This window comes from Halomonas sp. HMF6819 (assembly GCF_044335525.1).
GTDB lineage: Bacteria > Pseudomonadota > Gammaproteobacteria > Pseudomonadales > Halomonadaceae > Vreelandella.
The window spans coordinates 1-55,880 of record NZ_JBIQVY010000009.1 but is presented as its reverse complement, the minus strand read 5'-3'; the positions used below and the strand labels follow the sequence as shown (position 1 = coordinate 55,880).

Annotated in this window: 51 protein-coding genes (1 of these 51 running past the window's edge); 34 read left to right on the top strand and 17 right to left on the bottom strand. The window is 62.1% G+C overall.

Annotation, left to right across the window (positions count from 1 at the left end; all coding sequences use genetic code 11):
- From putP to ACGLWX_RS17640, 4 genes are all read right to left on the bottom strand, one after another.
- Positions 1 to 802: the 5' portion of a sodium/proline symporter PutP gene (gene putP / locus ACGLWX_RS17655; RefSeq protein ID WP_252109734.1), read on the bottom strand. It extends 689 nt beyond the left edge of the window; only the first 802 of its 1,491 coding nucleotides appear in the window; its start codon is at positions 800 to 802; the stop codon falls past the left edge of the window.
- 165 nt (positions 803 to 967) lie between these two features.
- Complete coding sequence (putA, locus tag ACGLWX_RS17650) at positions 968 to 4,159, bottom strand: bifunctional proline dehydrogenase/L-glutamate gamma-semialdehyde dehydrogenase PutA (protein WP_396241707.1); 3,192 nt, start codon at positions 4,157 to 4,159, stop codon at positions 968 to 970.
- Positions 4,160 to 4,333: 174 nt separating this feature from the next.
- Positions 4,334 to 5,179: a helix-turn-helix domain-containing protein gene (locus ACGLWX_RS17645; RefSeq protein ID WP_396241705.1), complete on the bottom strand. Its 846-nt coding sequence runs from the start codon at positions 5,177 to 5,179 to the stop codon at positions 4,334 to 4,336.
- A 25-nt stretch (positions 5,180 to 5,204) separates the two neighbouring features.
- Entirely contained in the window at positions 5,205 to 5,564 is a 360-nt protein-coding gene (locus ACGLWX_RS17640; RefSeq protein WP_396241703.1) for a hypothetical protein, read from the bottom strand.
- Between the two features lie 332 nt (positions 5,565 to 5,896).
- Here ACGLWX_RS17640 and ACGLWX_RS17635 point away from each other — a divergent pair, with 332 nt between their 5' ends.
- The 8 genes from ACGLWX_RS17635 (at position 5,897) to ACGLWX_RS17600 (ending at position 12,343) form a co-directional block, all read left to right on the top strand.
- Positions 5,897 to 6,484 carry a YqaE/Pmp3 family membrane protein gene (locus ACGLWX_RS17635; RefSeq protein ID WP_396241701.1) on the top strand — a complete coding sequence of 196 codons (588 nt, stop codon included), beginning with the start codon at positions 5,897 to 5,899 and terminating at the stop codon, positions 6,482 to 6,484.
- 100 nt (positions 6,485 to 6,584) lie between these two features.
- The gene (locus tag ACGLWX_RS17630; protein WP_396241699.1) at positions 6,585 to 7,466 is read left to right on the top strand and encodes a carboxylate/amino acid/amine transporter; all 882 of its coding nucleotides are present in this window, start codon (positions 6,585 to 6,587) and stop codon (positions 7,464 to 7,466) included.
- Between the two features lie 120 nt (positions 7,467 to 7,586).
- Positions 7,587 to 8,516 carry an NAD(+) kinase gene (locus ACGLWX_RS17625; RefSeq protein ID WP_252109728.1) on the top strand — a complete coding sequence of 310 codons (930 nt, stop codon included), beginning with the start codon at positions 7,587 to 7,589 and terminating at the stop codon, positions 8,514 to 8,516.
- Positions 8,516 to 9,481, top strand: a complete 966-nt coding sequence (locus tag ACGLWX_RS17620; RefSeq protein ID WP_396241697.1) for a metallophosphoesterase — start codon at positions 8,516 to 8,518, stop codon at positions 9,479 to 9,481. The genes ACGLWX_RS17625 and ACGLWX_RS17620 overlap by 1 nt, the downstream gene beginning before the upstream one ends.
- A gap of 220 nt (positions 9,482 to 9,701) precedes the next feature.
- On the top strand, positions 9,702 to 10,553 hold the full coding sequence (locus tag ACGLWX_RS17615; RefSeq protein ID WP_396241695.1) for a rhomboid family intramembrane serine protease: 852 nt from the start codon (positions 9,702 to 9,704) through the stop codon (positions 10,551 to 10,553).
- Positions 10,554 to 10,577: 24 nt separating this feature from the next.
- A complete protein-coding gene (locus ACGLWX_RS17610; RefSeq protein ID WP_252109725.1) occupies positions 10,578 to 10,862 on the top strand; it encodes a YeaC family protein in 285 nt (94 codons plus the stop codon).
- 55 nt (positions 10,863 to 10,917) lie between these two features.
- The gene (locus ACGLWX_RS17605) at positions 10,918 to 11,724 is read left to right on the top strand and encodes a DUF2797 domain-containing protein (protein ID WP_396241760.1); all 807 of its coding nucleotides are present in this window, start codon (positions 10,918 to 10,920) and stop codon (positions 11,722 to 11,724) included.
- Positions 11,725 to 11,917: 193 nt separating this feature from the next.
- Positions 11,918 to 12,343, top strand: a complete 426-nt coding sequence (locus ACGLWX_RS17600; RefSeq protein ID WP_396241693.1) for a CopD family protein — start codon at positions 11,918 to 11,920, stop codon at positions 12,341 to 12,343.
- Between the two features lie 63 nt (positions 12,344 to 12,406).
- On the opposite strand, the gene ACGLWX_RS17595 is transcribed toward ACGLWX_RS17600, so the two are convergent.
- The gene (locus ACGLWX_RS17595; protein WP_396241691.1) at positions 12,407 to 12,868 is read right to left on the bottom strand and encodes a DUF2231 domain-containing protein; all 462 of its coding nucleotides are present in this window, start codon (positions 12,866 to 12,868) and stop codon (positions 12,407 to 12,409) included.
- Positions 12,869 to 12,903: 35 nt separating this feature from the next.
- On the opposite strand from ACGLWX_RS17595, the gene coxB reads away from it, so the two are divergent.
- From coxB to ACGLWX_RS17570, 5 genes are read left to right on the top strand one after another with little or no spacing between them, the layout of a single operon-like run.
- Positions 12,904 to 13,974 (top strand): cytochrome c oxidase subunit II, encoded by a 1,071-nt coding sequence (gene coxB / locus ACGLWX_RS17590; protein WP_396241689.1) that lies wholly within the window; start codon positions 12,904 to 12,906, stop codon positions 13,972 to 13,974.
- Positions 13,971 to 16,514 (top strand): cytochrome c oxidase subunit I, encoded by a 2,544-nt coding sequence (gene ctaD / locus ACGLWX_RS17585; RefSeq protein WP_396241687.1) that lies wholly within the window; start codon positions 13,971 to 13,973, stop codon positions 16,512 to 16,514. The genes coxB and ctaD overlap by 4 nt, the downstream gene beginning before the upstream one ends.
- Positions 16,515 to 16,517: 3 nt before the next feature.
- On the top strand, positions 16,518 to 16,874 hold the full coding sequence (locus ACGLWX_RS17580) for a hypothetical protein (RefSeq protein ID WP_396241685.1): 357 nt from the start codon (positions 16,518 to 16,520) through the stop codon (positions 16,872 to 16,874).
- Positions 16,875 to 16,896: 22 nt separating this feature from the next.
- Positions 16,897 to 19,128, top strand: coding sequence for a heavy metal translocating P-type ATPase (locus tag ACGLWX_RS17575; protein ID WP_396241683.1), 2,232 nt, complete (start codon positions 16,897 to 16,899; stop codon positions 19,126 to 19,128).
- The gene (locus ACGLWX_RS17570; RefSeq protein ID WP_396241681.1) at positions 19,125 to 20,075 is read left to right on the top strand and encodes a bile acid:sodium symporter family protein; all 951 of its coding nucleotides are present in this window, start codon (positions 19,125 to 19,127) and stop codon (positions 20,073 to 20,075) included. Before ACGLWX_RS17575 ends, ACGLWX_RS17570 begins: the two co-directional genes overlap by 4 nt.
- On the opposite strand, the gene ACGLWX_RS17565 is transcribed toward ACGLWX_RS17570, so the two are convergent.
- Positions 20,072 to 20,395, bottom strand: a complete 324-nt coding sequence (locus ACGLWX_RS17565) for a helix-turn-helix domain-containing protein (RefSeq protein WP_396241679.1) — start codon at positions 20,393 to 20,395, stop codon at positions 20,072 to 20,074. The genes ACGLWX_RS17570 and ACGLWX_RS17565 overlap by 4 nt on opposite strands.
- Positions 20,396 to 20,539: 144 nt before the next feature.
- On the opposite strand from ACGLWX_RS17565, the gene ACGLWX_RS17560 reads away from it, so the two are divergent.
- On the top strand, positions 20,540 to 21,712 hold the full coding sequence (locus ACGLWX_RS17560; protein WP_396241677.1) for a Na/Pi symporter: 1,173 nt from the start codon (positions 20,540 to 20,542) through the stop codon (positions 21,710 to 21,712).
- 10 nt (positions 21,713 to 21,722) lie between these two features.
- On the top strand, positions 21,723 to 21,974 hold the full coding sequence (locus ACGLWX_RS17555; protein WP_396241675.1) for a hypothetical protein: 252 nt from the start codon (positions 21,723 to 21,725) through the stop codon (positions 21,972 to 21,974).
- A 6-nt stretch (positions 21,975 to 21,980) separates the two neighbouring features.
- Here ACGLWX_RS17555 and ACGLWX_RS17550 read toward each other — a convergent pair whose 3' ends face one another.
- Entirely contained in the window at positions 21,981 to 23,066 is a 1,086-nt protein-coding gene (locus ACGLWX_RS17550; RefSeq protein WP_396241673.1) for a PA0069 family radical SAM protein, read from the bottom strand.
- A 180-nt stretch (positions 23,067 to 23,246) separates the two neighbouring features.
- On the opposite strand from ACGLWX_RS17550, the gene ACGLWX_RS17545 reads away from it, so the two are divergent.
- The 5 genes from ACGLWX_RS17545 to ACGLWX_RS17525 all read left to right on the top strand — a co-directional run bounded on the left by ACGLWX_RS17545 (position 23,247) and on the right by ACGLWX_RS17525 (position 26,866).
- Positions 23,247 to 24,689, top strand: coding sequence for an alkaline phosphatase (locus tag ACGLWX_RS17545; protein ID WP_396241671.1), 1,443 nt, complete (start codon positions 23,247 to 23,249; stop codon positions 24,687 to 24,689).
- A gap of 112 nt (positions 24,690 to 24,801) precedes the next feature.
- A complete protein-coding gene (locus ACGLWX_RS17540) occupies positions 24,802 to 25,245 on the top strand; it encodes a hypothetical protein (protein ID WP_396241670.1) in 444 nt (147 codons plus the stop codon).
- Positions 25,246 to 25,414: 169 nt separating this feature from the next.
- Positions 25,415 to 25,798 (top strand): nuclear transport factor 2 family protein, encoded by a 384-nt coding sequence (locus ACGLWX_RS17535; protein WP_252109711.1) that lies wholly within the window; start codon positions 25,415 to 25,417, stop codon positions 25,796 to 25,798.
- A 67-nt stretch (positions 25,799 to 25,865) separates the two neighbouring features.
- Positions 25,866 to 26,426, top strand: coding sequence for a cysteine hydrolase family protein (locus ACGLWX_RS17530; RefSeq protein WP_396241668.1), 561 nt, complete (start codon positions 25,866 to 25,868; stop codon positions 26,424 to 26,426).
- Positions 26,423 to 26,866 (top strand): hypothetical protein, encoded by a 444-nt coding sequence (locus ACGLWX_RS17525; protein ID WP_396241666.1) that lies wholly within the window; start codon positions 26,423 to 26,425, stop codon positions 26,864 to 26,866. Before ACGLWX_RS17530 ends, ACGLWX_RS17525 begins: the two co-directional genes overlap by 4 nt.
- 14 nt (positions 26,867 to 26,880) lie before the next feature.
- Here ACGLWX_RS17525 and ACGLWX_RS17520 read toward each other — a convergent pair whose 3' ends face one another.
- Together ACGLWX_RS17520 and ACGLWX_RS17515 are read right to left on the bottom strand one after the other, a co-directional pair.
- The gene (locus ACGLWX_RS17520) at positions 26,881 to 27,189 is read right to left on the bottom strand and encodes an AzlD domain-containing protein (RefSeq protein WP_396241664.1); all 309 of its coding nucleotides are present in this window, start codon (positions 27,187 to 27,189) and stop codon (positions 26,881 to 26,883) included.
- Positions 27,186 to 27,908, bottom strand: a complete 723-nt coding sequence (locus ACGLWX_RS17515; protein WP_396241662.1) for an AzlC family ABC transporter permease — start codon at positions 27,906 to 27,908, stop codon at positions 27,186 to 27,188. Before ACGLWX_RS17515 ends, ACGLWX_RS17520 begins: the two co-directional genes overlap by 4 nt.
- A 182-nt stretch (positions 27,909 to 28,090) precedes the next feature.
- Between ACGLWX_RS17515 and ACGLWX_RS17510 the strand changes: the two genes are divergently transcribed.
- The 6 genes from ACGLWX_RS17510 to ACGLWX_RS17485 all read left to right on the top strand — a co-directional run bounded on the left by ACGLWX_RS17510 (position 28,091) and on the right by ACGLWX_RS17485 (position 35,074).
- Positions 28,091 to 29,227, top strand: coding sequence for a C4-dicarboxylate TRAP transporter substrate-binding protein (locus tag ACGLWX_RS17510; RefSeq protein WP_396241660.1), 1,137 nt, complete (start codon positions 28,091 to 28,093; stop codon positions 29,225 to 29,227).
- A gap of 61 nt (positions 29,228 to 29,288) precedes the next feature.
- Positions 29,289 to 29,918 (top strand): TetR/AcrR family transcriptional regulator, encoded by a 630-nt coding sequence (locus tag ACGLWX_RS17505; protein ID WP_252109705.1) that lies wholly within the window; start codon positions 29,289 to 29,291, stop codon positions 29,916 to 29,918.
- Entirely contained in the window at positions 29,915 to 30,415 is a 501-nt protein-coding gene (locus ACGLWX_RS17500) for a TRAP transporter small permease subunit (protein WP_252109704.1), read from the top strand. The genes ACGLWX_RS17505 and ACGLWX_RS17500 overlap by 4 nt, the downstream gene beginning before the upstream one ends.
- 10 nt (positions 30,416 to 30,425) lie before the next feature.
- Positions 30,426 to 31,733: a TRAP transporter large permease gene (locus ACGLWX_RS17495; protein ID WP_396241658.1), complete on the top strand. Its 1,308-nt coding sequence runs from the start codon at positions 30,426 to 30,428 to the stop codon at positions 31,731 to 31,733.
- A gap of 23 nt (positions 31,734 to 31,756) precedes the next feature.
- Complete coding sequence (locus ACGLWX_RS17490; protein ID WP_396241656.1) at positions 31,757 to 32,983, top strand: amidohydrolase family protein; 1,227 nt, start codon at positions 31,757 to 31,759, stop codon at positions 32,981 to 32,983.
- Between the two features lie 249 nt (positions 32,984 to 33,232).
- Positions 33,233 to 35,074, top strand: a complete 1,842-nt coding sequence (locus ACGLWX_RS17485; RefSeq protein WP_396241654.1) for an autotransporter domain-containing protein — start codon at positions 33,233 to 33,235, stop codon at positions 35,072 to 35,074.
- A 111-nt stretch (positions 35,075 to 35,185) separates the two neighbouring features.
- Here the strand turns inward: ACGLWX_RS17485 and ACGLWX_RS17480 are convergent, their stop codons facing one another.
- On the bottom strand, positions 35,186 to 36,124 hold the full coding sequence (locus tag ACGLWX_RS17480; protein ID WP_396241652.1) for a hypothetical protein: 939 nt from the start codon (positions 36,122 to 36,124) through the stop codon (positions 35,186 to 35,188).
- An 83-nt stretch (positions 36,125 to 36,207) separates the two neighbouring features.
- Between ACGLWX_RS17480 and ACGLWX_RS17475 the strand changes: the two genes are divergently transcribed.
- The 3 genes from ACGLWX_RS17475 to ACGLWX_RS17465 all read left to right on the top strand — a co-directional run bounded on the left by ACGLWX_RS17475 (position 36,208) and on the right by ACGLWX_RS17465 (position 39,279).
- A complete protein-coding gene (locus tag ACGLWX_RS17475) occupies positions 36,208 to 36,825 on the top strand; it encodes a GNAT family N-acetyltransferase (RefSeq protein ID WP_396241758.1) in 618 nt (205 codons plus the stop codon).
- Between the two features lie 252 nt (positions 36,826 to 37,077).
- Positions 37,078 to 37,941 (top strand): hypothetical protein, encoded by an 864-nt coding sequence (locus tag ACGLWX_RS17470; protein ID WP_396241650.1) that lies wholly within the window; start codon positions 37,078 to 37,080, stop codon positions 37,939 to 37,941.
- A gap of 57 nt (positions 37,942 to 37,998) precedes the next feature.
- Positions 37,999 to 39,279, top strand: coding sequence for a hypothetical protein (locus ACGLWX_RS17465; RefSeq protein ID WP_396241648.1), 1,281 nt, complete (start codon positions 37,999 to 38,001; stop codon positions 39,277 to 39,279).
- Between the two features lie 280 nt (positions 39,280 to 39,559).
- Here ACGLWX_RS17465 and pgi read toward each other — a convergent pair whose 3' ends face one another.
- From pgi to ptsP, 4 genes are all read right to left on the bottom strand, one after another.
- A complete protein-coding gene (gene pgi, locus ACGLWX_RS17460) occupies positions 39,560 to 41,218 on the bottom strand; it encodes a glucose-6-phosphate isomerase (RefSeq protein WP_396241646.1) in 1,659 nt (552 codons plus the stop codon).
- Between the two features lie 175 nt (positions 41,219 to 41,393).
- Positions 41,394 to 43,127, bottom strand: a complete 1,734-nt coding sequence (locus ACGLWX_RS17455; protein ID WP_396241644.1) for a PTS fructose-like transporter subunit IIB — start codon at positions 43,125 to 43,127, stop codon at positions 41,394 to 41,396.
- Positions 43,124 to 44,092 (bottom strand): 1-phosphofructokinase, encoded by a 969-nt coding sequence (gene pfkB, locus ACGLWX_RS17450; RefSeq protein ID WP_396241642.1) that lies wholly within the window; start codon positions 44,090 to 44,092, stop codon positions 43,124 to 43,126. Before pfkB ends, ACGLWX_RS17455 begins: the two co-directional genes overlap by 4 nt.
- Complete coding sequence (gene ptsP, locus ACGLWX_RS17445; RefSeq protein WP_396241640.1) at positions 44,092 to 46,980, bottom strand: phosphoenolpyruvate--protein phosphotransferase; 2,889 nt, start codon at positions 46,978 to 46,980, stop codon at positions 44,092 to 44,094. The genes pfkB and ptsP overlap by 1 nt, the downstream gene beginning before the upstream one ends.
- A 178-nt stretch (positions 46,981 to 47,158) precedes the next feature.
- Between ptsP and cra the strand changes: the two genes are divergently transcribed.
- Entirely contained in the window at positions 47,159 to 48,136 is a 978-nt protein-coding gene (gene cra / locus ACGLWX_RS17440) for a catabolite repressor/activator (RefSeq protein ID WP_396241638.1), read from the top strand.
- Positions 48,137 to 48,162: 26 nt separating this feature from the next.
- Here cra and ACGLWX_RS17435 read toward each other — a convergent pair whose 3' ends face one another.
- Complete coding sequence (locus ACGLWX_RS17435) at positions 48,163 to 48,651, bottom strand: methylglyoxal synthase (RefSeq protein ID WP_252109688.1); 489 nt, start codon at positions 48,649 to 48,651, stop codon at positions 48,163 to 48,165.
- Positions 48,652 to 48,740: 89 nt separating this feature from the next.
- The gene (pyk, locus tag ACGLWX_RS17430) at positions 48,741 to 50,204 is read right to left on the bottom strand and encodes a pyruvate kinase (protein WP_396241636.1); all 1,464 of its coding nucleotides are present in this window, start codon (positions 50,202 to 50,204) and stop codon (positions 48,741 to 48,743) included.
- Between the two features lie 279 nt (positions 50,205 to 50,483).
- Here pyk and gap point away from each other — a divergent pair, with 279 nt between their 5' ends.
- Entirely contained in the window at positions 50,484 to 51,488 is a 1,005-nt protein-coding gene (gap, locus tag ACGLWX_RS17425; RefSeq protein ID WP_396241634.1) for a type I glyceraldehyde-3-phosphate dehydrogenase, read from the top strand.
- Positions 51,489 to 51,626: 138 nt separating this feature from the next.
- Here gap and ACGLWX_RS17420 read toward each other — a convergent pair whose 3' ends face one another.
- Positions 51,627 to 53,618 carry a bifunctional 2',3'-cyclic-nucleotide 2'-phosphodiesterase/3'-nucleotidase gene (locus ACGLWX_RS17420; protein WP_396241632.1) on the bottom strand — a complete coding sequence of 664 codons (1,992 nt, stop codon included), beginning with the start codon at positions 53,616 to 53,618 and terminating at the stop codon, positions 51,627 to 51,629.
- A 254-nt stretch (positions 53,619 to 53,872) separates the two neighbouring features.
- On the opposite strand from ACGLWX_RS17420, the gene ACGLWX_RS17415 reads away from it, so the two are divergent.
- The 3 genes from ACGLWX_RS17415 (at position 53,873) to ACGLWX_RS17405 (ending at position 55,822) form a co-directional block, all read left to right on the top strand.
- Positions 53,873 to 54,394 carry a DUF3455 domain-containing protein gene (locus tag ACGLWX_RS17415; RefSeq protein WP_396241630.1) on the top strand — a complete coding sequence of 174 codons (522 nt, stop codon included), beginning with the start codon at positions 53,873 to 53,875 and terminating at the stop codon, positions 54,392 to 54,394.
- A gap of 136 nt (positions 54,395 to 54,530) precedes the next feature.
- Positions 54,531 to 55,088 (top strand): sigma-70 family RNA polymerase sigma factor, encoded by a 558-nt coding sequence (locus ACGLWX_RS17410; RefSeq protein WP_396241628.1) that lies wholly within the window; start codon positions 54,531 to 54,533, stop codon positions 55,086 to 55,088.
- Complete coding sequence (locus ACGLWX_RS17405) at positions 55,085 to 55,822, top strand: anti-sigma factor domain-containing protein (RefSeq protein WP_396241626.1); 738 nt, start codon at positions 55,085 to 55,087, stop codon at positions 55,820 to 55,822. The genes ACGLWX_RS17410 and ACGLWX_RS17405 overlap by 4 nt, the downstream gene beginning before the upstream one ends.
- The last annotated feature ends 58 nt before the right edge of the window (positions 55,823 to 55,880 follow it).

Below are 55,880 nucleotides of genomic sequence, written 5' to 3'. Positions count from 1 at the left end.
TGAAGCGCACGATGATGTGCGGCTGGCCGAAGTAGCCAAGCCCCCAGGTGACCGCAGAGAGCCAGCCGATGAAGGTTAGCCCGTCCGTCCAGGAGAGCAGCGTCGGATCGACCTCGTTGAGGGTTTGCGACGCCTGAGTGAAACCGCCGCCGCCTTCGCCGAACAGCACCACCGCCGGCATGATGATCAGCGCCAGCATCATGATGCAGCCCTGCACGAAGTCGGTCAGGCTGACCGCGAGAAAGCCGCCGACCACGGTATACACCAGTACCACGCCGAGGGTGATGATGATCCCGGTGCCGTAATCGCTGAACCCGCCCAGGTTGATTACCCCGGCGAACGCGCTCTCGAAAAGCCGCCCGCCGGCGACCAGGCCCGACGCGGTATAGACCGCGAAAAACACCACGATGACGATCGCCGACACTGTGCGCAGCGACAGCGCCCGGGTTGGGAAGCGATTAGCCAAAAACGCCGGAATGGTGATGGCGTTGCCGTAGTGCACGGTCTGCTCGCGCAGGCGTGGTGCGACCAGCAGCCAGTTGAAAAACGCCCCTACGAACAGCCCGATGCCGATCCAGGCCGAGCCCAGCCCGGAGACGAACATCGCGCCGGGAAGGCCCAGCAGCAACCAGCCGCTCATGTCCGAGGCGCCGGCGGAGAGCGCGGCCACTTTCGGACTCAAGGTTCGCCCGCCGAGCACGTAATCCTCGGAGGTGGAGGTCGAGGTGCGCATGGCGTAGAGCCCGATGCCCACCATTAGCGCAAAATAAGCGAAAAGACTGATCCAAACGCCAATAGCCATGGAAGTTCCCCTTTTTGGTACCAACAAAAGATCGGCGCGGCTTATTGTTATCGACTCTAAAGCGATTCGCCGGCCGAGCGGTCAATTTTACTTCACCCCCTGAGGGGGTGAAGGTCAAGGTTTTTATTCGTCACGCGTTATTCATCACGCGCTATTCATCACACGTTACTCGTCACCCAATGCCAGCAGCGACGCGTTGCCTCCCAGCGCCGCCGTGTTGTTGGTGACGGTTTTCTCAGTCACGAAGCGCTGCAGGTAGTGCGGGCCGCCCGCCTTCGGGCCGGTGCCGGAAAGCCCCTGGCCGCCGAAGGGCTGCACGCCCACCACCGCGCCGATGATGTTGCGGTTGATATAGACGTTGCCGACGCGAATACGCTTGGCGACGTGGGCGGCGAACGACTCGTTACGGCTGTGCACGCCGAAGGTGAGCCCGTAGCCGCGGGCGTTGATGGTATCGATCACCTTTTCGATGTCGCGGGCTTTATAGCGCACGATGTGCAGCACCGGGCCGAATTGCTCGCGCTCGAGCGCCTCGATGCTGTCGATGGTCAAGGCCACCGGCGCCACGAAAGTGCCGTTTTGGGTGTACTGAGCCGCCATCGGCGTTTCGGCGACCAGGCGGTTCTCGCCCTTGAGTTTCTCGATGTGCGCCATCAGCCCTTCGCGGGCGTCTTCGTCGATCACCGGGCCAACGTCGGTACCAAGTTCGCGCGGGTCGCCGATGCGCAGCTCGTTCATCGCGCCTTTGAGAATCTCGATGACCCGGTCGGCGATATCGTCCTGCAGGTAGAGAACGCGCAGCGCCGAACAGCGCTGGCCGGCGCTCTGAAAAGCGGACTGGATCACGTCGACCACGACCTGCTCCGGCAGCGCGCTGGAGTCCACGATCATCGCGTTCATGCCGCCGGTTTCGGCGATCAGCGTCGGCAGCGGCGCGTTTTCGCGGGCGGCGAGCGAGCGGTTGATCAGTTGCGCGGTGTCGGTGCCGCCGGTGAATACCACGCCGGTAATGCGCGGATCGCCGCTCAGCACGCTGCCCACGGTCGGGCCGTCGCCAGGCAGAAGCTGCACTACGTCGCGCGGGATGCCGGCCTCGTGCATGAGCTCGACGACGCGGTGGGCGATGATCGAGGTCTGCTCGGCGGGTTTGGCGAGCACCGTGTTGCCGGCGACCGCAGCGGCGACGATCTGGCCGCAGAAGATCGCCACCGGGAAGTTCCACGGGCTAATCGCGGCGAACACGCCCTTGCCGCCCATGCTCAGGCGGTTGGACTCGCCGGTCGGGCCAGGCAGCTCGATCACTTCGCCAAAGGACTCCTCGGCGCGCATCGCGTAGTAGCGGCAGAAATCCACCGCTTCCTTGATCTCGTCGACGCCGTCGGTCAGAAGCTTGCCGCCTTCACGCGAGCATAGCGTCATCAGTTCCGGCATGTGCTCTTCCATGAGATCCGCCAGCCGGCGCAACATCGCGGCGCGCTCGGCAACCGGCGTATCGTCCCAGCGTGGGAACGCGGCCCAAGCGGCATCCAGCGCTTTGGCCGCCTGCTCCTTGTTCGTCCACTGCACGCTACCCACGCTCAGGGAGCGATCGAAGGGCACCTTGACTTCGTGGGTCGCCGCCGCGTCATCTTCGATGTCGAAGGCCAGCAGCGGTTTGACCGTGTACTGCTTATCCATGAACGCGGCCATCTTCTCCTTGAGCGGATCATGATGACTTCGGATATTGAGGTTCACGCCGCGCGAGTTCTTGCGCTTCGGGCCATAGATGTCGCGCGGGGCGGGAATGCGGGTATTGGTATAGGTATCGTACTGCTTGAGCGTCTCGACCGGGTGCTGGCAAAGCCACTCCACCGGCACGTCCGGGTCGACGAGCTGGTGCACGAACGAGGAGTTGGCGCCGTTTTCCAGAAGCCTGCGCACCAGGTAAGGCAGCAGGTCCTTGTGGGCACCGACCGGGGCGTAGATGCGACAATACGTGCCTTGTGGGGCGCGGGTGAGGGCGGCGTCGTAAAGCGCCTCGCCCATGCCGTGCAGGCGCTGGAACTCGAAAGCGCGGCTGCCGACGTTGGCGAGCTCGACGATCGCGGTCACGGTGTGGGCGTTATGGGTGGCGAACTGCGGAAAGATGCGCCCTTGGGTGTCGTCACTGAGCAGAAACTGCGCGCAGGCCAGGTACGCCACGTCGGTGCACGCCTTGCGGGTGTAGACCGGGTAACCGTCGACGCCGAGCTGCTGTGACTCCTTGATCTCGCTGTCCCAGTAGGCGCCTTTCACCAGGCGAAGCGGAATCTCGTCGCCCTGCTCGTCGGCCAGCCGGTTTAGGTAGTGCAGCACCGGCAGCGCGCGCTTGGAGTAGGCCTGAACCACGAGGCCGAAATGGCCCCAGCCGCGAGCAGCGTCGCTTTCGTAAATGGCGCGGAACACCTCGAGCGAAAGCTCCAGGCGATCGACTTCTTCGGCGTCGATGGTCAGCGCCACGTCGAGCTCGCGGGCGCGGCGGACCAGCTTGACCACGGTATCGACGAGCTCGGCGAGCACCTGCTCGCGGCGGCCGAATTCGTAGCGCGGGTGCAGCGCGGAGAGCTTGATCGACACCGACGGCTTCGGCGTTTTGGCATCCAGACGCTGGGAGGTCTTGCCGACGGCTTCAATGGCCTTGGCGTAGTCGTCATAGTAGCGCTTGGCATCGTCGCGGGTACGCGCGGCCTCGCCCAGCATGTCGTAGGAGTAGGTGTAGCCCTTGTTGAACAGCGGCTTCGAACGCTTGAGCGCTTCATCGATGTCGCGCCCGAGCACGAACTGCTTGCCCATGATCTTCATCGCCTCGACCATAGCGCGGCGAATCACCGGCTCGCCCATGCGGTTGACCAGGCGGTTGATGAAGTTCGCCGGCTGGCCTTCGCGCGGGTGGTCGAGCTTGAGCACGCGACCGGTCATCAGTAGCCCCCAGGTCGAGGCGTTGACCATCCAGGACTCGCTCTTGCCGACGTGGGACTGCCAGTCCGCCGGTCCCAGCTTGTCTTCGATCAGCGCGTCCGCCGTGGCCTTGTCCGGAATGCGCAGCATTGCCTCGGCCAGACACATCAGCATCAGGCCCTCGTGGGTATCCAGGCTGTACTGCTGTAGCAGCTCGTCGATGGTATCGACGGCGGTGTCCATTTTACGCACGTCGCGAACAAGCTCCGCGGTATTGGCGCCGATCCGTTCGAAATCCTCGCGCCCGGCGTCCAGCACCTTGATCAACTCGGCAACGTAGTGGTCTTCATCGACGATGTAGTGATCGCTTACGGTCTTCAAAAGCGAATCGAGATCGGTTTGCCACACGGCAGGGTCGCGCATTTTTTTGGCGTTGAGCATTTTGGCCCCCGGGAGTTGGTAGGTGGAAAACGGCCGAGCGGTACGCCCGATGACGCTCGAATGTAGAGCGCTGGGCGAGTGGGTGTATGTCAGTTTCGCGCCAAAACGTGTCGATTTCACGGAAAGCGCGGCGTCGTGTCGCTGACATGACGCTCTGGGCTCAGTGTCGTTGGCTTATCGCCATCCGTCGAGCGTGGCGTGAGGTGAGGCACCGACAGACGCCGCGCTGGGCGCCGCCGCGCCGGGCGCAGGCGTACTCAGCTGATTGCGCAGCGCCCGCGGCGAGCAGCCGTAACGCCGGCGAAAGGCGTGTGAAAGCGCGCTTTGGTTGGCAAAGCCGGTTTGCACGGCGATATCGGCGAGTGCCAGCCGGCTCTGGGCGACCAGCTCGCGCGCCGCGCTCAGGCGCTTTTGACGAACGTACTGCCAAGGCGAAAGCCCGGTTTGGGTGCGAAAGCGCGCCGAGAAGTGGGCCTCGCTCAGACACGCAAGCCGGGCGAGGTCCGCCACCTTCAAGGGTTCGGCGAGCCTTGCGGTGATGAAGCGGTCGATCGGTGCCAAATCCAGCTGGCGGCGCGAAGCCGGCAGGGGAGTGGCCAGGCGCGCCTTCAGTGCGCCGAGTAGGGTCGCGACGACCCGGTCGGGCTGCTGCTCCAGCGCCTGGCCATAAAAGCCGTGATCGAGTTCGCTTTCAACGAAGGCCAGGTAATGGCGAAGCGCGCCGTCGAGGGCGAAAAAACGCGGCGCGTCGAACAGCGCGATCAGTTCGCGGTGCTCGCCGGTCAGCGCCGGGGCGTCATCGGGAATATCGAAGATGAGCTGACGGTTGTAGCCCTGGCCCGAGTAGTAGTGCTCATGATTGGCGGGCACAAGACAGCCCGAAAACGCGTTGACCCGCCCGCCGAGGCCCTCGATTTCAAAGGTCGAGGAGCCGCAGAGCGTAATCACGATCTGGTGGAAGTCGTGAGCGTGGCTCTTGACCGCGCTCGAAAGCGGCAGTTGGCGAATGGTGCTAAGCATTGACGACTCCTCGCGAAGCGGGACGTTAGCGTTGGCGAAGGGCAGTGTGCGCGGCCAGATGATCGCGCAGTGCTTGAAGCTCCTGCTGGCCCGCCGTGTTGAGCAGCGGCTTGCCCTGGGCGATCTGCCAGCGCCGGCCGTACTCTTCCATGAGCTGTGATGCCCGGCGGCGCACACCGTCGAGATACTCGTCGTGACGAATGGGGTAGCCGATCATGGCGTTCCACTCGGTTTCGCTGACCCGGCTTTCGAGCGCCTTGTCGAATAGCGCGAGCAAATCCTTGGGCTCGGTGCGATAGCGCGGGGTACTGGTCGTCATCAAAATGATCAGTACCGAACCGATCACCAGCAAACAAACGCCAAGCACCAATAAATAAAGCGCCATTACTCGTGCTCCTTACCGGTTCGAACGCGGCCGTCGCCCGTTTGCAGGTAGAAAATTTTGCCCCGTTGAGAACTTTTTACCAAATCGCTGTCAGATAGTGTACAGGCAACGCGTTATAGCCTTCGCTACGACCGCATCCTTGCGACAGTAGCCGCTAGAAGTGTTGTACTGGCTTCTTTTTCGATCCCTTGCTTCCGCTGCCTTCTGGCAGCGGTTTTTTTTTGGCTTGCCTATACTACTGCTATTTTGACTGGTCTGCATTGATCAGGCGCTCGCGCTAAAAGCGGTAAGGCGCCGGTATCGACCCAATTGACACAAGAGTGGAGCCGACTATGGATGCCCGCGAATACATGAACCGTAAAGGCGTTGGCGTCGAGCGCGACCCGGACCGGCCCAATACGCTGGAAGAGAAAGCCTGGGCGCGGGCCAGGGGCGCCGGCGACGGGCGGCCCAAATCCGGCACGCCCCACGATTGGGAAGACTGGGAGCGCTACCACGAGGACTTGGCGGACGACGCCGATACCCTCGAGCAGAAAATAGATAAGGAGGCGCACCGCAAGGCCGTCGAGCGCGAGCGCCGCGAGAAGAAAGCGCAACATGCACCGCTCGAGCGCGAAGCGGCGAGCGCGCCCGCCAGGCCATCCGCCGTCGAGCACTTCACCCCCGAACCCGCTGAGCCCGAAAAAGCGGCGGCGCCGACGCCTGACGTCAAATCGCCAGCAAGCGACCCCGCTAAAGCCCCCATCGAGGAGCCCGCCGGGCTCAAGGGCGCCTACGCGGCGCTGGCGGTGCTGCTGCCGCCGCTGGGTATCGGGCTTGCCGGCGGCGGTGCCAAGCGCGTAGTGATCGCGCTGGCGCTAACGCTTTTGGGCTGGCTGCCCGGCGTCATCTACGCGCTGGCATGGGTGCTTCGCCGCTGACGAGCGCTTGTGCCGGGCGCCGCGCGTCGAATACCAGGCTTTACCTTTATCCAGAGCGCCGTATAATCCCGTCAACTTTTAATAATTCATGAGGTTGACCATGGGGTGTCTCGTTGGCGTTACGGCGCTTTGGGCGTTTTCGTTTTCGCTGATCGGCGTCTACCTGGCCGGGCAGGTGGACAGCTACTTCGCCGTGCTAGTGCGGGTGTCACTGGCGCTGCTCGTGTTTTTGCCGTTTTTGCGCCCTAAACTCTTGAACTGGCGCGACCGCTTCACGCTGATGGCGCTGGGGGCGCTTCAGCTCGGCGTCATGTACACCTTTCTTTATCACTCCTTTTTGCTGCTCTCGGTGCCCGAGGTGGTGCTGTTCACCGTGCTCACGCCAATCTATATCGCGCTGCTCGATGACCTGCTCTTTCGACGCTTTACGCCGATCTATCTGGTTACCGCTACGCTTGCGGTGATCGGCGCGGCGGTGATTCGCTACCAGGGCGTGGACAGCGGCTTCTGGCTCGGTTTTTTGGTGGTGCAGGGCGCGAATTTGAGCTTTGCGATCGGCCAGGTGGGGTATCGCCGGCTAGCCGCCAGGCAGTCGCAGTCGCTTGCCTGGCACCACGTGTTTGGCTGGTTCTTCATCGGCGCGCTGATCGTCGCGCTTCCCGTCTTTTTGCTTTTCGGCGACGCGGCGGCCCTTCCCACCACGACGCTTCAATGGGGCGTACTCGCCTGGCTCGGGCTTGCGGCCTCGGGCGTTGGCTACTTCGCCTGGAACCAGGGCGCGACCCGGGTCGATGCGGGCACGCTTGCGATCATGAACAACGCGCTGGTCCCGGCGGGACTGATCGTCAACCTGGTGATCTGGAACCGCGACGCGGAGCTTGGGCGGCTGGCACTTGGCGGGCTGATCATCGTCGCCTCGCTCTGGCTCAATCAGTGGTGGCTCAAGCGTCGCCGGCCTACCGGCACGCCCGAGCGCGCCTGAGCCGACTAGCGTTCGCTATTCGAGCCTGACGGCCGGTAAGTATCGGATAAACAAGGCGCCGGATTTGCCCGCGTGCGGGCGGGTCTTCATAATGGGCGATAACGACAGTGAGAGCCCCCCATGCCCACCACGCCAACCAGCACTTCCTGCACGACTAATGCGACGGTCGAAAGACCGTTCAATACGATCGGCCTGATCGGCCGGCTCGGCAGCGACAAGGTAGTCGATTCGCTTTCGCGGCTGGTGACGTATCTGGTCGAACACGACTATCGCGTGCTGGTCGAGGACCGCACCGCCACGATGATTCCCGATCACGGCCAGCCGGAAACCAGCCGTCGCGTGCTCGGCGAGCGCTGCGACCTGGTGATCGTGGTTGGCGGCGACGGAAGCCTTCTGGGCGCGGCGCGCTCGCTGTGCCAAAGCGGCACCCTGATTCTGGGCGTCAACCGCGGGCGGCTGGGCTTTCTCACCGATATCTCCCCGGACGAGCTCGAAGCCCGGGTCGGCGAGGTGCTGGCGGGTCAGTTCGAGGTCGAAGAGCGCTTTTTGCTCGACGCCGTGCTCTACCGCAACGGCGTGGCGGTGGGTAAGGGCGACGCGCTCAACGAAGTGGTGGTGCATCCGGGCAAGGCGGTGCGCATGATCGAATTCGAGCTCTTCGTCGACGGCCGCTTCGTCTACAGCCAGCGAAGCGACGGGCTGATCGTCGCCACACCTACCGGCTCGACGGCCTACGCGCTCTCCGGCGGCGGGCCGATCATGCATCCCAAACTCGATGTCGTGACGCTGGTACCGATGTTTCCCCACACGCTTTCGAGCCGGCCGATCGTGATAGACGCGGCGAGCGAAATCCGTATTCATATCGGCGAAACCAACCACACCTACCCGCATATCAGCTGCGACGGCCAGACCCGGGCGGTGGCCAAGCCCGACGATGTGCTGGTGATCACCCGCAAGCCAGCCCGCGTTCAGCTGGTTCACCCGCTGGGGCACAATTTTTACGACATCCTGCGCAGCAAGCTGGGCTGGAGTCATCGGCTGGGGGATTGATGAGCCAAGGGTACGATCTCATTGGCGACGTCCATGGCTGCGGGGCGACGCTTTCGGCGCTGCTCGAAAAGCTGGGCTACGAACAGCGCGCCGGGGTGTACCGTCACCCGACGCGCAAGGCCGTCTTTCTGGGCGATTTGATCGACCGCGGCCCGCGTATTCGCCTGGCGGTACAGATCGCCCGGCGCATGGTCGACGAAGGTGAGGCCTATATCGTGATGGGCAATCACGAGCACCACGCCTTGGCCTATACTCATCCCGCTCCGAAGGGAAGCGACCGACGCTGGCTGCGCGAGCACTCGCCGCGCCACAACCGCATCATTGCCGACACGCTCTATCAGTACCGCGACCACACCAACGAGTGGGAGGACACGCTCGCCTGGTTCAAGACGCTGCCGCTGTTTTTGGAGTTCGACGACTTTCGCGTGGTGCACGCCTGTTGGGATGCGGCGCTGATCGAGGCGCTCAAGAAGCGTTCGCCCAACGCGTGTCTAACCGACGAGCTGCTCGAGGAGTCGGCCGATTCGTCCACCGAGGCGTTTGCCATCGTCGACCGGCTCACCCGCGGGCCGAGCATTGCGCTGCCCGAGGGCGTCGCGATTCACTCCGGCGACGGCTTTACGCGCAAAAGCTTTCGCGCCCACTTCTGGGCCGCCAACCCCAAGCGCTGGGGCGACGTGGTGTTTCAGCCGGACAACCTGCCTGATCATCTGGAAACCCGGCCGCTGAGCGAGGCCGAGCGCGAAGGGCTTGGCTATTATGATACCGAGCAGCGGGCGCTGTTCATCGGCCACTACTGGTGCGAGGGGATTCCGGCGCTGCCCGCGCGCAACATCGCGTGTCTGGATTACAGCGCGGTGAAGTATGGCCGGCTGGTGGCGTACCGTTTCGACGGCGAGCGCGAATTGAACGCCGACCGTTTCGTTTGGGTCGACGTTCATCGCGAAGAAGAGAGCCGCATTTGAGCGGGTTACGCGGCGCTTTCTATGTCAGGTTATGAGCGGATACATTAGGTAACATCTTTTTTTGAAAATGGCTGAACTAACCCCGCCGCAGGCTATCAGAGTAAGTGTTCCCTTGAATGATCCCTTGCTTTAAGCCGGCGGCCCCCTCCGCCGGTTTTTTTATGCTTGAAGGAAAGTAGCCGCGCCGAGCAGCCGATCGTTTATCCCCAAGGGAGGTGTCATGCACCCCGTCATGCTATTACCCACTGATGCCGACACGCGCGAGCTGCGCCAGGCGCTTTGGCACTACCGGATTGGTCACCGCATCACCGAAGAGCCGGAAGGCCTGACGCTGTGGCTCGCCGACCCCCGCCAGAAAACCGAGCTGACCGCGCTGGTGCGCCGCTGGCAGCAGGGCGAAACGCTGATTACCGGCCCGCGCCCCCAAAGCGCCCAGCGAACTCAGGGCGCCACGCTGTTACGCCGCCTGCCGGTAACCTCCTTGATCATCGGTTTGAGCGTTTTAGTCTTCGCGCTCATGAACACTTTGGGCGACGGCGTGCTCACGGCTCTGACCATCGTGCCGGTCGGTGTGGCCAACGGCCAGCTCGTTGCCCAAAGCCTGATGGAGACGCTGACCGGCGGGCAGCTGTGGCGGCTTCTGACGCCGGCGTTTTTGCACTTCAGCCTGATGCACCTGATCTTCAATCTGATGTGGGTATGGTACTTCGGCCGTCAAATCGAGGCGCTACAGGGCAGCCGCGTGATGGTCGCGCTGCTGCTGGTGGCGGGTATCGGCTCGAATCTGGCCCAGTATGCCACCGGCACGGTGCTGTTTGGCGGCATGTCGGGGGTGGTGTATGCGCTCTTGGGCCACGTTTGGCTCGTCTCACGAAAGCGCCCCGAAAGTGGCTTTTTCGTGCCCCAGATGTTGGTGGTGTTCATGCTGGGGTGGATGGTGTTCACCATGACCTCGCTTGCCGAGTGGGTGGGCTTTGGCAACGTGGCCAACGAGGCGCACTTGGGCGGGCTACTCGTGGGCCTCGCCTCGGGCTGGTACTATTGCGCCAAACGTCCACGGCCCACGCCGTGACTCTCGATACGACTGGAGCCCTGTATGAACGATATGAGCTTTGAGCGCATGATCAGCCAGATGACCCCGAGCATTTACGAAAGCCTCAAGCAGGCGGTTGCGCTGCGCAAATGGCCAGACGGCCGCTTTTTGACCGCCGAGCAGACCGAGTTGTGTCTCGAGGCGGTGATTCGTTTTGAAATCGAAAACAACGTGCCCGACGAGAACCGGGTGGGCTATCTCGAGCGGCGCACCTGCGGCGCCGGCGCTACCGGCGCCGGGGTGTCGCCGGAGATGGCGGGCCTGGGCCGGGACGTCTCGGGTGACTGATCTGTTCGCTAGCGAGACCAGCGCCGCGCCAAACGTAGCCGGCCATTTGAGCAAAATGGCCGGCACGCTCGATGCGCAAAGTAGTGAGGTGAGTTATCACCTGCGCGCCGGCGAGCAGCGTCTGGCGCTCAACGAGCGCATCGGCACGCCGCTTCGCCTGCGCTTTGAAGGCCATATCGCCTGCACCCACTGCGGGCGCAAGACCAACAAAAGCTTCGCCCAGGGCTACTGCTACCCGTGCTTCAAGCGCTTGGCGCAGTGCGACACCTGCATCATGAAGCCGGAAACCTGCCACTACTTTCAAGGCACCTGCCGCGAGCCGGAGTGGGGCGAGGCGCACTGCTTCACCCCGCACATCGTCTACCTGGCCAACTCCTCCGGACTCAAGGTGGGCATCACTCGCAAGACCAACATGCCCACCCGCTGGATCGACCAGGGTGCCATCCAGGCGCTGCCGATCATGGAAGTGGCCAGCCGCCAGCAGTCCGGCTTCGTCGAGACGCTGTTCAAGGAGCACGTGTCAGATCGCACCAACTGGCGCGCCATGCTCAAGGGCGAGGTCGAACCGCTCGACTTGATTCAGGAGCGTGACCGGCTGCTCGGAGATGTCGCTCAGGGTCTGGACGCGCTGCGCGAGACCTACGGGCGCGAGGCAATTCGAGTGCTCGATGACACCCCGCTGGATATCCGCTACCCGGTCGAGGTATTCCCCCGCAAGATCGCCTCGCACAACTTCGATAAGCAACCGGTGGTCGAGGGCGTATTAAACGGCATAAAAGGGCAGTACCTGATCTTCGATACCGGCGTGATCAACCTGCGCAAGTTCACCGGCTACCGCGTAAGCGTTGACTCGCCCGTCTAGCCAGCCCGCCACCGGTTGGCTAAGGTAAGAGCAGCTCTGGATCTTTCGACCGGCCCGACAGAGGCGGGCGGAAGTACTCAGGCAACGCTCACTTGGTGACAAACGCTCTGGCTGGCTCGGACCTCCAGCGGATTCGACGTGCTCATCTGACGTGCTTTTTAAAAGCGCTTTTTAGCATTGCAAGGACGCCGTGATGCCCTGGTTAAAACTTCTCCATATCGCAGCGCTGGTCGTTTGGTGCGGCTCGCTGCTGTATCTCCCGGCGCTTTTGAATCACGGCCTGGCGCTTCGCCGTGATGCAGGCTTTGCTCAGGGCACGCCGCCCATGCCGCGCTTTTTCTACAACAGCGTGGCCACCCCCGCCGCGCTGTTGGCGATCGGCTCCGGCACCCTGCTGTTTCTACTTCACGATTTGATGGGCGGCTGGCTGATTCTAAAGCTCGGCGCGGTGGTGCTGATGGTGGCCGCTCACGGGGCCTTCGGCTGGCTGATTCTGCGTTTGGAGATGGGTATCTACCGCGGCGTCAAAACCGCAACGCTTCTGGGGCTTCTGCTGAGCCTGTTGGGGATCTTCGGCGTGCTCGGGTTCGTGCTGGCCAAGCCCCTGGCGTGGGGCTAGGCGATGAGAAGTGAGAAGGTCTTCAAGCGAGAGTGGAGCGATAACGCGCGCCGTGGGTCGGGCTTATTCGTCGACGTCGACACCGACCGCGTGTTCATAGACGAGCTGGCCGCCGAGCCAGCCGGCCAGTGCGATCAGGGCGCCGGTGACCAGCGATACCGCCAGCCCCCAGGGCAGAATGGCTTCCGGCGAGTTCAGGCGCAACAGCCAGTTCAGCGAGGCCAGCGAAAGCATCACCACGGCCACGATGGCGTGGCTCCAGCCGGTGATCAAACGGCGAATGCGCGACACTGTAACCAGATCGATGATGCCGGCGATCGAGGCGATCCAGCCGCCAAAGGCACCGACGCCGGCCAGCCACAGGCCGCTACGCTCCCAGAACGGATCATTGGTGTACCAGTAACCCAGATCGCTTGCGACCAGCGCCATCAACGCCGCCACCGGGAAGTGGATCATGACCGGATGAAGCGGGTGGCCGGCCAGCGAGGCGCGGCTTTTTATGGAACGCTGCGGAGTGGATGCCATGGACACGTCCTGTGGGCAGACAAAGGGAAAAGAGTATGAGGGAACATAACCATGCGGCGCCGCCCTCAAGGCGTATTCAACGCGCATCGCGACGGCGGGTCAACCTGGCCGCGTTAACGCTTTTACTGGCCGCGCTTTTGCTGTTGGCCGGCTGCGGCGGCGACCATTCGATCTTGAATCCGGCGGGGCCGGCGGCGCGCGATATCCGTCTTATCTGGTTCGTCATGCTCGGCTTTGGAACCGTCGTGTTCATTGCCGTGATCGCGCTTTGGCTCTACACCTTCAAAAAGCGTCACGTTACCCGCACTCCCGCCCAGGAGCGGCGTATCGGCCGGCGCTGGATCATTGGCGGCGGCATCATCCTGCCCACGCTCACGGTCATCGCGCTGTTGATGTTCGGCGTGCCCACCGGCAAACGCATGCTGACGCTGCCGCTGGACGAGCCGCCGGAGGTGATCGAGGTCATCGGGCATCAGTGGTGGTGGGAGGTGCGCTACCCGGGCGCTGAAGGCGGCGAGGTCGTCACCGCCAACCAGCTCATGATGCCCGCCGGCGAGCCGGTGGACTTTCACGTCACCGCCGCCGATGTCATCCACGGGTTCTGGATTCCGCGCCTTGGCGGCAAGATCGACATGCTGCCCGGGCGTATCAACCGCATTCGGCTCGAGGCCGACGAGCCCGGCGTGTTCGGTGCCCAGTGCGCCGAGCTTTGCGGCGTCGGCCACGCCCACATGCACCTGCACGTCGAGGCGCTGCCGCGCGCCGAGTTCGACGCTTGGCTTGCCGCGCGAAGCGACGAGGCGCTGGCCGAGCTTGCCGCCCAAAACGCGGCCTTCGATGCCGCCCGCGACAACTTCACCCAATTCTGCGCCGGCTGCCATCAGGTAGCGGGCATCAGCGCGAGCAATATCGGCCCGAATCTCTCGGATGTCGGTAGCCGTGAAGCTCTGGGCGCCGGGGTAATGGCCATGGAGGAGGGCGCGATCTACCAGTGGCTGAGAAACCATCAGACGCTCAAGCCCAACAACCTGATGCCGCGCCACGACGATCTGGATAACGACACGCTGCAGGACCTGGGTGCCTGGCTGGAGACTTTAACCCCATGACAACCATCAATCGTCAAGCGACGCCTCAGGACCCGCAAGATCCGGAGGACGGCCGCACGCTGCACGACGACCTGCACGAAATTTGGGGCAACCCGCGCGGCATCAAGGCGCTGACCATCGTCAACCACACCACGCTCGGTCTGCGCTTCATGATCACCGGGATGGCGTTTTTCTTGCTCGGCGGCATTTTGTCGATGCTGATACGCACCCAGCTCGCCACGCCCGATCAGAACTTCATGACGCCGGATATCTACAGCCAGGTCACCACCATGCACGGCACGGTGATGATGTTTCTGTTCGCCATTCCCGTGCTCGAGGGCCTGGCGATCTACATGATCCCCAAGATGATCGGCGCCCGCGATCTGGTCTGCCCACGCTTAACCTCGCTTGGCTACTTCTGCTATCTGTTTGGCGGCATCATTCTGGCCTCGAGCCTGGTCATCGAAATGGCGCCCAACGCCGGCTGGTTCATGTACACGCCGCTTTCGAGCAGCGAGTACTCGCCGGGGCTCGGCTCGGACTTTTGGCTGCTGGGCATTACCTTCGTCGAAATCTCGGCGCTCTCCGCCGGGGTCGAAATCGTCGTGTCGATTCTCCGTACCCGCACCCAAGGCATGGCGCTGCACAAGATGCCGCTGTTCGCTTGGTACATCCTCGCCATGGCGTTGATGATCGTGGTCGGGTTTCCGCCGTTGATTTTGGGCAGTATTTTGCTCGAACTCGAGCGCGCGGTCGGCATGCCGTTTTTCCAGGTAGCCGGCGGCGGCGATCCGCTGTTGTGGCAGCACCTTTTCTGGCTCTTCGGCCACCCGGAGGTGTACATCATCTTCCTGCCCGCCGCCGGGGTGATCTCGACACTGATTCCGGTGTTCGCCGGCCGGCCGATCGTCGGCTACGGCTGGGTGGTATTTGCGATCATCGTCACCGGTTTCATCAGCTTCGGGCTTTGGGTGCACCACATGTTCACGGTGGGGATTCCCCAGCTCGCTCAGGCGTTCTTTTCGGCGGCGAGTATGCTGGTGGCGGTGCCCACCGCCATTCAGGTGTTCGTGTGGCTGGCTACGCTTTGGCTGGGTAAGCCGAAATTCAAACTGCCGATGCTCTGGGTGCTTGGCTTTTTGATCATCTTCGTCTGCGGCGGTTTGACCGGCGTGATGCTGGCGCTGGTGCCGTTCAACTGGCAGGTGCACGACACTCACTTCGTGGTCGCGCATATGCACTACGTGCTGGTCGGCGGCATGCTCTTCCCGCTGATGGCGGGCTTCTACTACTGGCTGCCGCTCTTTTCCGGGCGCATGCCGTCGGAAACCATTGGCCGCTGGGGCTTCTGGCTGACCTTTCTGGGCTTCAACGGTACGTTTTTGATCATGCACTGGACCGGGCTTCTGGGCATGCCGCGGCGTATCTACACCTATGAGGCGGGCAACGGCTGGGAGATCTTCAACCTGCTCTCGTCCGTTGCCAGCTTCGTGATGTCCGCGGGCATCGCCATGGTGTTGATCGATATCGCGCTGCACTTTCGCTTCGGCAAGCCGGCCAAACACAACCCCTGGGGCGCCGACACGCTGGAGTGGGCCAACGCGATGCCACCCAGTGCCTACAACTTCGTCAGCCTCCCGAACATCGAAACCCGCCACCCGCTGTGGGACAACCCGGGTCTTCCCCGCACCATGGCCGAGGGCAAGCACGGTCTGGCGGTGGCGAGCCACGGGCGCCGCGAGATGTGGGGGAGTGATTCGATCACCGGCAAGGTACGCGAGATCGTTCACCTGCCGGGCAACTCTTGGTGGCCGTTTCTCGCCGCGCTGGCGCTGGCCGTGGTCTGTATCAGCTTGCTGACGCGTCTCTACCCGGTGGCCGCGGTGTTCGTCATCGTCGCCGGGCTGTTCTTGCTGCGCTGGTCCTGGGAGAACGGCGCCCACCCGAAAGCCGCCCCGGACGCCGAGGTCAAGGAAGGCGACCCGCCCCTGCACTCGCGCACCATGAGTGGGCCGGGCGTGTGGGCGATGGCGACGTTCTCGATCGCCAACGGCTCGTTGTTTCTTTCGTATCTTTTCGGCTGGTTCTATCTCTGGACCGTCTCACCCGAGTGGCGCATGCCCGAGGCGTCGCCGCTGTCGCTGCTGGTGCTGGTCGGCGCCGGCGTGGCGCTCACCGTGGGCGCTGGCATCATGGAGAAGCTGGTACGCGGGCTTCGCGCCCGCCGCGATAGCGGCCTGATGCGCGGGTTTTACCTCAGCGCGCTGCTGGGCGCGGTGCAGGTGGGGCTGGTGCTCTGGTCGCTGCTGAGTGCCGGGCTCGAGCCCACCCAAACCAGCCACGACGCGGTGTTGCTGGTGGGGCTGGTGTACGCGCTGTTCCACGGGGCGCTGGCGATGATCCTCACCGCGATGCAGGGACTTCGCGTACGCTGCGGCTACGTGGGCGCCCACGCGCCCTTCGAACCCGCGGTGGTGGTACAGCTTTGGCGCTACAACCTGGTGACGTTCTGGGTGCTGGTCGGCGCGCTCGGCGTGCTGCCCCGCGTGATGGGAGGCTAAGCGATGCAAACTGCGTTCAAACGACTCCACCTTGGCCATCCGGCGCATCTGATCATCGGTTTGACGCTCTGGAGCATCTGGTTCGTGGCGGTGTACGGCGGGCTGTCGGTGGCCTGCGCCGTGGCGCCGCCGGCGCCGGATCAAGGCTCACTGACGGGCCTCAACCTGGGGCTTGGGCTTTTCAGCGTCGCCACCACCGCCTTGCTCGTGTGGCTTGCCTGGGCCGGCTGGAAGGTGGGCCGCGAGCTTACCGGGCGCCCGCGCTTCAACGCGCTGGTCTCCGCCGGGCTCTATCTCTTCTCCGCCTTCGGGGTGGTGTTCACCGGCATGCCAATCATCGGCGTGCCGCCTTGCCTGTAACGCAGGTGAAACGATCGATTCCATGAGCGATAACGCGCCCGCCGGCCAAGCCGCGCTTTTTAGTCTGCACGGCATGTGGTGTACCAGCTGCGCGCTCGCCGTCGAAGGCGTATTGAAGCGCGCCCCCGGCGTTGCCCAGGCAAGCGTTCACTATCCCACCGCCACGGTGTACGTGCAGGGCGAGGCGGGGGCCTTGGCGCTTGCTACGCTCGCTCCGCGGGTCTCGCGCATCGGCTACCGGCTAGGCGAGCTCGAGGCGGTGCAGGACGCCGCCGAGCGGCTGGAGAAAGAGGGCCGCTACCTGAGCCTTCGCCTGGGCGTCGCCGCGGTATTTGGCATGTGGACGATGCTCGCCTCAATCCTGATTTACGCCGGCGCCGTACAGGCGGGGCGTATCGAGCTGGTCATGGCCTGGATCTCCGGCGCCTTTTCGCTGCCCGTGGTGCTCTACGCCGGCGTGCCGTTCTACCGCGCCGGGTTTCGCACGCTGCTGGCCCGCCGGCCGGGGATGGACGTGCTGGTGAGCCTGGGCGTGCTAGGGGCGATGACGGTGTCGGTCTGGCTTCTCGCGCAGGGCGCCGTCGAGGTGTACTTCGATACCGCCGTCATGCTGATCGCGCTCTTACTGGTCGGGCGGCTGGCCGAAACGCTTTGTCGCCAGCGGGGCCTGAAAGCGTTCGAGGCCTTAACGCTGGCACCGGCCGATGTGACGCTCGAGCGGGAAGGGCGAATCGAGTCGCATCCGCTCAGCGCGGCGCGGCTAAATGAGGTTCAGCGCCTGACGCCGGGCGAGACCCTGCTGCTCGACGGCGAGCTGATGAGCGCCGGCTGGTTCGATACCGCCACGCTCTCTGGTGAAAGCGTGCCGCGCTATCTGGTCGCCGGCCAGCAAGTTTACGCGGGTTACCGCTTTCTCGAGGCCGACGGCGAAACGGCGCTTCGGCTTCGGGTGGGCGCTACGCCCGGCGAGCGGCGCCGGGATCGCCTGTGCGAGCAGATGCGCCTGCTGCAAACCCAAAAAGGCGAGCTTCACAAGCTGGCCGACCGCTTTGCCGCCTGGCTAAGCCCCGTCGCGCTTTTGCTTGCGCTCATCACGCTGCCCGTGGCGTTCATTCTGGGCGCGAGCCTTGAAGAGACGGTAGTGCGCGCGCTGTCGGTGTTGGTGGTCGCCTGCCCCTGCGCGGTGGGGCTGGCCGTGCCGCTGGCAACGCTTGCCGGCAGCGACCAGGCGCTGCAGCAAGGCGTTGCCTTGCGCGACCCGGCGGCTTTTGAGGTGCTTGCCCGGGTACGCGCCGTGGCCTTCGATAAAACCGGCACGCTCACCGCCGGCCGTCACCGGGTCATCCACGCCGAGTTTCGCAATACGTTATCTAGCGGCTTCAATCACAAGCTCGTCGCTGCCACCCGCCAGAGTGAGCACCCGCTAGCCCAGGGGCTGCTGCGCTGGGCAAGCCAAAGCGGTGATAAGAAAAACGACGAGCAGAACGCAAGCGCCGTGGTGCGCCTGGAAGAGGTCGCCGGCGCCGGGCGGGTGATCGCTTTCGAGAGCGGCGAGCGCTGGTGGATGGGAAGCGCTAAATGGCTTGGCGAGCGCGGCGTCACGTTTGCAGGCTCTAATCAACAGGGCGACTACGCCTTCGCCTCCCAAGTGGTGCTGGCCGACGAGCTGGGGTGGCTGGCGACGTTTTATCTCGCCGACCCGCCGGTGGCGGACGCCCGGGTGAGCCTTCGCGCGCTGCAAGAGCAGGGCTATCTTACGGCGCTGATCAGCGGCGACCGCCAGGGCGCGGTGAGCTGGCTGGGTGAGCAGGTGGGCCTGGCACCGAATGCTTGCTACGCCCAGCGCTCGCCGGAGGCGAAAGCGCGGCTGCTGGCGGGGCTTGCATCACCTGCGCTTTACGTGGGCGACGGCGTCAACGATACGCTGTGCCTGGCCGCCGCGGGTGTTGGCGTGGCGCCCATGCAGGCAAGCGACGCCGCCCGCGAAGGCGCCGCCGCCCAGCTGCTGCGCCCCGGCGTTGGCGGCGTGGTAGAGCTGTTGCGCCTGGCCAGGCGCACCCGCCGCGTCATGCGTCAGAATCTGGCGTTTTCGGCGGTGTACAACACTTTAGCGCTGGGGCTGGTCATCGTCATGGCGGTGCCGCCGCTGGCGGCAGTGCTGGCCATGGCGGCCAGCTCTTTAAGCGTGACGCTCAACGCCGCACGGCTTGCCTGGGCGCCGGTCGAGGCCGACCCCGCAAAGGCTTCATCGTGAGCCGCGCCATCGCCTGGGTCGAGGCGCAGCTTCTGTGGCTGGTGATTGCGGTGGCCGCGCTGGGGCTGCTCTATCCGCCGGCGGGCATGGCGCTGGCCCCGCTGATTGGCCCGCTGCTGGCGCTTTTGATGTTCGTCATCAGCCTGACCTTCGATGCCCACCAGGTCGGTGCGGTGCTGCGCCGCCCCTCGCGGCCGCTGCTAGCGCTTTGTCTGGTGTACGGGCCGATGTCGCTTTTGGGCTGGGTAACCGGGCGGCTCTTTTTCGGCACCGGGGCGCTGGCCGCGGGGCAGACGCTTCTGGGCACGCTTCCCACCGACGTGTCATCGCCGCTTCTGGTGCTGATGGCGCGCGGCAACGTGGCGATGGCGGCAGTATTCAACGCGATCAATACGGCACTGTCACCGCTACTGGTGCCGCTGCTGTTTCTCGGGCTCACCGGCATCGAACTCGACGTGCCGCTTTATGCCATCGTGGTCGAGCTTTTATTGATCGTCTTCGTTCCGACGCTTCTGGGCGTGGCGCTGCGCACCCGGTTCAGCGCCACCTTCGCGCGCTTCGACGACCATTACGCGGGGCTGGGCTCTATCCTTTATCTGCTGATACTGCTGGCGGTGGTGGGCCCCAACGCCACGACCATTCTGGGGTACGGCGCTTTTGCTCTGGTGATCGCCGCTGCGGCGCTGTGTTTGAACCTGGCAGGCTACGCGGTGGGCATGGCGTCCAGGCTGATCACCGACGACCGCGCAGAGGTGGTGGCGTATCTTTTCACTACGAGCAAAAAGGAGTTCAGCATCGCGGCGGCGTTCGTCGCGGCCTCTGGGCTTTCGCCGGAAATCGCCATTCCCGCTGCGTTTTTCGCCGTCATCCAGATGATCACCTCACCCCTGGCGGCCAGACTGCTCGTCCGCCGCCATGCTAGCGCCAGAGTGACCGATAAGCGCTAGCAGTAGCCTAGCGCCTCGCCCAGCCGCGTGGCGTGCTCTGTTACCCAGCGCCGGTCGATCGCGCCCCAGCTCTCGATCACGTAGCGGCCGATGTTGTGCCGCTCGCCGTCTTGCCCCTCAAACACGCAGACGATATCGAGCTCGTCGAGAGATTTGATCGTGTCCTGAGCGGTGCGCCGGGGCATGCCGGTGGCCTCCATTAGCGCCGGCACGCTGGCCACGCCCTGGTCGATCAGGTGGGCCACGTAGAGGCGGCGGTAGAAACTCGATCGGGTCTTGCTCAAGGGCTTACTCAAGGGCTTGTTCAAGGGCTGTGTCATCAGGCGTTCCGGCTCGGTAGTTCAAAGGGGGCGATATCAACAATAAGCGGGCGCCGTCACGCGGGCGTCATCAGGCTGTCACCTGCGGCGCGCAACGTGACAGGGTAAACGTGCCCCACGTTGCCAACCGCCGGAGGGATCACCATGGTAGAGACGACCCATCGCGCCGCGCCAGATCAATACGCTCGACCGGCGCAAAAGGAGAAGCAGGGCCGCCTGCGCCAGTGGCTCACGCTCGTCCTGCTAGTCTACTTTTTGATCTGCGCGGTATCCATCGTCGGCGACGGCTTCAAGCTCGCCACCGGCGATCACGCCGAGCGCCTGTTCGAGTTCGCCACCAACCCCTTCGTCGGCCTGATGGTCGGCATCGTTGCCACCGCTCTGATCCAGTCCTCGTCGACGGTGACCTCGGTGATCGTTGGTATGGTGGCCGGGGGGCTGCCGGTTGCGGTCGCGGTGCCGATGGTCATGGGGGCGAACATCGGCACCACGGTGACCAATACGCTGGTGAGCCTGGGCCACGTCAACGACAAGAACGAGTTTCGCCGCGCCTTTGCCGCCGCCACCGTGCACGACTTCTTCAATCTGCTGGCGGTGGTAATCCTGCTCCCCATCGAGATTTTGTTCCACCCGCTGGAGCACATGGCCGGCGCCGTTGCCGGCGCGTTCTACGGCGATGCCAATCTTTCGCTGGATAACGTCAATATCGTGGGCCAGCTGACCAGCCCGGTGACGGACACCGCCGGCCAGCTGGTGTCGAGCTTGCCGGCGGTGGCGGGCGGTATCGCGCTGATCGTCATCGGCGTGGCGCTGATTTTTCTCTCCATTCGCTACATCGGCAAGCTCTTGAAGACGCTGATGGTCGGCCGCGCTAGGCAAATCATGCTCAGCGCCATCGGCCGCGGGCCTTTCACCGGCGTGGCTTCCGGGGCGCTGGTGACGATGCTGGTGCAGTCCTCCTCGACCACCACCAGCCTGATGGTGCCCATGGCCGGCTCCGGCGCCTTCACGCTGCGCCAGATCTACCCGTTCACCATCGGCAGCAATATCGGCACCACCATGACGGCGCTGCTCGCCGCCACGGCGATTTCGGGGGCCACGGCGATGCTGGCGCTGGAGATCGCCGTGGTGCATCTGCTGTTCAATCTGTGCGCCGTGCTGATCATCGGCGGGCTGCCGTTTCTGCGTCTGCTGCCGGTGAAAGGCGCGCAGTGGCTGGGCCGGGTTGCCGCCGAGCGCAAGGCGCTGGCCGCCGGGTGGGTGCTGGGCGTGTTCATCGCGCTGCCGGCGCTGCTGATCGCCGTTACCGTACTGTAAGGAGGGCGCCATGAGTATTGAACAAGGTTCCAGGCCAAGCCTGCACACCACCTCGACCGCCGAGCTCAAGGCGATGCTGAACGACTCGGTGGAGATCATCGACGAGATTCGCGCCGAGCTCGACGCCCGAGAAGCCCAAACCCAGGAACTCGAGAAGATGGATACCCTGATGGTCGAGGCCAGGCCGAAGCTTCAGGAGATTCGCGGCTTCTTCGCGCTGGTGCTCGACGAACTCAGAACGCGGCGCGGCCCACCCAAATAGCGTTGGCTAGTCGAACAGGTCGCCCTGAGCGCGGGGCGGCTTGAAGTCGCGGGTATTGAGGCCCTGCTCGGCGCGGGGCTGCATGCCCCACTGGCGGCTGGCGCGCTTGAAGCGCTGCTCGATCATGTCGACGAACACGCCTTCACCGCGAAAGCGCTTGCCGAACGCTGCCTCGTTGGTCTTGCCACCCCGGCATTGGCGAATCAGGCTCATCACCTTGTCGGCGCGCTCGGGGTAGTGGGCCACCAGCCACTCTTCAAACAGCGGCGCGACCTCTCGGGGCAGGCGTAAAAGCATCCAGCTTGCGGTGCGCGCGCCGGCGCCGCGGGCCGCTTCGATTAGCCGCTCGATTTCGTGGTCGGTCAGCCCCGGTATCACCGGCGAGATCAAAACCCCCACCGGCACCCCGGCAGCACTGAGTTCGCGAATCACCTTCAGCCGCGCCTTGGGCGAGGCCGCCCGCGGCTCCAGGGTGCGCTTCAGGTCGCTGTCCAGGCTCGTCAGACTCACCAGCACCCGCACCAGCCGGTGCTCGGCCATCTGTTTCAAAAGACCCAGATCGCGCAGTACGAGGCTTCCCTTGGTCACCAGCGTGACCGGGTGGCGGCATTCGAGCAAAAACGCGAGCAGGCGTCGGGTAGTGCGGTATTTCGCCTCGATCGGCTGGTAGCAGTCGGTGTTGCCGGAAAGATTGATCGGCCGGCAGACGTAGCCGGGTTTCGCAAGCTCCTCGCGCAGGTGATCGAGCATGCCGGTGCGCGCAATCAACCGGGTTTCGAAGTCGAGCCCCGGCGACATGTCCCAATAGGCGTGGGAAGGGCGGGCAAAGCAGTAGATGCAGCCGTGCTCGCAGCCGCGGTAAGGATTTAGCGAGCGATCAAAGGAGAGATCCGGCGAGCCGTTCCACGAAAGCGCGCTCTTGCTCGGCTCCTCGCGTACCTCGGTGGCAAGGCTTAAAGGGGCGTGTTCCTGCCACCAGCCGTCAGGCTCCTCGACGCTGACACTTGGCGCGAAGCGGTTGTGCGGGTCGAACGTCGCCCCGCGGCCCTTGTGAACGATCCTGCCCGGGGGCAGGGCGCGTGAATCCGCCATGACGCTCTCCGATCGGCAATGAAATTGTTGTATAAATATACAGTATATGGCTGGTCACGCTAAAGACAACCGCTGGGCATGGTGAACGGGGTGTCATTGAAATGGGGCTAAACGTTCATCCCGCTGTCATCTGGCATCACTAATTTAAGTCTCTCTTAATCAATGACTTGGACGAACAGCATGGTCGCTTTCAAACGCTGCGCGCTCGCGCTTGCTCTAGGATCCGTTTTTGCCACGTCGGCGCTTGCCCAGCAAAACAGTGCAAAGAACGTCATTTTGATGATCACCGACGGCGCGGGTATCGAAACCTTCCGCGCCGCTAGCTACTACCGCCATGGAGGGCTGGGGCACGAAGTGTACGATGACTTCGACACCCAGGTGTTTGCCGCTACCTACCCGCTGACCACCGCGACCGAGCCGACCATGAGTGACGAAGGGGCGGTCACCTTCGACCCCGAAGCGCTTTGGAGCGCTGAGGCAGCCGAAGGCGTTGGCTTCGAGGGCAAGCTGGGCGACTACGGCAGCTATTTCGCCGGCTACAACTACGCCCGCGAGAACTTCACCGACAGCGCCGCCGCCGGTACGGCGCTGGCCACCGGCCAGAAAACCTACAACAGCGCCATCAACTGGTCGAACAACGACGAACGGATGAAGAACATCGGCGAGTACGTGGTCGAAAGCGGCCGGGCGCTGGGCGTGGTGAGCTCGGTGCAGCTGAGCCACGCAACGCCCGCCGCGTTTCTGGGCCACAACGCCAGCCGCAACGAATACGCAGCACTCGGTGAAGAGATCATCGATTCCGGCCTTGCCACCGTGGTGTTCGGTGCCGGCCACCCCTATTTCGACGACGCCGGTAACGCGGTCGAAAATCCGGACGAAAACGCCTTTCGCTACGTGGGCGGCGAAGCCACCTGGCAGCGCCTGGTCGACGGCGACACCGATTACCAGCTCATCGAAAGCCGCGACGACTTCGAGGCGCTGGCAGATGGCGAGCTGACCCTCGAGGGCGACAAGGTGCTGGGCGTGGCGCAAAACCACGCGACGCTTCAGTTCAATCGCCCGGGCGTGGCCGCCGGTGACCTGCTCGACAACGTGCCGAGCCTGCCGACGCTGACCCGTGGCGCGCTCGAGGTGCTCAAGCAAAACGACGAAGGCTTCTTCCTGATGGTCGAAGGCGGCGCCGTCGACTGGGCCGCCCACGCCAATAACCTGCCGCGCCTGGTTGAGGAGCAGGTCGATTTCAACGAGGCGGTCGAAGCCGCAGTCGAGTGGGTCGAGACGAACAGCGACTGGGACGAGACGATGATCATCGTCACCACCGACCACGGCAACGGCCTGCTGCAGGGCCCGGATTCGGATCAGAACGTCTACAGCCAGGTCGTAAGCCAGGGCACAGGCGCGCTGCCGCTGGTGCGCTGGCACTCGGATAACCACACTCGCGAGCTGGTGCCGCTTTACGCCCGGGGCGCTGGCGCCGACTACTTCCTCGACGTGGCCCAGCGCGATGGAGGGCTCTCCACCTACAACGTGGACGAAAACGCCCAGCAGTGGGTGGACAACACCGACGTCTTCCGCGCCGCGATGAGCGCACTCGGTATCGACGAAGACAGCGACGCACAGTAACGCGCTTGCGAAAGCACAAAGCCCCCGGCGAGCCATCGCCGGGGGCTTTGCGTTGGGCGTGTTTTAGAGTGCCTTCGATACACGTATGCTAAAGGTTTTGCCGGGAGCACACATGCACGCCTTTTCGATCATCGCGATTCGCCTTCTCGCCGTTTATCTGGTGGTCAGGCCGCTAATGGCGATCCTCTCATCGCTACCTGCGGCCTTCGCCTCGGCGGATGAAATCGAGTCCTGGCGGATACTGTTCACCGCCAGTCTGCTGCTGCCGTTTTTACTGGGCGCGCTTTTGTGGTTCAAGGCGCCGGCCCTTGCGAAAAGACTCCACCCCGGCGAGCCGACAGCGGAAAACGCGGTAGGTGAGGCGGGGCTCGTGCGCGCGGGCAGCTTTCTTATCGGCGTCTATCTCGTGGTGCAGCACTTGAGCAGCGTCATTTCGCGCTGGCAGTGGGGTGGGGGCCTCGATGCGGGCTCGCTTGTCGCGCTTTTGTTAGGGCTGGCGCTGATGCTCGGGGCCACCGCCATGGCGAAGCTCTTTGAGCGATTTCGACAATTTTGATGAATCGCGGAACTCGCCATGCGCTCGCGTGTCGATTTGGGTAAGATAGTACGCGCTACATCTTTGGTATAAGAATGATGGGCTTGCAAAGTCACTGTCGTAAAAGGTCACCGCCGTTTGAGCCCGCGGCATCAGGTCACCGACATTGGTTAAAGAGGTCGTTAGTCATATGAGAACTCCCCATGACGTGCTCAACGAGTGGATGCAGGCAATCAATAACGCCGACGTCGAAACCCTGCTATCGCTCTACGATGAGAACGCCGTACTAATTCCTACCTTTTCCAACCGTATTTCCAACACCCGCGAGAAGCACCGCGACTATTTCGAGCGCTTGGGCGCCCGCCCGGGTCTGAGCATTACGCTGCACGAAAAGACCCTGATCATTCAGGAAGTCTCAGAGACCATCGCCGCGCTGACCGGCCTCTACAACTGGCGTTTTGAGGTCGAAGGCGAGCTTCTGAACTTCGAGGCGCGCTTTAGCTACGTGGTCGATCTTTCGAAAGAAGCGCCGATTTTGCACCACCACTCTTCGCAAATCCCGCGCATGTTGTAAGGTTGTCGGCAAACGAAAAACGCCAGGCTATTCGAGCCTGGCGTTTTCATTTTTAACGGGCTTATTCATGTTCGAGCTTCCTGCTCTGCTCATCATCGACATGCAGCGTGGCATGAGCGACCCCGCCGCCGGGGCTCGCAACAATGCCTGCGCCGAGGCGAACATCGTGCGCTTGCTCGGCGTGTGGCGTGATGCAGGTGCCCCCGTCGTTCACGTACGCCATATCTCCCGCTCTCCGGATTCCCCTTTCTGGCCGGGGCAACGCGGCGCCGAGTTCCAGCCGGCGCTTGCGCCACGGGAGGCCGAGCATGTGGTCGAGAAGAACGTCCCCGATGCCTTTATCCATTCGAATCTCGAGCGCTGGCTGCGCGTGCGCGATATTCAGCGCCTGGTCATCGTGGGGGTCAGCACCAGCAACTCGGTGGAGGCCAGCGCGCGAAGCGCGGGTAATCTCGGCTTCGATGTCGCGGTCGTTCATGACGCCACCTTCACCTTTGCTAAACGTGACTACGCTGGAGTGGAGCGCACCGCCGACGACGTTCACGCCATGTCGCTTGCGAACCTGGAGGGCGAGTACGCACGCATTCGCTCGACCGACGAGATACTTGGCGAGGTCACCAAAAAATGATCGAACTGGCACTGGCGAGCATGTCGATATTCGGACTGGGCGACTGGATGTGTACCTCGAGCGCCGAGTACGAGGACGGCATGCAAGAACACATTCAAAGCCATGTCTCGACGACGCGAAACCTCGACTATGAAGAGACGCTGATGCTCGAGTACCAGCAGGGTGACGACGATGCGCGCTCGCGGCTGCGGGTCTTCGTCAGCGGCCATAAGGAAGTGGCCGGGCATTCGTTTATCGCTTACCCGGAAGAAGTCGAACTCAGCGTCGAACTCGATGAGATCGGCCTACTGACCCCGGCGTTTCTCGAATCAAGCCGCGCTTTCTACCAGGCGCCCTCGGCGCCGATCGAAGTGGTCGCTCTCGATGAACATGCCATGACCCTGCGCCTCAAGGAGACCGGCGAAGAAACGACCTGCCAGGCGGTGAGCGCAGGGGCATAGCGTTTTTTCAAGCGCTAGAACAGCCAGCGCCAAAGCGCTGCGCAGACGATGCCCACGGCGATGGAAACGAGCGGACTTTTTAACGCGACCGCCACCAGGCCCGCCGCAAGGGCGGCGACGCGAGTGGCGTGATCGCCGTGGACGATCATCGGCGTCAGGATGGCGATGAGCACCGAGCTTGACATGGCGTCGATGAAAAGACGTACGTTCGGTCCAAGCGTCAGGCGCGCCATGACGATCAGCCCCAGCACCCGCGAGCCATAGCCGATGACCACCATGATCGAAATGGCCGCAAGCGACGACCAGACGGCCGGCGTGTTCATTGGCTCACCTTCATGGCCTGGTATCGTGCAAGCAGTACCGCGACGGCCCCACCGGTCAGCGCCCCCACCATGACGTGGAGAAAGGGCGGCAGCCACCAGTACGCCAGCAGCGCGCTGGTGCCCGTCGCAAGCCAGGGCAGCACCATGAACGCCCGGGGCCGGTTGCCGATGACGATCACCAGCAAAAAGCAGAGCATGATCATATCGAGCCCGAAGCGCTCCGGATGAGTGATGCCACCGCCGAACATGAGCCCCGCACCGGTCCCCAACACCCAGGCCGCCCAAAGTGCGATCCCGCCGCCCAGCAAAATGCCGACGTTGCGCTCGCCCTGCTGGTATTTGGAAAGCGCAAGCGCCCAGTTCGAATCCGTGACCAGGAAAATGACCGCAAACCTCTTCAAGGGCGGTAACGGCGCAAGCCAAGGATAGAGCGAGGCGCCCATCAGCATGTGCCGGGTGTGAATCGCAAGCGTCGTACCCGCCAGCGCCAGCAGGGGAAGCGGTGCATGCCAAAGTTCCAGCGCGGCGAACTGCGAAGGCGCGGCGAATACCATTGCGCTCATCGACAGTGCTTGCCACGCGGCGAGACCGTGGTGCGAGGCCGCCACGCCGAAGGCGAGCCCAAAGGCGATGGTAAAAAACGCCAGTGGCAGCATCAGGCGGATGCCTTGCCAGGTTCCGGCGATAGTAAGCGTTGTCTCGTTTTGTTTACCCATCATGGATTTACCGGCAATGAGAGAAAGCTCCTCAGAAAAAACAAACAGGCCTGCTTGTTTTTATTTATTCATAAGTTTAGATTCGATACTGCACTAACGTTGTAAAGTTTGAAACTTGCAAGCGTTATATACGTAATAACATAACATTAATAATGATGGTTTAACTCGCTCCAGGAAACCTGATTATGAACTTCAAGCGTACTTCACTCGCGGTTGCCGTTTCTGCATTCGTCCTGCCCGCTTTAAGCGTTACGGCCCAGGCAGAAACGTCTTTCATCGCTAACTCCTTCTACGATCAGCAGCACCCCCATTCACGCTACGGCTATATCGAGTGGGCAGAGATGGTCGAAGAGCTCTCCGGGGGAGACCTCAAACCCGACGTCTATACCGGTACGGTGCTGCTTGCGCCTCGTGCCAGCCTTCAGGGCATTCAGGACAACATCGTCCAGGTCGCGCACCATGCGGCTATTTATACGCCGTCCGAAATGCCGGTCGCCAACGCCGTACAAGAGCTTGGCTTCAACTATGCCGACCCGCTGGTGAGCATTCTCGCCGTTACCGATTTCAGCATGAACAACCCGACTCAGCTGGCGGAGTGGGAAGATCTCGGTATCGTTTATCTGGGCGCCTACAGCACGCCGCCCTACGTCATGTTCTGCCGCGAGCCGGTACGTAATCTCGAAGAGCTGCGCGGCAAGCGCATTCGCACCGCAGGTTCGACCGTATCGAATTGGGTGGAAGAAGCGGGTGGTACGCCGGTCAACGTGCCGTCCAGCGAAATGTACAGCGGCCTCGACCGCGGCTCGCTGGACTGCGCGACCAACGCGGCCAATGACCTGATCGACCGCTCGCTGTGGGAAGTGGCGGAACACACCACGCTCTTGCCTACCGGCATGTACTGGTCCGGCCCGCAGTGGGGCTTCAACGAGGGCTTCTGGGCCGGCTTGAGCGATGAAGAGCGCGATGTCTTCAAACAGGCGACCGCCCAGGCCATGACGCGCATGGTGGTTCAGTTCATCAGTGCCGCGGAGTCCGCCATCGAAGAGGCGAAAGAGCACGGCAACAACGTCTACGAGCCGGAAGAGGACCTGATGGCTTCCGTCGAAGCCTTCCGCGAAAAAGCGCTGTCGGATGTTTACGACAAGGCGCGCGACGAGTACGGCGTGGAAGACCCCGAAGCGCTGATCGACGATTTCCTCGCCACCATCGACAAGTGGCAAACCCTGCTGGAAGGAGTCGATCGCACCGATGAAGAAGCGCTGGCTCAATTGGCGATGGACGAAATCTACAGCAAGCTCCCGGCGGATTACGGCATTTATTGATTTGACGTAGAGTGGCTTTTTTAAAGCCAGCCAATATCTACAAGATCGATAAGGGACCGTCATGACGAAGCGACAGAATCAGGAAGAGCGTTCACGCAATACCCAGGCGCGCGTGATGCAGGCAACGATCGAATGCGTCCTCGCCAAGGGCATTCGTGACACCTCGACCGTGGATGTCGCTCGTCAGGCCGGTGTTTCTCGAGGGGCGCTGGTTCATCACTACCCGTCGAAGACGCTGTTGATGCAGTCGGCGCTGGAGGACCTGCTCAACCGCGAGGTCGAGAGCGTTCGCCAACTGACGATCAGCGTGCGTGAAGGAAACTTCGATTTCGACAGCCTCTTGAGAGTACTTCACGAGCACTTCAAGGGGGATCTGTACATGGTGACGCTTGAGTATCTAAGCGCCGCACGTACCGACCCCGACATCATGAAGGTGCTCATTCCCCTTGCAGCCAGGTTCAACGGTTCGTTGGAAGCCATCTGGGAACAGCTGGTGGCAAGCTCCAGGCATACATCGCGGCAAAACCGCGTGGCGCTGAACGCCACGCTTTGCATGATGCGCGGCATGGGCGCGCAAAGCATATGGCGCGACGACCCGGAGCTTTACCGCGACATGCTGATTTTCTGGAGGGATGCCCTCATCGAACTTGGCTTTTCATCTTCCCCGGCGAAGACAAGAGAGACTGTATGATCGCGCGCATCGTTGAATCCTTGAGCCAATGGGTCGCCAAGAGTGCGCTGGTACTGGCCGCGCTGTTTCTGATCCTGATGGCGCTTCACGTTTCTTTGGACGTGGCGCTACGCTTTTTCTTCGGCAAGTCCTTCACCGGCACCCTCGAGTTTGTCTCGTTCTATTACATGGTCGCGGTGGTCTTTCTTCCGATTGCCTACGTCGAGCTCCAGCGCGAGCACATCAGTGTCGATGTCGTCGTGGGGCGCCTGCCCGCGGGAGTGCAGCTGGCGTTTTATCTCTTTGCGGGTTCGTTAGGGCTGATCTACTTCGGCATGCTTTGCTATCAGAGCTATCTGGACGCTCTGCGGGCCACGCTGCGCCAGGAAACGGCCATGGCCAACTTCACGTTCTACCTGTGGCCCAGCCGCTGGGCGCTGCCGGCCGGCTTCGCCGCCATGTGCCTGGCCATTCTCGCCAACATGATCAAGGCAGTGCGACTGCGCCAAGCCCTGTAGGAGCAACCCCATGAGTAATATTGAGATAGGCGTGGCAGGCATTGCCATCGCTTTGGCCCTGATCGCCCTGCGCGTGCCTATCGGCATCGCGTTGGGACTTGTATCGATTCTCGGTATCGGCGAGATGACCAGCATGCGCGTGGCCTGGGGCATGATTTCCGCCACGCCGTTCGATTTTGCCGGCACTTGGGAGCTAACCGCTGCCCCCATGTTTTTGTTCATGGGCTATCTGTGCACGACTACCAACATGACCCAAGGGCTCTTTCAGGCGATGCGGCTTTATCTGGCGCGCCTTCCCGGCGGGCTTGCGGTGTCCAGCGTCATGGCCTCGGCGTTTTTCGCCGCCGCGTCGGGCTCGAGCGTGGCCACCTCGGCGGCCATGTCGCGCATCGCCGTGCCGGAAATGCTCAAGCACAACTACGACAAGGGCCTGGCCACCGGCACCGTGGCGGCGTCGGGTACGCTGGGTTCGCTCATTCCGCCAAGCGTACTGCTGGTGCTCTACGGGGTGTACGCCCAGGTCTCCGTGGGTCAGCTTTTTATGGCGGGCTTTCTGCCCGGCGTGCTGTCGGCGCTTCTCTACATCGTCATGATCATGGTGCGCACCAAACTCAACCCGAGCCTGGCGGGAGACGCTAACGTGCGCTCGAGCTGGAGCGAGAAGTGGGACGCGTTCAAGAACATCTGGCCGCTGCCGCTTCTGATTGCTCTGGTGCTTGGCGGTATCTTCACCGGTATCTTCTCGCCGACGGAAGCCGGTGCCGTGGGAACGACCATTGCGGCGGTCATTGCGCTGGCACGACGCACGCTCACCGTTGCCGCCGTGCGCGAGGCGTTGACGCAAACGGCGGTGAGCACCGCCAGCATCTTCATCATTCTTATCGGCTCGCTTTTTTTCACCCGTTTTCTGGCGATGAGCGGCGTGCCCTCGGCGTTTTCCGAGCTGATTCTAGGCGTGAGCACCGAGACCTGGTGGATCATTCTGGCGGTTGCGCTGATCTACCTGGTTCTTGGCATGTTCATCGACTCGATCGGTCTGCTGCTGTTGACCCTGCCGCTGATTCTGCCCCTGGTGGAAGGCGCGGATCTCAACCTGGTCTGGTTCGGCATCATCGTCGTCAAGCTTCTGGAAGTCGGGCTGGTCACGCCGCCCATCGGGCTCAACGTATACGTGATCAAGGGCTCGCTGGGTAACAGCGTCAGCTTGAACGAGGTCTTCAAGGGCGTGAGCTGGTTCATTCTCATGGACATCGTCGCGCTGCTGCTCATCGTGCTGATCCCCGCACTTTCTCTCTATCTTCCGCAGAAAATGTTTTGACGCATTCACTCCAAGGAGCACCCATGTCCACTATTCGTTTCATCAATGCCAACGTCATCGACGCGCGCAGCGGTCAGGTACTGGCGAACCACGAAGTGCGTATCAAGGAAGGCCGTATCGACGCGGTCAGTGCCACCCCGCTCGAGGGCAGCGACGATCAGGTGATCGACGTTAAAGGGCACTACTTGATGCCCGGGCTCGTGGATTCTCACGTCCACGTCACCGCGATCACGCCCAACTTCGCGCTGCTGGGCACGCTGTCACCTTTCTACGTGGGCGCCAAGTCATCGGAGCTGCTTGAAGCCATGCTGATGCGCGGCTTCACCACCGTGCGCGACGCCGGCGGGGCAGACTACGGCCTGGCCCGTGCGGTGGACGAAGGCGCGCTTCCCGGCCCGCGGATCATGTACGCCGGCCGCGCGCTCTCTCAAACCGGCGGCCACGGCGACATGCGCGGGCCGGGTCAGCAAACGTTCGAAGGCTGCTTTTGCTGCGCCGGCCTTGGCCGCGTGTGTGATGGCGTGAGTGAAGTACGCCAGGCCGCCCGCGACGAGATCCGCAAGGGCGCCACCCAGATCAAAATCATGGCCTCGGGCGGCGTCGCTTCACCCACCGACCGTATCGACAGCACCCAGTTCTCGTTGGAAGAGATCGACGCCATCGTCGAGGAAGCCACCGCTGCCAACATCCACACCATGGCCCACGCCTATACGGCGCGCGCTATCAACCGGCTGATTCCGCGCGGCGTGAAAACCATCGAGCACGGCAACCTGATGGACGAAGAGAGCTGCCGTCTGTTCCTCGAACACGACGCCTACCTGACGCCTACGCTGAGCACCTACGATGCGCTGGCGCGCGAAGGGGTCGAGGCGGGCATGGCCGAGGAGCTTCAGCGCAAGGTGTTCGAAGTGCTCGAGGCCGGCGGCAAGGCGCTGGAAATGGCTCAGGAGCACGGCGTGAAGATGCTTTATGGCTCCGACCTGCTCGGGCGCATGCAGGTCCATCAGCTCAATGAGTTCAATCTGCGCAAGGATGTGGTGCCCGCCGACGAGCTGATCCGCGCCGCGACCAGCCACGCCGCGGATGCCTACGGCTGTGTAGGCGATTTCGGCGAAATCATTCCCGGCGCCCGCGGCGATGTCATCATCCTCAAGGACAATCCGCTGGACGATATCACCGTGCTCACCAAGCCCGACGAGCAGCTGTTGATGATCATGAAAGCGGGCGTGGCGTACAAGAACGCGCTTTAAGCCTGCCGCAGAATTTAAAAAACCGCCGGCGCGATTTCGCGTCGGCGGTTTTTTTATGTGAAGCGGGCGAAATCCCGCCGTGCTGATCGACGGCAGACCTTCTTGCAGCGGGCAGGGCGCTGTGCCATAACATCAGACATCGCTAAACGTTACTCGCTGCCTAAAGCTCCGGTCGGCGATCGCTCAGCGAACTACAACCTGTAACCTGCAAACTGCAACCTATAACAACAGCCATCAGGGATCACTGTCATGCCAACGTTTCGCTACCGGCGCTTGGCGCTGAGTATTCTCGTCGCCGTCAATGCCTTGCCGCTCTCGGCGCTTGCCGCCACGACGTTCGATGAGTCCTTCAACGATACCGTCTTTTTTGGCGATAGCCTGACCGACAGCGGCTACTACCGTGAACCCATCGCGCGTCTGCTGTCGCTGCCGCCCGGCCAGCGTGATTTCGTTGGGCGCTTTACCGTCAACCCCGGGCCGGTGTGGGCCGAGCGTGTCGCGGGCCACTTTGGCGGCAATGCCGCTCCTAGTAGCGCAGGGGGTAACAACTACGCCGCCGGCGGCGCTCGAGTAACGGCGCCTTCGAGCGTTCTTTTTGGCGCAGCACCGCCGCTAAGCGACCAGGTCGCGAGCTATCTGCAGGCGACCGGCGGCGTCGCCGATGGCGATACGCTTTACGCCGTTTGGGCCGGCGCCAACGACCTGTTCGCGGTAAGCGCCGGGGGCGATGCGGCCAGCATCATCTCTGATGCCGCCGTGGGCACCGCCCAGGCCGCTGCCGCGCTCGAAAGCGCCGGCGCGCAGCACGTGCTGCTGTTCAACATTCCCGATTTCGGGCTGACGCCACGCTTCAACGGCGACCCGGCCACCCGCGCCGGTGCCACCGCGCTTGCCGATCAGTACAACGAAACGCTCTACGCAGCGGTGGCGGCCAGCGGGGTCGATGTCATACCCGTTGATACCTTCTCGCTGCTACAGGAGGTCGCCGCCGAACCCGGCCGCTATGGTTTTACCAACATTACGGAGTCCGCCTGTACCCAGGCGCTGCCGCTTTGTAATCCCGGTACGCTGGTAGCACCGGAGGCCGGTGAGCGTTACATGTTCGCCGACGAGGTTCACCCCACGCCCGCCACCCATCGCATCATCGGCGAGGTCGTGGTGTCGATGCTCGAGGCGCCGCAGCTTCAGCAACTGGTGACTCACTCGGCGGTGCTAACCGGGCGAACCCGCGCTAACCGGGTCGCCGAGCACCTGAATGCCGTACCGCTGGATAACGGCTTGCGCTGGTGGGGCGATCTTCGCGCCGAGCGCCAACAGCCTGATTCGAGCGATCTGTATGATGCCAACATGCCCTCGGGGCTTTTGGGCGTGGACTGGTATCAAAACGGCTGGGTGATGGGCGGGTTCGCAGGCTACGGCGATCAGGACGCCGACTTTGGCGGCGGCCGCGGAAGCTTTCAGCGCCAGGACACGACGCTTGGATTGTTCACCGGCTGGTACACCGACAGTGCCTGGGCCAACGCCCAGCTGAGCTACTCCTGGCTCGATGTCGATATCGACCGCGATATTCAACTCGGCAGCGCCACTCGACGCCACAGCGGCTCCACGCAGGGTGAAAACCTGACGGCGGCGCTGAATGCCGGCGTCGATGTGAGCGCCTTCTCCATTGCCGGAAGCGATGTGAAAACCGGCCCCATCGCCGGACTCACTTGGCAGCGCGTCGAGCTCGACGGCTTCGATGAAACCGAGCGCTCCTCGACGGCGCTTACCTATCCCGACCGCGACGTCGACTCGCTGGTGGGCCGTCTGGGCTGGCAGATCCGACGCGACGGGCCGACGTTCAATCCCTACCTGCAGGTGAGCTACAACCACGAATTCGAAAAAAGCGATGGCGCCAGCGCCACCCTGCAAACCCTGCCGCAGCTGGGCGATTACCGCGTACCCCGGCTCGATCTGGACCGCGACTACGTCGAGCTGGATTTAGGCGCTCGCGCGACGCTCGGTGGGATCGACGCTCAGATCGGTGCCAACGTCGATGTCGACGACGCCCGCAGCAGCGCGCTGTTCTTGAGTCTGGGTAAGCGCTTCTGAATCGGTAGGCAAGTCCTGGTGGCCCGGTGTCTTTAAGCGGCACGGCCACACCTCGGAGTGCGGTGAGATCGTCCCGCTTCGAGGTGTGGCCGTTGATGCGCGATGGCGCCGCTACACTTTGATATCGATACTGACCGAGGCCGTGGCTACATTGGCTGTCGAGGTCGGCAGCAGCTGGCCTAGGGTCGAGTAGAGCGCGTGGGATTCTGCCTTGGCGAGCGAATGGTCGACCTTGTCCATCTCTTCTTCAGCTTGTTTGAGTTCACGGCGTGCCTCTTTCTGCTCCTCGTGCAGGTAGATCTTTAGCTCGCTGGCCGCCTCCTGAAACGCCTTTTTCGCATCGGTCAGAATTGAGCGCAGCGCGTGTTCGCTTGCGCTAATGGTTGTGGAACGTTCGGCGCCTGGCGGCGAGAAAGAGGGCGCCTGCGTTAACACATCCGGTGGCTCGAGCGACTCCTTGCGCTCCTGCTCCTGCTCCTGCGCTTCAAGCCGCTCGCTGTCGCTGGTGGGTTCCTCGGTGGTGGTCGCCTCGGCGCTTTCGAGCGTCGCGTTGGCGGCGTCGATATCGCTCTCGACGCTGCTTACCTCACTTTGCGCGTTCGCGTCGAGCGGCACCGATACGCTGGCGTGGCCGCTTTGGGCTGCGTTGACCGTGGGCGTCATGGTGGGGCCGGCGCCCGCGCCACCGCCTGCACCGCTTAGCTGGCGCGCCGCCGCCCCCATCTCCCGGGCAATGGATTTGAGTTCACTGGCCATGGCCTTGAGTTGTTCCGGCGAGGCAAAGCGCATCAGCGCTTTCAGCGACTCCAGCCGCTGCTTCAAAAAGCCCACCTTTTGCGACGCATTCTGCATCGCCGATTCCTTGGGGCTTGGCAGCGACGCCAGCGCTTCAAACGCTTCTTTCTGTTTCTTGAGCCGTTTAGTCTGAGGGTCGTCCGTGTTGAGAGCAGCCACTGACAGGGGTTGGCCTGTTACCCGCGCCGCGCTCGGCCCGGCTGAAGGCTCACGGCGAGTATTGATCATCATCAGGTTGGAAAATCCGATCTTCATGGCCGAGCCCTCTTTTTATTAATAGAATCTATCGACTATTTCGATGTTAACTTTAATAAGATCAGGGCCAATCGTTTTCCCCACTGCCAAGGAACTGGAAAGATATAACTTACGTTAACCCCGTCATCCTTGCTGCGCACGGTGTAAAACTTGAGCCACTAACGCACGACCACGAAGCGCGCCTGCGCGCCGCAGCCGCCGATGGCGAGTTATGGAATCTACGCGTTACACCGGTGCCTTCACCTGATGAAACACGCGGCTTTATTGAAACTGCCTTGAAAGACCGTGAGGTAGGCCATCGCTTTGCTTTTGCCGTTATAGATGAAGCCAGCGGTAGCGTGCTGGGCACGACCAGCTATCACGATATCCTGCCTGAAGTAAAACGGTTGGAAATTGGCCTCACTTGGTATGCCAAACGCGCGCAGCGTACCCATATCAATACCACCTGCAAGCTGCTGCTATTAACACATGCGTTCGATACGTTGGGTTGTAACGTGGTGGGCTGGCGCACCGACAACTTCAACTATGCAAGCCAACGTGCCATTGAGCGTTTGGGCGCGAAAAAGGATGGTGTGATACGCGGGCATAAGCTGCGTCGCGATGGCACTATTCGTGACACGGTGATGTATAGCCTGCGCAGGGGAGAGTGGCCAGAAGTGCGCGCGCATCTCAACTACTTATTGAGTCAGCCTCGCCGCTAATCAGTAGGGCTCTGGCGCGGCGGCAAGGTCGCTGATCGCAACCCACAATTATAAGCATCAGGCAAAGCGAGAAGACACGCGAATTTTGGATAGGCAGACAAAATTTGCTTTGCTAGTAATAGGCTCAATGAGATAAATTTGATCCAGGCGGCTGCATAACCTAAATGAAAGCGCCAGCACGTTCATTTAGGTTATGCAGCCGGGTATATAATCCCTGTTATACGAATTCTATGCATAGAACGGAGTTCTAGATTGAGTACTAAAGAAATAGAATTTGAAGATTGCTTTCCAACCAGTTTTCGTGACTTAGGAAATGGGTATACAAAGGCTTTTGTCACTTTCATAGATATACTGGGTTTTAGGGATATAATTCAAAATGAACCTCCGGATATTGTTAACCAAAAGCTTGATGCTATGTCGTTATTCTCAAGCTTGCCACAGATGAGAGCTGCTGAACATACAGAAGATTTGGCACTACCAATAGTAATCCAGTTTTCCGATTCTATTATTAGAATTCAGCCTGCCAGTGGAGAAGATGAACTGAGTATTGCCCGTGGCTACTTCGGAGAACTTAGTTCTCTAACTCTTATGCAAGGAAATCTAGTTTGCAATGGCATACTCATTAGAGGTGGCTTAACTTATGGTGATGTTTGTGTCAGAGAAGGTAGAGTTTTTGGGCCAGCATTCAATAGAGCGTATGCCATCGAGTCATCATTAGCACGATACCCTAGGATATTAATAGATGAATTCCTTACTTTAAATAACGGAGATAATCCTATTGTTTCTCAAGTAGGAAGTGCTTCTTGGACGCAAATGCAATCTGACATTTTTGAGTATTTAGATCGGGCTGAAGATGGGCAATGGATTCTTGACTACCTGCCGCACCTATTTCAGGCTGAGAGATCAAACAATATATCTTGTAAAGACGTACTGTTCGCTCACAGAGACAGCATTGTGGAACTACTTAAAAAATCAATGAAATCTGGAAAAGAAGAGCCAAAAGCAAAAATCAGATGGATGGCTAACTACCACAATAAAATAATTAACAGGTCTTTTTCTAAACTAAGAGATGACTCTGATAAAACTCAAGATTCCCTAATTATAGATCTAAACTGAATTTCGTATAATTACTGTTATGGTGCCAGCCGGTGAAGCAATTACAGGAGAATGATTTTGATAGAAAAAGAATATTTTGTAGATGAAGTGTTCGGAATTAATCGAGATCTCCCTCTAAATTACGTTGAGCGTGAAGCTGCTGATACAGTGCTTATTGATAACCTGGCAAGGCGCCAGCATCTGGTAATTTATGGAAGCTCTAAACAAGGTAAAACCTCCTTAAGAAAGCACTGTTTGAGAGAGGATGAATGTATTGTTGTGCATTGTTCTAATAAGTGGGGATTGGACCACATACATGAAGCCATTTTGAAGCAGGCGGGTTATGAGCTAACTGTTTCTACAACTATGGCAACTTCAGGTAAGCAGAAAATATTTGCGAAGATAAAAGCGGGAATTTTTGGCGCGGCGGCTGAAGGAGGAGCTGAAACAGAAAGGACTCAAGAAGAAGGGGTAAAGAAATCTCCTCTTGAACTAGATCCGCTTGACGTTAACGATATTATTTCTGCTTTGCAGGAAATAGGCTTTAATAAATTCATAGTTCTGGAAGACTTTCACTATTTGCCTGTCGAGACGCAGAAAGATTTCTCGGTTGCATTAAAAGCATTCCATGAGAACTCAGATTTAAGCTTTATTATTATTGGTGTATGGCTGGAGGAGAATCGCCTTAGTGTATACAACGGTGACTTAACAGGACGGTTGCTGCCAATCAATGCAGATAAATGGAATAGAGAAGAACTTGAAAAAGTAATTTCGGACGGTTCAGCTTTGCTCAACATCTCATTTAGTGATGAGTTTAGAGAAGAGTTGCTGGCAACATGTTATGAGAGCGTGTATATCGTTCAAGAAACGTGCCATCAATGTTGTGTGAAAAATAAAGTACTCAAGACACAGCAAGAGTTTAAAGAAATTGGTAATAAAAAAATGTGTTTAGATCTCGTGAGTCATGTCGTTAACCAACAAGGCGGTAGATTTAATTCTTTTCTTACTCAATTTTCAGAAGGCTTTCAGGATACAACGCTCGAAATGCATAAGTGGTTACTTTATCCAGTTTTGACTGCGGATGAGGAGCATTTAGAGAAAGGATTTAAGCAGGCTGAGATTAGAAGTATATTACAAGAGAAACACCCAAGAGGCTGTGAGCTTAACTCAGGTAACGTTACTCAGTCTTTGCAGTCATTAGCTTCTTTGCAGATTAAGAAAGATATAAAGCCAATGGTTTTAGATTACGATCAAACTAATTTGCGCCTTAGTATTGTGGATAAAAGCTTTCAGATTTGGCTTTCTAGGCAAGATCGAAATGAGATTCTCGATTTAATTGGTTTGCCAAAGATGCCCTAACAAGTTGCTGTACGCGGATGAATTACTCGCTGCGCTCCTAATTTACTGGTGAGCAAAGCGTTATCACATTTATTTAGGATCACCTAAAAATTATTCTGAAGGTGTTCTAAAACGCTAAAAACCGTAAGTACTGCACTTAATATTGAATTCAGGAGGTAAAGATCAGACCCGGTAAAAACCGATACATCGAGTAGTGCAGGCTCTACTCACACGAGTAGTAAAATGCCTTGGCGTTTGCCAAGGCATTTTGCGTGCCATCGTTTAAAACGGTTTTATCAGCTTACCCTTTCTTCTTTCCGGCCTTTTTACCACTTTCAGCTTGGCCATTCTCCATAGCACCGCTCGCCGGAAAATGTCCCCTCACCAGTTCCAAAAGCCCCTGCGTAGACGCATCAAAGTCCGCCGCATTGGTATCAATACGCTCGCTGATCTCACCGGCAATGCGCTTGCCCAGCTGTACGCCCCACTGATCAAAGGAGTTGATGTTCCAGATCACGCCCTGAACGAACACCTTGTGCTCGTAAAGCGCGATCAGCGCGCCGAGGTTTTTCGGCGTGAGTTCGTCGAGCAGCAGGGTGCTGGAGGGGCGGTTGCCGGGGCAGCTGTAGGGGTCCTGGCTGAGCTCCTGGCCTGCGCTCTGGCTCCCCTCCATGAAGGCGTTGGCCTGGGCAAGCATGTTGGTGAGCAGGGCGAAGTGATGCTCTTCCATGCCGGGCTCTGGCTTGAGTGAGGCGATGAAGTCGATCGGCACGTAGCGCGTGCCCTGGTGGAGCAGCTGGAAAAACGCGTGCTGGCCGTTGGAGCCGGTTTGCCCCCAGACGATCGGCCCGGTCTTGTAGTTCACCGGGTGGCCGAAGATATCCACCGACTTGCCGTTGGACTCCATATCGAGCTGCTGCAAGAACGCGGGCAACTGGTTGAGCGCCTGATCGTAGGGCACGATGGCCTGGGTTTCGGCGCCGATGAAATTGATATACCAGATGCCGATCAACGCCATGAGCACTGGCATGTTCTCGGCAAACGGCGCCTCGATGAAGTGGCGATCCATCTCGTGGGCGCCTTCTAAAAGCTCGATAAAGCCCTCGAAGCCGATGGAGAGCGCGATCGGCAGGCCAATCGATGACCACATCGAGTAGCGCCCACCCACCCAAGCCCAGAACTCGAACACGTTCTCTTCGCGAATGCCGAATTCCATGGCTGCTTTACGGTTGGTCGAGGCGGCGATGAAGTGCGCGCCCACGTCGGCGTCTTCCCCCGCGTTTTCCAGAAACCAGCGCCGGGCGGTCTTGGCGTTCAGCAGCGTTTCCTGGGTCGAGAAAGTCTTGGTCGAGACGATAAACAGCGTGGTGGCCGGGTCGAGGCGCGAGAGCACCTTTTGAATGTGCGTGCCGTCGACGTTGGAGACGAAGTGAAAGTGCATCTCGGGGTGGCGGTATTTCAGCAGCGCGCGCACCGCCATGTTGGGGCCAAGATCCGAGCCGCCGATGCCGATGTTCACCACGTCCTTGATGGGTTTGCCGCTGTAGCCTTTCCACTCGCCGCTTCTCACCGCCTCGGAAAAGCGCTTGATTTGCTCGCGGGTGCGGGTGATCTCGGGCATGACATCTTCGCCGTCCACGTACACCGGCTCGTCGCCCGGGTTTCTAAGCGCGGTGTGCAGTACCGGCCGGTTCTCGGTCACGTTGATGATATCGCCAGAGAACATTTGCGCGCGGCGCTGAACCAGCGCGGAGTGGTCGGCAAGCTCCAAAAGCTTGGTCAGCACCTCGTCGGAGACGTGATGCTTGGAGTAGTCCAGAAACAGCCCGCCGACGCGCAAACTCATCTTCTCGAAGCGCTGCGTGTCCTTGGCAAAGTAGTCGCGAATGCGGTCGTTATGGGTTTTATCACGCAGGCGCTCGAGGGCCTGCCAGGTAACGCTGCGGGTAAGCTGAAACATGGAACGGCGAATCCTTTTTGTTGAGGCAGAGTGCGGCGAAGCGCAGATCTTTTTATAATGTAAAAATACTACATGTCCGGCGAGGGTTGGCAACGTGCGCGCCAAAAAAAAGCGCCTTTAACGTAATAAAACACGTTCAAGGCGCTTTTTGTGTCACCTGCGGTGAGCTAATCCGTTAGCTTGCCACGGCCACTTGGGCCGCGCCGCGCTTCAGGAAGGCGTAACTTACCCCAGTGATCAGCGAACCTATGATGATCGCGCCGAGGTACAGCAGTACCGGGGTGATCGCGCCGGGGATCAAGAGCACGAAGATGCCGCCGTGGGGTGCCATCAGCTTGGCGCCGACCAGCATGGAAAGCGCGCCGGTGACCGCGCCGCCGGCGATGCAGCAGGGAATCACGCGTAGCGGGTCCTTGGCGGCAAAGGGAATCGCGCCTTCGCTAATAAAGCAAAGCCCGAGTACGAAGGAGGCCTTACCCGCTTCACGCTCCGCGGGCGCGTACTTGTAGCGTGCCAGAACGCTTGCCAACCCCATACCGATCGGCGGCACCATGCCCGCGGCCATCACCGCCGCCATCGGGCCAAGCGTGTTCGAGGCAATTAGGCCCACCCCGAAGGTGTAGGCGGCCTTGTTGATCGGCCCGCCAAGGTCCACGCACATCATCGTGCCCAGCAAAAGCCCAAGGATGACCGCGTTGGTCGAATCCAGCGACTCGAGATAGTTCTCGAGCGCTGCCAGCAGCGTGGCAACCGGCTCGCCGATGATGTACACCATCACCAGCCCCGTGATCAGGCTCGCTACGAACGGAATGATCAGAATGGGCTTGAGCGACTCCACGCTCGAAGGAAGCTTCACGCCGCGGGTGAGTGCCAGCGCCACGTAGCCCGCCAGAAAACCGGCGAGAATGCCGCCGATGAAGCCTGAGCCAATATCGGCGGCGAGCATCCCGCCGATCAGCCCCGGCGCGATGCCCGGCCGGTCGGCGATGGAGTAGGCGATATAGCCCGCCAGCACCGGCACGATCAGCCCCATGGCGCTCCCGCCGATCTGCATCAGCGCGGCGGCCAGCGTCCCGGGTTCCTCGAACGCCTCGATACCGAACATGAACGACAGCGCAATAATCAGCCCGCCCGCCACCACCATCGGCAGCATGAACGACACCCCGGTGAGCAGGTGCTTGTAAACGCCTTTCTCTTTGAGGCTTTTGGGCTGGCTGGAGGCGGGGGCGGCCGCGCCGTTTTCCACGTTGGCATCTGCCAGCGCCGCTTCGATGGTCACTTGGGGTTTTTTCAGCGCCGTGCCGGTCGAGGTGCGATAGACCCGTTTGCCCGCAAAGCGCGTAGGGTCGACCTCGATATCGCAAGCGAGGATCACCACGTCGGCTTCAGCGATCTCTTGCTCAGAAAGCTGGTCCTGGGCGCCGACCGAGCCTTGGGTCTCCACGCGAATCGCGTGGCCAAGCCCGCGGCCCGCCTCGCTAAGCGCCTCGGCGGCCATGAAGGTGTGGGCAACGCCGGTGGGGCAGGCGGTGACTGCCACGATGTGCCTGGCGTTCGTGGCAGCGCTTTCATTGGGCTCTGCGGCGGCAGGCGCCGGCGCGTAGAGCGGCGCTTCCCGCTTGGCGGTGGCGAGAAATGCCGCCGGGTCCGGCAGCGCCTCTCGAATGCTGCCGTGATAGAGCCGCTTGCCTTCAAAGCGGGCCGGCTCGGGCACGTGCTCGGCGGCCACTACGATCAGGTCGGCGGCATCGATTTGCTCGCCGTTTGCCCGCTCGACCGGGGCCAGTTCGCCGTGCATCTCGACGTGCGCCTGCCAGCCAAGCCGCTTGGCGGCCTGCTCGAGGCGCCGGGCGGCAAGAAAGGTGGTCGCCATGCCGCTTGGGCAGTTGGTGATCAGAATAACGTTCATTGAAAGGCTCCCTCGGGACTACCGGCGTGCAGGCGCTCGACGTGAGTCTCTTGTTCCAGGGTTGAAAAGTCGCGGGCATTGGGGTCGCCAACGCCTGGGTGACGCACCGACTCCGCGGAAAGCGCCGTTGCAAAGCGAAGGGTCTGTTCCTGGGGCCACTCGCTCAGCAAACCGTGCAGCATGGCGGCCACGAACGTATCGCCGGCGCCCACGGTGTTGACCGGGCGAACGCGCGGCGGGGTAGCGCGCCAGGCGCCCTGGGCGTTAACCCAGGTTACGCCGTGCTCGCCGGCGGAAAGGAGCGCCTGATCGATACCCGCCTGGTGCAGGCGCAGGGTCGCCTTTAGGCGCTGCTCGGCGGTGTCTAACGGCTCACCCGCCCAGTCGGCAAGCTCGAGCTCGTTGGGCTTGACCGCCGCCGGGGCGATGTCGATGGCGCGCTCGAGCGCCGCGTTGCTGGTGTCGACCCATAGCGCCACGCCGGTGGCCATGAGCCGGCGTAAAAGATCATCAAAGGCGTCGAGGTCGAGCCCCGGCGGCAAACTGCCGGCCAGCACCAGCGCGTCCAGCGGCGCGGCCTTGTGCGCGTTTTCCACGGTGGCGATCAGCGCGGCGATGGCCTTTGCGTCCACCGCGATGCCGGGGCCGTTGACGTCGGTGACCCGGCCGCTTTTTTCGGCGAGCTTGGCGTTGATGCGGGTTTCGCCGGGTACGCGCAGAAACGCATCCGTTACTTTCAGCTGCTCGAAGGCGCGCTCGAACGGGCCGTCGTTATCGGCGCCGAGAAAGCCGCCAACGATCACCTCGTGGCCGAGCCCGGCCAGCACCCGGGCCACGTTGACACCCTTGCCGGCAGCGTCGAGCTGGGCCTGGTGCGGTCGGTTGACCGTGCCCAGCGCAAGCTCATCGAGGGCGAAGGCGAGATCCAGCGCCGGGTTGAGCGTCAGCGTCATGATCCGCGCCATCAGTTCGCCTCCAGCGCGTCGCGCACGTCACCCGCCGTTGCCATTGAAAGCGCGAGTTGAGCGCAGCGCTTGGCCTCATCGAGATCGAACTCGCGAAGCCGCGCTTTCACCAGCGGCACCTGGCGGGCAGTGACCGACAGCTCGTCGACGCCAAGGCCCACCAGCACCGGCACGGCGGCGGCGTCGGAGGCAAGCTCGCCGCACACACCCACCCATTTGCCCTGGGCGTGGGCGGCCTCGACGGTCATCTGGATCAGGCGCAGCACTGCCGGGTGCAGGCCGTCGGCGTCGGCGGAAAGCGCCGGGTGGCCGCGGTCGATCGCCAGCGTATATTGGGTCAAATCATTGGTGCCGATCGAGAAGAAGTCGACCTCGGCGGCCAGGCTCGGCGCGAGCAGCGCGCTCGAGGGAATCTCGATCATCACGCCAAGCTGCACGTTGGAGGCGCGCTCGCCTTCGGGGATGTCGGTCAGCAGGCGGTCGAAGATCGCCCGAACCGCGCGAAACTCGGCGACGTCCTTGACCATCGGCAGCATGATGCGAAGCGGGCGCGCGTTGCCCTGAGCGTCCGGGGCGGCGGCCATTAACAGCGCGCGCAGCTGGGTTTCGAGCACGTGCGGCTCGGTCAGGGCCAGGCGAATGCCGCGCAGGCCCAAAAACGGGTTATCCTCCTGGGGCACCGGCCAGTAGGGCAGCGGCTTGTCGCCGCCAACGTCCAGCGTGCGCGCCACCAGCGGGCGCCCGGCCAGCGCCTCGAGCGCCTGGCGGTATTCGGCGGTTTGGGTGGCCAGATCCGGGGCGCTCGAGTGTGCCATGAACAGAAACTCGGTGCGTAGCAAGCCCACGCCTTCGGCGCCGCGCTCGACCGCGTCCTCGGCGTGCAGCGTATTGCCAAGGTTCGCGGCCACTTCAACCGGGTGACCGTCGCGGGTCTGAGCGGGTTCGAAGCGCCGCTCCCAGGCGTCGGCCTCGCGCGCTTGAAGGTCCAGCAGCTGCTGCTCGGCGCGGCTCAGGCGCTCCTCGGAAGGCGAGGGCGTCACACGGCCGCGGTCGCCGTCGAGAATCATCATGCTGGCGTTGCCCAGCGCCATTACCGCGCGACCGGCGCCCACTACCGCAGGGATGCCCAGCGCGCGTGCCAGAATCGCGCTGTGGGCGGTCGCGCCGCCGCGCTCGGTCAGAAGGCCTTTGACTTTCGAGGTATCCAGCCGCGCCACGTCCGACGGGCCGACATCCTCGGTCACCAGAATGTAGGGGTGCGCCGGCGGCTCGGGAAGCTCGAAATTGCACAGCACGCTGAGCACGCGGCGGCCTACGTCGCGAAGATCCGCGGCGCGTTCGGCCAGCAGCCGGTCCGCCAGCATTTCCTGGGCGTGGGCGGCGGTGTCGATCGCCTCCCACCAGCCCGCTTCGGCGGAGCGGCCCTCAGAAATCGCGTCCTTCGCGGCGTGATGAAGTTCCGGGTCGTCGAGCATTTCGGCGTGCATCGAGAGGATGTCGGCCACGTCGCCGCCGGCGGCGTTGCGCACCAGCGTGCCAAGCTGGGCCTTGCTCTGCTCGATCGCTTGCCACAGCCGCTCGCGCTCGATGTCGGCATCCGCGGCGTTTTCCGGGTAGTCGAACTGCGGCGCGCGCAGTACGAAGACCGGGGCGATCGCAAGCCCGGGGGAGGCGGCCACGCCCTGGTGGGGCGTATCCGGGGCAAGCGCGGGCGCCGCTTTTTCCTCATGCTCGAGGGCGGTGGGGGCGGCGATACCGCCATCAAAAGGCGTGACCTTCTCGCCCAGGCCCGCTTCGATGGCGCCGACCACCGCTTCGAGCGCGGCCTCGGCGCCGTCGCCGGTGGCAGAGAGCGTCAGCCACTGCCCGCGCCGGGCGCCCAGGCCGATCACCTTGGTCAAACTCGCCGCCGAAACGCTGGCCGGGCTTCCCTCTTCGAGACGCACCTGAACGGGCACGGGCTGGCTGCGCGCCACCTGCACCAGCTGTTTGGCCGGGCGGGCGTGCAGGCCGTGGGGGTTCAGCACGCGCACGCGCCGGGTCGGCGTGGCGGCATTTTCACCGGCCAGCAGCGAAAGCGCCCGGGCGGTATCGGCGCCGGCCAGGGTGTGGCTCTCGACGTTCTCCAGCAGCGTATCGAGCTGTGCCAGGAGCGGTAAATGGTAGTCGGCGTTGGCCGCCAGGCAAAAAAGCGCGTGCACCGGGTGGCCGTCGTCTTCAAGCGTTGCGTCTGCCGGTGTGGCGAGCGCCAGCGCCGGGGTGAGGGAGGCGCTGGCGTGGCTTGTCAGCCAGTAGCCATTGCCCAGCCACATCGGCGGCTTCTCGGCAATCGCGGCGATAAAGGCGTTGTCCACCAAATCGCTCTGGTAGAGCCTGGCCGCGGCGGCCAGCGCCAGCTCCCTGACGCCCTGGGCGGGAAACTTTAGGCACAGCGTCTGACTATCGAGCTTTGGAGTCGGCACCTGTTTGGCGAGCAGCGCGGCGATCTCTTCGCGCGAGCTGGCGCTTGCCAGGGCGTCGGCCACGCCGTCGCGGTCCAGCACGTGGGTAAGGGCTCGCAGAATGTTCAGGTGCTCGTCGTTTTGCGCGGCGATGGTCACCAACACGTGGACGCGGTGGCCGTCGTGCCACTCGACGCCGTCCGGAAACTGCAGCACGCGCACGCCGGTTTGGCGCACGTGCTCGCGGCTGTCCGGGGTGCCGTGGGGAATGGCAATGGCGTTACCCAGGTAGGTCGAGGACTGGGCTTCGCGGGCGCGCAGCCCGTCACGGTAGCCGGGGGCGGCCAGCCCCGCCTCGATCAGCGCATCTGCGGCGGCGTCAAGCGCGGCGTGCCAGTCGCTTGCCTGGCAACCCGGCAGGATATCGTGAGGGCCAAGTGTGAGCATTGAATTCTCCTTTAAAGCGGGCAGGCGCGGTGCGTACACCTCACCCTCGCGTAATGCTATTCTCGATGACGCTATGCTGAAACGATTCACCCGAAGGTACAAGGGGTGTGTTTTTAGACGTTGGTAGGGGCTTAGTCAAGGCGCTGATACACTCAACGGCACATTGTGAGGACACGACATGACACTTGCCGACATCGCACGTTTGGCCGGCGTTTCGCGCACGACCGCAAGCTACGTGATCAACGGCCAGGCCGAACAGCGCCGCATCAGCGCGGCGACCATCGAGAAGGTGATGAGCGTGGTGCGAGCGCACCGCTATCACGTCGACCCCCAGGCGGCGGCGCTGCGGCGCGGGGCGAGCCGGGTGTTTGGGCTGATCGTGCCGGATCTGGAAAACGTAAGCTACGCGCGCCTGGCCAAGCGCCTGGAGCGCGGCGCCCGCGAAAAAGGCTACCAGCTGCTGGTGGTCAGCTCCGACGACTGCCCGGAAAGCGAGCGCCAGCTCGCCCTGGCGCTGCGCGCCCGGCGCTGCGACGTGCTGATCACCGCAAGCTGTTTAAGTCAGGACGATTCATTCTACCCGGAGCTCGCCCGTGACGGAGCGCGTATCGTCGGGGTGGACCGGGGGCTGTCGCCGGCGCGCTTTGCAAGCGTGGTGAGCGATGACTTCGAAGCGGCGCGCCAGCTTACACGCTCGGTGATCAATGAGACGACCAGACGGATTCTCTGGATGGAGGCAATGCCCGGGCTTTCGATCAGCCGCGACCGGCGCGCCGGTTTCGAGGCCGCGCTGGCCGAGCGCGAAATAGAGGGGCAGATACTCTGCGCCAGCCGCTACGAGCGCGGCGAGGGCGCCGAACGGCTGGCGGCGTTCGAGCGGGAAAACGCTCCGGTGGATGCCATCGTGACCGCCTCTTATACGCTGCTGGAAGGCGTGTTCGATCATTATCTGGCGAAAGGCGGGCTGTCCGAGCGCGTCAGGCTCGCCACCTTCGGCGATCATCGCCTGCTCGATTTCCTGCCCCAGCCGGTCAACACCGTCGCCCAGGATCACGATGCGATGGCCAGGCGAGTGCTGGAGTGCGCACTTGATGCAATCGCAGGGTGCGCGGACGCCGGCCAGCAGGTGGTGCCGCGCCAGCTGCGCACCCGTTAGGCGCTAGAGAAAGAAGCGTGGGCGGGTCACTCGGCCCGCTCTGGCGCGCGGGCCTGGGCCCAGGCCTCGGCGTCGGGAATCATCATCGCGTACTCCTCGTCAATGTAGTGTGAGGAGAGCATGAAATCGGCGCTGGCCGCGTTGCAGGCGACCGGCACGTTCCAGAGCGCGGCCAGGCGCAAGAGCGCTTTGACGTCCGGGTCGTGGGGCTGCGGGGCAAAGGGGTCCCAGAAGAAGATCAGCATGTCCAGGCGCTGCTCGGCCAGGCGCGCGCCGATCTGCTGGTCGCCGCCGAGCGGGCCGCTCATCAACCCTTCGACCTCCAGGCCGAGCGCCTGCTTGAGCCGCCCGGCGGTGGTGCCGGTGCCCAGCAGCGTATGCCGGCGCAGGGTCTGCTGCCAGCGCGTCGCCCACTCCATCAGCTCGGTTTTTTTGCCGTCGTGGGCAATCAGCGCGATACGCTTTTGAGCGGAAAGCGTGCGCGAGGCCTGGCGGGGTGGGCGCGCGTCAGACATGAATCACTCCTGTTCTTTTTTTTAATCAAGCAAGTTCTATTCAAGACAACTTCTAATCAAACCAGGGCAAGACGGGGTCGTTTAACGGATCACTCCTCCAAGGCGAGCACTTTCATCGTGTTGGTGCCGCCGTGGGCGTTCATGTGATCGCCGCGGGTAAGAATGACATGCTCGCCGGCGCGCGCCAATCCGTAGGCCTTGAGTAGCGCCAGCGCCTCGCGGTTGACCTCGGCGGCCTCCATGTTGGAGGTATCGAAAGGAATCGAGACCACGCCGCGATAAAGCGCCATGCGCCGCTGCGCGATCGGGCTGTGGGCCAGGCCCACGATGGGCAGCCCTGAGCGGATGCGTGAAGCGATCAAGGGCGTATAGCCGGTCGAGGTCATGCAGGCGATGGCGCGCACGCCGGTCAGGTGGTTGGCGGCGTACATCGCCGATAGCGCAATGGTTTCGTCGATACGCTCGAAGCCTTCGTGAATGCGGTGATTCGACGACTGGGCCAGACGCTCGCGCTCGGCGCCCAGACATACCCGCGCCATCGCTTCGACGGTTTCCACCGGGAACTCGCCGGCAGCGGTTTCGGCGGAGAGCATCACCGCGTCGGTGGCGTCCAGCACGGCGTTGGCCACGTCGAACACCTCGGCCCGGGTGGGCAAGGGCGACTCGATCATCGACTCCATCATTTGAGTCGCGGTGATCACCGCGCGGTTGAGCGAACGGGCGTGCTTGATGATGCGCTTTTGGGTGCCGATCAGCGCTTCGTCGCCGATCTCCACGCCCAGATCGCCGCGGGCGACCATGACCGCCTCGCTTGCCTCGATGATGCCGTCGAGCGTTTCGTCATTGGCCACCGCTTCGGCGCGCTCTAGCTTGGCGACCAGGCCGATTTCACGGCCGGCCTCGCCGAGCAGCTCGCGTGCCTCGATCATGTCCGCTGCGCTTCGCGGAAACGACACCGCCAGGTAGTCGACGCCGATCTCGACCGCACTTTTCAGATCTTCCTTGTCCTTTTCGGTCAGCGCCGGGGCGGAAAGGCCGCCGCCTTGCTTGTTGATGCCTTTGTTATTGGAGAGCTTGCCGCCCACGTGCACCGTGGTGTGCACTTGCTGGCCCTGAATGGCGCTTACGTCGAGCACCACGCGCCCGTCGTCGAGCAGCAGCCGATCACCGGGGGCAACGTCATCGATCAGCGCCTTGTAGTCACAGCCCACGCGCTCGGAGGTGCCTTCCTGGCTATCCAGCGCCATGTCCAGCACGAAGGCGTCGCCGACCTTGAGGTTGACCGGGCCATCCTTGAAGCGGGCGATGCGGATTTTCGGGCCCTGCAGGTCCCCGAGCGCTGCTACGCTTTTGTTCAGGCGCGCGGCGATCTCACGCACCGCTTTAAGCCGGCGCTGGTGATCTTCCTTTGCACCGTGAGAGAAGTTGAGCCGCACGACGTCGACCCCTGCCTCGATCATCGCTTCGAGCACGCCGGGGCGGTCGCTGGCGGGGCCTAACGTGGCAACGATTTTAGTCCGGCGCAGGGGAAGGGCGGGGGCGTTGTTGCTCATTGGGGGCGTCTCCTGAACGGCGCTCGCCGGGCGGCGAAAAAGCGGGCCGAATTCCACGATTAATGATTGGACCAGGATAACGTTTTTATAGTAATTTTACTACATATTCGAAGGACTAACGGCGAAGAGCGCCTGAATGCGACATAATCGGCTTTAATTACGCGGATATTTCACTTTTTTGTAATTTTTTTACTGAATTGGCGATGTCGTTGCCGCTTGCCTTCTTCCAATTTTCGACCGGTTTCAAACGCGGTTTTTATCTGCCAAACGAGGTGTCTCATGAGCATCAAGATTGCCATTAACGGTTTTGGTCGTATCGGCCGCAACGTGCTGCGCGCGCTTTACGAAAACGGCTACCGCGACCGCTTCGAGGTCGTGGCGATCAACGACCTGGGCGAAGCGTCGCTCAACGCCCACCTGCTGCGCCACGACACCGTGCACGGCCACTTTCCCTTCGCCGTCGAGCATGATGACGAGAGCATCACCGTGGACGGCGACCGCATCGCGATCTCCTCCGAGCGCGACCCGGCCAACTTGCCCTGGAAGGCGCTCGGCGTGGAGCTGGTGATGGAGTGCACCGGGCTTTTCTCCAAGCGCGCCGCCGCCGCCAAGCACATTGAAGCCGGCGCCAGCCGCGTGCTGATTTCGGCGCCGAGCCCGGACGCCGACGCCACCGTCGTGTTTGGGGTCAACGATGACATCCTCACCGCCGAGCACACCGTCGTCTCCAACGCTTCCTGCACCACCAACTGCCTGGCGCCGGTGGCCAAGGCGCTCAACGACGCCGTAGGCATCGAGAACGGGCTGATGACCACCGTTCACGCCTACACCAACGACCAGAACCTGTCCGACGTCTACCACTCGGACCCCTACCGCGCGCGTAGCGCCACGCACTCGATGATTCCGACCAAGACCGGCGCCGCCGCGGCGGTCGGGCTGGTGCTGCCGGAACTCGACGGCAAGCTGGACGGCCTGGCGGTACGCGTGCCGGTGATCAACGTGTCACTGGTGGATCTGACCTTCACCGCGGGCCGCGATACCACCAAGGCCGAGATCAACGAGATCGTCGAGAAGGCCGCGGCAAGCTCGAAAGTGCTGGCAGTCAACGCCCAGCCGCTGGTGTCGATCGACTTCAACCACGATCCGAACTCCTCGACCTTCGACGCCAACCACACCCGCGTCAACGGCCGGCTGGTCAAGATCATGGCCTGGTACGACAACGAGTGGGGCTTCTCCAACCGCATGCTCGATACCGCGCTGGCGATGCAGAAAGCGGCGCAGTAATCGTTTTGGCCCGAGGTCAGACCTCGGGCGGCACGCGTAAGACAGGCATTCAAGAGAAAGGGGCGGGGCGCCATGGGCGCCGCGCCCCTTTTTCGTTAATGCTCGAAGGCCGTCGTCGCCAAGCGCCGCGTGGCGTGTTTAAAGCCTGATGCGGTAGCGCGCGAAGCCGTTGTCACCGTTCCCGGCGGCCTCGATGTCGGTGGTTTGCGCTACTTCACTGAGGTAGCGCTGGGCGCCGGGCCCGGTGTCGAACAGCGCCGTCGTGCCCGGCATTGATTTGAACGACCAGTTGAAATCCGCCGCCGGGTCGACCGTTCCCTGCTCGACGATATAGCGCACTATGATGTCGCGGTTGGTGTCCGGCCCAACGAAAATGACCGCATCCGCGTCGATACCGGGGAAGTTGCCGCCGCCGCCGGCGCGGTAGTTGTTGGTGGCCACGACGAACCGCTGATCCGGGTCGATCGGCGCGCCGTCGAAGACCAAGTCGACGATGCGGTGCGCCTCCGGGCTTACAAGCTCGCCTTCGGCGGTGTAGCGCGCGGGCTGCGAGAGATCGATGCGATAGCTCACGCCGTCGATCACATCGAAGTTGTAGGAGGGGAAGTCCTTATTGAGAAGCGGTGCGTCGTCGGCGCCCTCGGGCACCTGGTGGAACATGCCGGCGGACATCTCGAGCCACTCGCGCACTTGGGCACCGGTGATGGCCACGGCGCGAATGGTATTGGGGTAGAGATACAGATCCGCCACGTGCTTGATGGCGATATCGCCGGCTGGCACGTCGGTGTAGTAGTCGGGCCCACCCCGGCCGCCGGTCTTGAACGGCGCGGCGGCGGAGAGGACCGGCAGGTCCGCGTACTCGCCGGCTTTGAGCATCTCCTTGATGTACCAGATCTGCGCGTTGGCGACCAGCTGAACCGAGGGGTCGTCCGCGACCAGCGCGAAGTAAGAGTAGAGCGGCGCCGCGCTGCGCCCGACCGGCGTGCGGATATAGTCGAGCGTGGCCTGGTGCTCCTCGCTAACCGCGGCGGTGACCGCGGCGCTGGAAGTCACGGTGGGGACCACCTCACGGCTTTCATCGCGGTGATAGATCGGCCGCGCCTCGGTGGTGAAGTCGACGATGCGCCAGCGGTCGCCGTCGCGTTCGAGCAGTAGATCGATTAGCCCCATGTGCGAGCCCCAGAAGCCCGCCATGACTGCTGGCTTGCCCATCAGCGTGCCGCGCTGCGGGTCGACCCCGTCGATGTTCTGAAAGTCGGTGGGGCCGGGAAAGACCAAATGCTGGTGCCCGGTGAAGATGGCGTCGATCCCCTCGACGCCTGCCAGATAGAGCGAGGCGTTCTCCATGCGCTCGCTCGGGCGCGCCCCGTCTATCCCTGAGTGTGACAGCGCCACGATAATGTCCGCGCCTTCCTCCTTCATGACCGGCACCCAGGCGTTGGCGGCCTCGACGATATCGCGGGTATTGGCCGACCCGGCAAGATGCTTTTCATCCCACACCATGATCTGCGGTGGCACGAAGCCGATGAAGCCCACCTTGACGGTACTGGTGCGCCCGGCGCCATCGATGATCGTCTTCTCCTTGATTAGATAAGGCCGCAGGAACAGGTCGTCGTTGCGGGGGTTGGCTGCCAGGGCGCCGCGGGTCAGGTTGGCGCAAACAAACGGGAAGTTGGCGCCATTCAAAACCTTGAACATGAAGTCCAAACCGTAGTTGAACTCGTGATTGCCCAGGGTGGCGACGTCGTAGCCGAGCACGTTCATGGCGTCGACCACCGGGTGGCGGTCGCCTTCTCGCATACCGCGCTCGTAGGCGATGTAGTCGCCCATCGGGTTGCCCTGAAGGAAGTCGCCGTTATCGATCAGCATCGCGTTGGTGGATTCCGCGCGCACCGCATCGATCAAGGAAGCGGTGCGGGCAAGCCCCATGGTGTCGTTGGGCTGGTCGGCGTAGTAGTCGTAGGGCAGCACGTTGACGTGGATGTCGGTGGTTTCCATTAGCCGAAGGTGCGCCTGACGGGGTGAGGCGTGCGCTGCGAAAGGGTGCAGCAGAATCAGCGAGGAGGAGGCGGCAAGCCCGCCCAGAAAGGTGCGGCGTGACAGGGTGTACGGCGGTTTGGGTAAAGCCATGCGGGACTCCAAAGGCAAAACAGGCGGTGGGGTGTTATTGAGCGTAGCGAAGCAACATGACGCCACGTTGACGGCCCTGTTTTCTTGATGGGTTAAGACGCTGTTTTGACTATAAAAGAAAAGGCCCAAAAGCGGATAGCGTGCGGCGCGCCAAAAAAATTTAAAAAAAGTGCATCCAAACGGGAGGCTCGCGTGTATCCCCTATACAGCCGTCAAGAATGAAGCGGCTGACTATAACTTTTAAGGAGACTGAAATGATTATTCAACATCTAACGCGTGCTACCCTGGCGACCGCCCTGATGGCAACCTTCAGTCACGCTGCTCTGGCGCAAACGCCAGAGGACGTCCAGGTACCGGACGGCCACACCGTCGCCCTCGAAACCGTCGGCGTTGGCGCGATCAAATACATGTGTGAAACCAACGATTCCGGCGACGTGGCGTGGGTATTCAAGGGCCCGAGCGCGGCGCTCAACGACAGCGACGGCAACCAGGTCGGCAGCTACTATGGCCCGCCCGCCACCTGGGAAGCGCTGGACGGCTCTAAAGTGACCGGCACCCAGCTTGCGACCGCCGATAACGGCGAAGGCAACATTCCGCTTCAACTGGTCGAGGCCAACCCGGCAGAGGGTGAAGGCGCGATGACCGGCGTAAGCTACATTCAGCGCCTGAACACCCAAGGTGGCGTCGCCCCGGACACGGAGTGTAACGCCGACCACGAAGGCGCGACCGCCATCGTCACCTACCAGGCGGACTACAACTTCTTCATGGCCGAGTAAGTCTCGCGCCATAAGAAGCAGAGAGGAGGGTTCGGCCCGCCTCAGTTGAATCAAGGGCTCGTTTAGCGGGCCCTTACTCGTTATGCTACCTCCGCGCACAGGGAAATGAGCCGGCGCGTCACGAGGGAGCATGGCTGTGTCCGAGAGAACCAACGAATTCGATGTCGCCGAGACGCTACGACGCTGCACCGACGGTGACCACGAAGCGCTTCACGCGCTCTATCGCCAGGAAGGCGCACGGATGCTCGGGGTCGTTCAGCGTATCGTCAAGGAGCGCGGTATGGCTGAAGACATCGTCCACGACGCCTTTTTAGCGATCTGGCAGCGCGCCGATACCTTCGACCCGCAAAAGGGCGCCGCCCGTACCTGGATCTACAGCATCGCCCGTCATTTGGCGCTCAACGCCATTCGACGCCACGGCAGGCGCGATGACGAGGTCGAGCCGGATACCCTCGAACAGCAGGACATGAGGCGCCCGGAAGGGCAGAGCGTCGACGCCTTCGACTGGCAAACCGGCCAGCGAATGGACGAATGTTTGAGAGAGCTCGACGTCGAACGCCGCAACTGTGTGCTTCAAGCCTATGTCGATGGCTTGAGCCATGCAGAAATTGCCGCTCATACCGGCGCGCCGCTGGGCACGGTCAAGGCCTGGATCAAGCGCAGCCTGGTGCGTTTAAGGGAGTGTCTGGCATGAACCCCATCGATCAACACGATGACAACCACGCCCTGGCGGGAGAGTACGTTCTCGGCACGCTGACGTTTACCGAGCGCCAGGCGTTCGAGGCGCGCTTGGAAAACGACCCGGCCCTTCAACAAGCGGTTCGTGACTGGGAAGAGCGCTTTTTCCCCTACAACGCGCTGACCGAGCCGCTAACCCCGAGCGATTTTCTCTGGCCGCGCATCCAGCGAAGCCTCGACGAGCGCCGCTCCGCGCCGGGGCTGTCAAGCACGGCCCCGGCGTCGAATCCTCCCGCCCAGGCATCCAGCCCTTGGCAGCGCCTTGGCTTCTGGCGCGCGGTATCCGGGGTAGGCGTTGCCGCCACGATCCTGATGGCCGCGCTGTTGCTGCTGCAGCCGCTGGGTCCTGCCACACCGGAGTACATGGTGGTGTTGCTGGCGCCGCAGAACCAGTCCGCCGGCTGGGTGGTGCAGGCGGCCAACCGCCGCCAGATCGAGCTGATCCCGCTGGGCACGTTCGAGGTGCCGGAAGGCAAGGCGCTGGAGTTCTGGACCAAGGCCGACGACTGGCAGCGGCCCGTGTCGCTTGGCTTGGTCGAGCCCGGCGAGCCCATCCGCCTGAATCTCGACGATCTGCCGCCGCTCGAGGACAACCAGCTTTTCGAGCTCACCATGGAAGACGCCACCGGCTCGCCCACGGGCCTGCCCACCGGCCCTATCGAGTACATCGGCCGCGCGGTCGAGATTTAAGCAAACGTGCCTTGATAGCCGGCCCCGCGCCGCCGGCTATCAATTCCTCGCCGCTTAG

Excerpts from the sequence above, each read along its gene's own strand:
- ACGLWX_RS17500 (WP_252109704.1), top strand. The coding sequence starts at position 29,915 with ATGATCGCGCGCATCGTTGAATCCTTGAGCCAATGGGTCGCCAAGAGT.
- ACGLWX_RS17565 (WP_396241679.1), bottom strand. The coding sequence starts at position 20,395 with ATGACACAGCCCTTGAACAAGCCCTTGAGTAAGCCCTTGAGCAAGACC.
- ACGLWX_RS17555 (WP_396241675.1), top strand. The coding sequence starts at position 21,723 with ATGAGTATTGAACAAGGTTCCAGGCCAAGCCTGCACACCACCTCGACC.
- ACGLWX_RS17610 (WP_252109725.1), top strand. The coding sequence starts at position 10,578 with ATGAACGATATGAGCTTTGAGCGCATGATCAGCCAGATGACCCCGAGC.
- pfkB (WP_396241642.1), bottom strand. The coding sequence starts at position 44,092 with ATGGCGCGGATCATGACGCTGACGCTCAACCCGGCGCTGGATCTCGCC.
- ACGLWX_RS17615 (WP_396241695.1), top strand. The coding sequence starts at position 9,702 with ATGCACCCCGTCATGCTATTACCCACTGATGCCGACACGCGCGAGCTG.
- ACGLWX_RS17640 (WP_396241703.1), bottom strand. The coding sequence starts at position 5,564 with ATGGCGCTTTATTTATTGGTGCTTGGCGTTTGTTTGCTGGTGATCGGT.
- ACGLWX_RS17495 (WP_396241658.1), top strand. The coding sequence starts at position 30,426 with ATGAGTAATATTGAGATAGGCGTGGCAGGCATTGCCATCGCTTTGGCC.
- ACGLWX_RS17605 (WP_396241760.1), top strand. The coding sequence starts at position 10,918 with ATGGCCGGCACGCTCGATGCGCAAAGTAGTGAGGTGAGTTATCACCTG.
- ACGLWX_RS17595 (WP_396241691.1), bottom strand. The coding sequence starts at position 12,868 with ATGGCATCCACTCCGCAGCGTTCCATAAAAAGCCGCGCCTCGCTGGCC.
- ACGLWX_RS17515 (WP_396241662.1), bottom strand. The coding sequence starts at position 27,908 with ATGATGGGTAAACAAAACGAGACAACGCTTACTATCGCCGGAACCTGG.
- ACGLWX_RS17530 (WP_396241668.1), top strand. The coding sequence starts at position 25,866 with ATGTTCGAGCTTCCTGCTCTGCTCATCATCGACATGCAGCGTGGCATG.
- cra (WP_396241638.1), top strand. The coding sequence starts at position 47,159 with ATGACACTTGCCGACATCGCACGTTTGGCCGGCGTTTCGCGCACGACC.
- ACGLWX_RS17405 (WP_396241626.1), top strand. The coding sequence starts at position 55,085 with ATGAACCCCATCGATCAACACGATGACAACCACGCCCTGGCGGGAGAG.
- ACGLWX_RS17600 (WP_396241693.1), top strand. The coding sequence starts at position 11,918 with ATGCCCTGGTTAAAACTTCTCCATATCGCAGCGCTGGTCGTTTGGTGC.
- ACGLWX_RS17420 (WP_396241632.1), bottom strand. The coding sequence starts at position 53,618 with ATGGCTTTACCCAAACCGCCGTACACCCTGTCACGCCGCACCTTTCTG.
- ACGLWX_RS17560 (WP_396241677.1), top strand. The coding sequence starts at position 20,540 with ATGGTAGAGACGACCCATCGCGCCGCGCCAGATCAATACGCTCGACCG.
- ctaD (WP_396241687.1), top strand. The coding sequence starts at position 13,971 with ATGACAACCATCAATCGTCAAGCGACGCCTCAGGACCCGCAAGATCCG.
- ptsP (WP_396241640.1), bottom strand. The coding sequence starts at position 46,980 with ATGCTCACACTTGGCCCTCACGATATCCTGCCGGGTTGCCAGGCAAGC.
- ACGLWX_RS17645 (WP_396241705.1), bottom strand. The coding sequence starts at position 5,179 with ATGCTTAGCACCATTCGCCAACTGCCGCTTTCGAGCGCGGTCAAGAGC.
- putA (WP_396241707.1), bottom strand. The coding sequence starts at position 4,159 with ATGCTCAACGCCAAAAAAATGCGCGACCCTGCCGTGTGGCAAACCGAT.
- ACGLWX_RS17490 (WP_396241656.1), top strand. The coding sequence starts at position 31,757 with ATGTCCACTATTCGTTTCATCAATGCCAACGTCATCGACGCGCGCAGC.
- gap (WP_396241634.1), top strand. The coding sequence starts at position 50,484 with ATGAGCATCAAGATTGCCATTAACGGTTTTGGTCGTATCGGCCGCAAC.
- pyk (WP_396241636.1), bottom strand. The coding sequence starts at position 50,204 with ATGAGCAACAACGCCCCCGCCCTTCCCCTGCGCCGGACTAAAATCGTT.
- ACGLWX_RS17545 (WP_396241671.1), top strand. The coding sequence starts at position 23,247 with ATGGTCGCTTTCAAACGCTGCGCGCTCGCGCTTGCTCTAGGATCCGTT.
- ACGLWX_RS17415 (WP_396241630.1), top strand. The coding sequence starts at position 53,873 with ATGATTATTCAACATCTAACGCGTGCTACCCTGGCGACCGCCCTGATG.
- ACGLWX_RS17620 (WP_396241697.1), top strand. The coding sequence starts at position 8,516 with ATGAGCCAAGGGTACGATCTCATTGGCGACGTCCATGGCTGCGGGGCG.
- ACGLWX_RS17535 (WP_252109711.1), top strand. The coding sequence starts at position 25,415 with ATGAGAACTCCCCATGACGTGCTCAACGAGTGGATGCAGGCAATCAAT.
- ACGLWX_RS17635 (WP_396241701.1), top strand. The coding sequence starts at position 5,897 with ATGGATGCCCGCGAATACATGAACCGTAAAGGCGTTGGCGTCGAGCGC.
- ACGLWX_RS17455 (WP_396241644.1), bottom strand. The coding sequence starts at position 43,127 with ATGAACGTTATTCTGATCACCAACTGCCCAAGCGGCATGGCGACCACC.
- ACGLWX_RS17510 (WP_396241660.1), top strand. The coding sequence starts at position 28,091 with ATGAACTTCAAGCGTACTTCACTCGCGGTTGCCGTTTCTGCATTCGTC.
- ACGLWX_RS17525 (WP_396241666.1), top strand. The coding sequence starts at position 26,423 with ATGATCGAACTGGCACTGGCGAGCATGTCGATATTCGGACTGGGCGAC.
- ACGLWX_RS17625 (WP_252109728.1), top strand. The coding sequence starts at position 7,587 with ATGCCCACCACGCCAACCAGCACTTCCTGCACGACTAATGCGACGGTC.
- ACGLWX_RS17540 (WP_396241670.1), top strand. The coding sequence starts at position 24,802 with ATGCACGCCTTTTCGATCATCGCGATTCGCCTTCTCGCCGTTTATCTG.
- ACGLWX_RS17580 (WP_396241685.1), top strand. The coding sequence starts at position 16,518 with ATGCAAACTGCGTTCAAACGACTCCACCTTGGCCATCCGGCGCATCTG.
- coxB (WP_396241689.1), top strand. The coding sequence starts at position 12,904 with ATGAGGGAACATAACCATGCGGCGCCGCCCTCAAGGCGTATTCAACGC.
- ACGLWX_RS17505 (WP_252109705.1), top strand. The coding sequence starts at position 29,289 with ATGACGAAGCGACAGAATCAGGAAGAGCGTTCACGCAATACCCAGGCG.
- ACGLWX_RS17520 (WP_396241664.1), bottom strand. The coding sequence starts at position 27,189 with ATGAACACGCCGGCCGTCTGGTCGTCGCTTGCGGCCATTTCGATCATG.
- ACGLWX_RS17575 (WP_396241683.1), top strand. The coding sequence starts at position 16,897 with ATGAGCGATAACGCGCCCGCCGGCCAAGCCGCGCTTTTTAGTCTGCAC.
- pgi (WP_396241646.1), bottom strand. The coding sequence starts at position 41,218 with ATGTTTCAGCTTACCCGCAGCGTTACCTGGCAGGCCCTCGAGCGCCTG.
- ACGLWX_RS17550 (WP_396241673.1), bottom strand. The coding sequence starts at position 23,066 with ATGGCGGATTCACGCGCCCTGCCCCCGGGCAGGATCGTTCACAAGGGC.
- ACGLWX_RS17435 (WP_252109688.1), bottom strand. The coding sequence starts at position 48,651 with ATGTCTGACGCGCGCCCACCCCGCCAGGCCTCGCGCACGCTTTCCGCT.
- ACGLWX_RS17480 (WP_396241652.1), bottom strand. The coding sequence starts at position 36,124 with ATGAAGATCGGATTTTCCAACCTGATGATGATCAATACTCGCCGTGAG.
- ACGLWX_RS17485 (WP_396241654.1), top strand. The coding sequence starts at position 33,233 with ATGCCAACGTTTCGCTACCGGCGCTTGGCGCTGAGTATTCTCGTCGCC.
- ACGLWX_RS17630 (WP_396241699.1), top strand. The coding sequence starts at position 6,585 with ATGGGGTGTCTCGTTGGCGTTACGGCGCTTTGGGCGTTTTCGTTTTCG.